Below are 56,117 nucleotides of genomic sequence, written 5' to 3'. Positions count from 1 at the left end.
GGACGGTGACAACCGCCGGGGCATGCTTCGGACAAGCAAGACTGGGACCGGAATACGGTCATTCCATGATCGCCGCTCGCCCCTGCCGGAAAACATAGCACGCAAGGTCGCCTCGCCAAGTCGCCCCGGCGAGATCGCGCGAAGTTGACGCGGCAACGCCGGCGCCGGTGGAAAACCGGGCGCCGGCGTCGCAGAGGGGGGCAGGTCTGCGAAGGGCGTCAGAGCCAGTCGGGCAGGCTGTCGAGGCCGATCAGCTCGTCATAGCTCGGGCGCGGGCGGACGACGTGCCAGCGGTCGCCGTCGACGAGGACTTCCGGCACCAGCGGCCGTGTGTTGTAGGTGCCGGCCTGCACCGCGCCATAGGCGCCGGCGGAGAAGACGGCGACCAGGTCGCCGGCGGCGAGCATCGGCAGCTCGCGGCCGAGCGCGAGATAGTCGCCGGTCTCGCAGACCGGGCCGACCACGTCGACCTTGGTCCGCGCCGCGCCGACGCCGGCTTCCACCACCGGGCGGATCTCGTGGTGCGCCTCGTAGAGCGTCGGCCGGATCAGGTCGTTCATGGCGGCGTCGACGATGACGAAGGTGCGCCCGGCGCCTTCCTTGCGGTAGACCACCTCGGCGACGAGGATGCCGGCATTGCCGGCGATCAGCCGGCCGGGCTCGAAGATCACCGCGCAGCCGAGCGTCTCGACATGCCGGCGCACCACGTCGGCATAGGCGCCGGGGTCGGGCGGCGGGGCGTTGTCGTCGCGGTAGGGAATGCCGAGCCCGCCGCCGAGGTCGACGTGGGCGATCTCGTGCCCGTCGGCGCGCAGCGTCGCCACCAGTTCGCCGAGCCGGCCGAAGGCGTCGTCGAAGGGGCCGAGCTCGGTGATCTGCGAGCCGATGTGCATGTCGATGCCGATGACGCGGATGCCCGGCATCTCGGCGGCGCGCGCATAGACGCGCCGCGCCTCGACCCACGGGATGCCGAACTTGTTCTCCGACTTGCCCGTCGAGATCTTGGCGTGGGTCAGGGCGTCGACGTCCGGGTTGATGCGGATCGCGATCGGTGCGACATGGCCACGCGACACCGCGATCTGCGACAGCCGCTCGAGCTCCGGCTCGGATTCGACGTTGAAGCAGTGGATGCCGGCACCGAGCGCGAACGCGATCTCGGCCGCGGTCTTGCCGACGCCGGAGAAGGCGATCTTCTCCGGCGGCACCCCGGCGGCGAGCGCGCGCCGGAGCTCACCCTCGGAGACGACGTCCATGCCGGCGCCGAGCTTTGCCAGCGTCTTCAGCACCGCCTGGTTGGAGTTCGCCTTCATCGCATAGAAGACGTGCGCGTCGAGGCCGGCGAAGGCGTCGCGGAAGACGCGGTAGTGCCGCGTCAGCGTCGCCGTCGAATAGACGTAGAACGGCGTCCCGACCGCCGCCGCGATGTCGGGAACCGGGACGTCCTCGGCGTGGAGGATGCCGTTGCGATAGGCGAAGTGATGCAAGTCGAGGTCTCCGGCGCCGGGTTCGGCGCATGCGTTCGCCGGGGTCTTGTCAGAGCAGCCAGTCGAGCAGGAACGGCCGGTCGGGGGCCGGCGTCGGGGCGGGGCGCCGTGGTTCCGGCGCGCCGAGCGGCACGGCGCCGAGGCCGCCCGGGGCGGCCGCCGGCTCAGGCGTTCCCGGTGGCTCGAGGCTGCCGCGCCGGCCGCAGCCGGCGAGCGCGGTCGCGACGACCATGACGGCGATCCCGGCGACAAGACCAGCGCGGCGGAGGCGGACGGGAGCTGTTCTCATCTTGGATCTCGGGCCGCGGGTGAAGCGGGGTGGGACAGCGGGCGGGAGCCGGATGATAGTCCGGGACCGCGCGCATCGCCATGCTGTTGAAAGGCCGGCCTCACGCGCCGAGCCGATCGCGCCAGAGCGCGGCCATCGCCGCGACATTGGCCGGCGCCGTGCCGCCGTAGCTCGTGCGGCTGCGCACGGAATCGTCGACCGAAAGCACGTCGTAGACCGCTTCGGTGATGCGGGCGTCGACGCCCTGCATGTCGGCGAGCGGCACGTCGGCAAGCTCGATGCCGCGCTCGGCGGCAATCCCGACGATGCGCCCCGTGACGTGGTGGGCGTCGCGGAAGGGAATGCCCCCCGCCCGCACCAGCCAGTCGGCGAGGTCGGTCGCGGTGGAAAAGCCGCTGCCGGCGGCGGCCCGCATCGCCTCGATGTTGACGGTCATGTCGCGGATCATGCCGGTCATCGCGGCGACCACCAGCGAGTAGCTCGCCAGCGCGTCGAAGGTCTGCTCCTTGTCTTCCTGCATGTCCTTCGAATAGGCGAGCGGCAGGCCCTTCATCACGATCAGCAGCGCGTTGAGCCCGCCGATGATGCGGCCCGACTTCGCGCGCACCAGCTCTGCGGCGTCCGGATTGCGCTTCTGCGGCATGATCGACGAGCCGGTCGAGAACTTGTCGGAGAGGCGCACGAAGCGGAACTGCGCCGACGACCAGATCACGATCTCCTCGGCGAGCCGCGAGAGATGCACCGCCGCGATCGCCGCCGCCGCCAGCACCTCGAGCGCGAAGTCGCGATCGGAGACGCTGTCGAGCGAGTTCGCCGTCGGCCGGTCGAAGCCGAGGCTCGCCGCCGTCATGTGCCGGTCGATCGGGAACGAGGTGCCGGCGAGCGCCGCGGCGCCGAGCGGGCATTCGTTGAGCCGGCGGCGGGCGTCGGCGAGCCGGCCGCGGTCGCGGTCGAACATCTCGACATAGGCCATCATGTGGTGGCCGAAGGTGACCGGCTGCGCCGACTGCAGGTGCGTGAAGCCCGGCATCACGGTGCCGGCGTGCTCCTCGGCGCGGGTCAGCAGCGCCTGCATCAGCGCGGTCAGCTGGTCGTGCAGATGGTCGACCGTGTCGCGCACCCAGAGCTTGAAGTCGGTCGCGACCTGGTCGTTGCGCGAGCGGGCGGTGTGCAGCCGGCCGGCGGGCTCGCCGATCCGCTCCTTCAGCGACGCCTCGACATTCATGTGAATGTCCTCGAGGGCTCGCGAGAACGTGAAACGGCCCGCCTCGATCTCCGCCCCGATCTCGTCTAGACCCGCGGCGATCGCCTCGGCATCGGCGGCGGACAGCACGCCGCGCGCGGCGAGCATTTCGGCATGGGCCTTGGACCCGCGGATGTCCTGGGCGTACAGCTTCTTGTCGAAGTCGATGGAGGCGTTGATTTCCTCCATGATCGCGTCAGGGCCTTCGCTGAAGCGGCCGCCCCACATGCGGTTGCTCATGGTCTACTCCGGGACGTCGAGGACGGAAATGGCGGACAGGATGGGGCGAGGACGGATCGGCCGCTGGGTCGGGGCTGCGGCGGTGCTGGGCCTCGTCGCCGGGTTCGGCGCGGTATACGTGAGCGAACAGGGCGCTGGCAACGGGGCGGACGGCGAATGTGCCGCCGCGGTCGACGCCGCCGGCCGGCTGAAGCCGCTGGTGAAGGGCGAGATCGCGGCACTGATCCCGGCCGAGCGCCCGGTGTCGCTGGCGAGCCTCTCGTTCCTCACCGAGACCGGCGCGCCGACGACGCTCGGCGATTTCGCCGGCCGCACCCTGCTCGTCAACCTCTGGGCCACCTGGTGCGCCCCCTGCCGCGCCGAGATGCCCGCGCTCGACCGCCTCGCCGGATCGCTCGATCCCGCCAAGGCCGAGGTGGTGGCGGTCAACCTCGACATCGGCAATTTCGACAAGGCCGACGCCTTCCTCACCGAGACCGGCGTCACCCGCCTCGGCCGCTGGCAGGACCCGAAGATGGGCATCTTCAACGAGCTGAAGCAGATGGGCCTCGCCTTCGGCCTGCCGACCACGCTGCTGGTCGACGACGCGGGCTGCCTGCTCGGCGTCATGCACGGCCCGGCCGAATGGGACGCGCCCGAGGCGGCCGCGGTGATCGCGGCGGCGGGGTAGGCTTTACCGTGGGGCCTCCCCCTCCCTGTCCCTCCCCCGCTGCGCAGGAGAGGGGACGCAGGAGGTTGGAACTCCTGGTTCATTGAAGTCTCGCTTCGGCGCAGTCGCTGTTTTGCGAAAGTCCTCTCGCCCATCGTCCCCTCTCCTGCGAAGCGGGGGAGGGACAGGGAGGGGGGAGGCCCCACGGCAAAGCCTCACCCCGCCACAGGCGTCGACAGCAGCCACAGCCCGAACACCGTATAACCGACCATCACCACCCCGAGCGGCAGCTCGATCAGGAACGCCTTCAGCGGGTCCGGCTCCTCGCGCGCCACGATCAGGTGGCAGACGAGAACGCCGAGCACGTGGCCGATGACGATCACCGCGGTCTGCACGGCGAAGATCGCGCGCGAGCCGGCGTAGCTCCCGAGAAACGACGTCGTCACGTACCAGTCGCGCAAGGCGAAGAGGTTCCAGCCGCGGCCGAACGGGTCGTTGAGCGCGAGCGCCGCGTACTGGCCGTTGATCAGCAGCGCGGTCAGGTAGTGCGCGAGGTGGAAGGTGACGGCGATCGGCACGATCGAAAACACCGCCCGCCCGGCGAGCACGCGGACCGGCGGTCCGCCGCCGGCGAGCCGGCGCCCGAGCGAAATCGCGGCGAAAAACACACCGGCGAGCGCCGCGAACGCCGCGATAAGGCCGAGCGTGTTCGGCAGCATCACCGCCGTGCGGCCGGGAAACTCCAGCGGATTGACCCCCGTCAGCCCCAGCCACCAGAACGTCTTCATCGTGCCGTCGAACGACACCGTGCTGAGGGTGAGAAGCAGCAGCAGCACGCCGGAGAGCGGCAGCGCCGCCCGGCCGAGCAACTGCGCCCCCGGGACGACGAGAGCGGCTCCTGCGTCACTCCGGGCATACGGCGAAAGCCCGGCGAGCCAGCCGAACAGCGCCCCGAACGGATCGCCGCGGCGAAGCCAAACGTCCGGTCCATAAGTGAGGCAGAAGGCGAAGGTCATGATCACATAGACGCCGACGACGACGCCGAGCGTCTCGGGATGGTCCGGCGCCGGGTAGACGAGCTCGAACCAGGCGAAGCCGAGGAAGGTGGCGATCGCCGGCAGGTAGCCGAGCCGCGCCGGCAACGGCCGCCGCGCCGCGGTGAAACCGCCGCCGCTGGCGCGATCGAGCAGCGCGCACGGGCCGCTGAACGGGTTCAACCAGCGCCAGAGATTGCCCAGCAGCGCGTGCGCGATCGGCAGTACGACCCAGAACAGCGTCCAGACCGTGAGGCTGAGCGGATTGCGCAGCGGGTCGGGATAGCCGAACAGCCCGGCGGCGAGCACGAGCAGCAGGACGATGAAACTCAGCGTGCTGGTGACGACGAGGCTGGGCAGGAGCCGGGGGAAAGCGGGCAGCGCCAGCCGCGCCGCGGCGAGCCGCTCGGTCGTGCGTGCGGGGACGAGGGCGACGACGGCGAGCGAGGCAGCGACGGCGAGCGCGCCCGCGAGCATGACGTGCCCGGTCGGCAGCAGCATGACGAAGCCGCGCTCGGCGCCGTGGGCGAGGGCGGGGGTGGGGAGGAGGGTGAGTGCGGCGGCGGTGATGGCTAGGCCGTGCCGTGCTGCCTCCCCCCTCCCTGTCCCTCCCCCGCTTCGCAGGAGAGGGGACGATGGGCGAGAGGACCTTTGCAATACCGGCTCTTCGCCAAAGCGAAGCGCTGTCGAAGTCGGCGCTCTCACCTCCTGCGTCCCCTCTCCTGCGAAGCGGGGGAGGGACAGGGAGGGGGGAGGCCGCTTGTTCGGAACCGCCATCCCCCTCAATGCCCGATCCCCACATACCGGTCGATCAGGCTGCGGTCCGCGCGGATCGCTTCGGCCGACACCGTTTCGCGCAGCTGCCCGTTCTCGAGAAACGCCACCCGGTCGACGGCGTCCAGCACCGCCTCGACGCGCTGTTCGACGAGGATCACCGAAACCCCGGTCGCCTTCAGCGCCGCAACCGACTGCCGGATCGCCGCGATCATCGAGGGCATCAGCCCCTCGGTCGGCTCGTCGAGCAGCAGGAGCTTCGGCTCGAGGCAGAGCGCGCGGGCCATCGCGAGCATCTGCTGCTCGCCGCCCGACAGCGTGCCGGAGCGCTGGCCCATCCGCTCGGCGAGCACAGGAAACAGCGCGATCGCCGCTTCCAGCGCCGGCTTGCCGCGCCCGCGCGCCATCAGGCCGATCTCGAGGTTCTCGCGCACGGTGAGTTCGGAGAACAGCCGCCGGCCCTGCGGCACGTAGCCGACGCCGGCCTTCGGCACCCGGTCCGGCGGCAGCGCGGAAATCTCGGTGCCGTCCAGCACGATGCGGCCGGCGCGGGCGCGCACGAGGCCCATGATCGCCTTCATCAGCGTGGTCTTGCCGGCGCCGTTGCGCCCGGTGAGGCACAGCGTCTCGCCGGGGGCGACGGAAAGCGTCAGGCCGCGCAGCACCTGCACGTCGCCGTAGAAGCAGTCGAGGCCCTCGATCGCCAGCATCGGCCGTCTCTCCTCACGTCCCGAGATAGGCGTGCTGCACCCTTGCATCGGCCCGGATCTCCGCCGGCGTGCCCTCGGCGAGGATGCGGCCGCGGTCGAGCACGGTGATGCGGGTGGCGAGGTCCATCACCACGGCCATGTTGTGCTCGATCAGCATCACCGTCGCGGTCTCGGCGATGGTGCGCACGAGGCCGATGAAATCGGCGATCTCCGGGTCGGAGAGGCCCTGCGTCGGCTCGTCGAGGATCAGCAGCTTCGGCGCGAGCCCGAGCCCCATCGCGACCTCGACCAGGCGCTGGTGGCCGTAGGCGAGGGTGCCGGCGGGCTGGTCCGCGCGGGCGGCGAGCCCGGTGAGGTCCAACGCCGTCATCGTGCGCCCCCGGATCTCCGCCTCGTCGAGCCGCGCGCCGAAACCCGCCTCCTTGGCGAGCGCGCTCTGCACGGCGAGGGCGACGTTGTCGAACACGGAGAGATTGCCGAAGATGCTGGTGATCTGGAACGTGTAGGCGATACCGCGTCGCACCCGGGCGTGCGCCGGCAGCCGGGTGACGTCCTCGCCCTCGAAGCGGATCGAGCCCTCCGACGGGGGCACACGGCCGGCGACGAGGCTGACGAAGGTGGTCTTGCCGGCGCCGTTCGGGCCGATCACGGCGCGGATCTCGCCGCGATCCAGCCGGAAATCGACGCCGTCGACGGCTTTGAGGCCGCCGAAGCGGCGCGACAGGCCGTTGGTTTCGAGCAGCGTCACGGTAGCCACGGCAGCCACCTTTCCCGCACCGTGCCGAGGATGCCCTTCGGGAAGAACAGCACCAGCGCCACCAGCACGAGGCCGACCACCACGAGATGCGCGGTCGTGAAGCCGGAGGCGAGGTCGATCAGGTAGAACATGATCAGCGTGCCGAGCACCGGCCCGAGCACGGTCGCCGCCCCGCCGAGCAGCGTCCAGAGCAGCGGATAGATCGAATAGTGGATCGAGGCGAAGCTGGAGCCGGCATAGGCGAACAGCAGCGCATAGGCCGCCCCCGCCGCCGCCGAGATCGTGCCGGACAGCACGACGGCGACCAGCTTGGCGCGGTAGCTGTCGTAGCCGAGCATCAAGGTCCGCGCCTCGTTCTCGCGGATCGCCACCAGCACCCGCCCGATCGGCCGGCGCACCACGACGAGGGTGATCGCGATCGCCGCGGCGAGCAGCGCGAGTGCCAGATTGTAGCGCAGCCCCGGATCGGCGAGGTCAACGGTGAGCCCGAGCAATTCGAACCGCCGCACCGCATCGGTCAGCACCAGCCCCTCGTCGCCGCGGGTGACATTTCCAAAATAGAGCGTTGCGAGGTAGCCCGCCTGCGCGAACATCAGCGTAACGATCATGAAGGCGACGCCGGTGGTGCGCAGCGCGACCGCACCCACAGTGAGCGCGACGAGGAACCCCGCCGCGATGCCGGCAAGGAACGCTGGCGGCGCCGTCCAGCCGAAGTGATAGGCGGGCAGGGCGGCGCCATAGAGCCCGGCGGCGAAGAACAGCGCGTGGCCCAGGCTGAGCAGGCCGGTGTAGCCGAACAGCAGGTTGTAGCCGACCGCAAACGTCGCGAGCAGCATCACCCGGGTGAGGCTGAGCGCGTGATACTCGGGCAGCACGAACTGCGCGGCGAGCAGCAGCGCGAGCACCCCGACGTGCAGCAGGATCGCCTTGTCGGCAAGCCCCTTGCGCGGGGCCGCGATCGCCGGCGCGCTCATCGGCTCTGCCCTCCGACGAGGCCGCCGGGTCGGACGACGAGGACGAGCGCGACCAGCAGCGTGCCGAGGATTTTTGCCAGCGTCGGCGAGAAGAACACGGAGATCATGCCGTCGGAAAGGCCGATCACCAGCGCGGCGATCACCGTGCCCTTGAGGCTGCCGAGGCCGCCGATGATCACCACGATGAACGAGAGCAGCAGCGGGTCGAGCCCCATCAGGTAGTGCGCCTGGCTGATCGGCACGATCAGCACCGCCGCGACCGCCGCCAGCATGGCGCCGGCCGCGAACACGCCGGCATAGACCCGGTCGACCCGGATGCCGAAGGCCTGCGCCGTCTCGCGGTCGAACTGCGTCGCCCGCATCACGAGGCCGATGCGGGTGCGCGTCAGCACCAGCCACACCGCGATGAGCATCGCCCCCGCCGCGGCGATCACGAACAGCTTGTAGCCCGACCAGCCGAACCACGGGAACACGATGCGGTAGCTGAACGGCGCCTGCACCGGGCGCGCATCGGCGCCGAAGAAGGTCAGTGCCGCCTGCTGCAGGATGAAGAGCAGCCCGATGGTCGCGACGATGGTCGCCTCGGGATTGTAGTCGAGCCGCCTGAGCACCAGCCGCTCGGCGGCGAGCGCCACCGCGCCGACGATCAGCGGCGCCCCGATCAGCGCCGCGACGAAGCCGACCGCCGGGTGCCCGGCGGCGAGGCTCGCGATCCACCACGCCGACACGGCGCCGAGCATGAAGAACTCGCCGTGCGCGACGTTGACGACGCGCATCACGCCGAACACCAGCGACAGCCCCAGCGCCGTCAGCGTCAGCACGCTCGCCTGGACCATGCCTTCGAGGAAGGCGAGGAGGAGGTGGGGACCGAAGGACAAGGGCGGGGTTCCGGGGGGTTGGGGGATCGTGCCGTGGGCCTCCCCCCTCCCTGTCCCTCCCCCGCTTCGCAGGAGAGGGGACGCAGGAGGTGAGGGCACCGTTGATCAGCAGCGTCGCGGTTCGGCGAAACGATCGTCAGGCGAAAGACCTGTCGCCCATCGTCCCCTCTCCTGCGAAGCGGGGGAGGGACAGGGAGGGGGGAGGCCGCACGGCGCGGCCTACCCCGCCCCCCTCACAGCGCCATCGTCGTGTAATCCCCCTCCGGCTCGTACATGCCGTCCTCGATCGAGGTCTTGTGCACCAGCTCGGCCTTGCCGCCGGTGACCTTGGTGATCGACTGCGAGCCGAACACCTGGTGGATCTTGCCGTTGAACACCTTGGCGCCCTGCGGATGCTCGTTGCTCTCGGCGAACTCGGTCAGCGCCTCGGTCGCCTCGACGAGCTTCGCCTTGTCGGCCGGGCCCTGGTAGCCGGCCGCCTCCATCGCCTGCTTCAGGACGTAGAGCGTCTCCCAGCAGCCGAACATGTGCGAATAGGTCGAGATGTCGGCCGCGTCGCTGACGCTGGCCCCGTTGGCGTCGACGCCGACCTTCTCGCGGTAGAACGTGTCGAAGGCCGAGGGATTGGCGCCCGCGTAGCGCGGATAGCCCTCCCAGAAGTGGGTGCCCTCGAGGAACTCGAGGCCGGGGCTGGCGAGGTCGACGGCTTCGAGGCTGTCGATGAAGCCGAAGAGCTCCGGGCGCTGCGAGCCGAAATGCTCGCCGAGTTCCTTGACGAAGGTCAGCACCGCCGGCCCGACCATCACGTGGTAGAGCACCTCGGTGTCCATCGGGATGTTCGGGAAATAGCGCGTGAACGAGGTCTCGGTCGGCGGCACCGGGATCAGCGTCGTCACCTCGCCGCCCTGCGCCTTGATCGCCTCGGAGAAGTAGTCGCGGTGATCGTAGCCGAACGCGAAGTCCGGGTAGATCATCGTGACCTTCTTGCCGAGGTTGCCGGCGATCCACGGCGCCATCGAGATCACCTGGCTGCGCACGTCGGTGATGCCGGGCTGGAAGGTGTAGCGGTTCATCTTGGTCGAGGCGACGTGGTGGCCCTCGGAGACCACGAAATAGGGCAGCTTCAATTCGCCGGCGCGCGGCGCCGAGCCGATCACGACGTGGCTGAACAGCGTGCCGAAGGCGACGTCGACCTTGTGCTGGGTGGCGAACTTCTCGATCACCTCGGCGCCGCGGCGCGGATCGGTGCCGTCGTCCTCGGCGACGATCTCGACCGGGCGGCCGTTGATGCCGCCCTGCTCGTTGATCAGCTTCACCGCGGCGTTGGTGGTGCGCTCGTACCAGCGGCCGTAGGCGGCGCCGATGCCGGTGCGGTGCACCTGGAAGCCGATCTTGATCGGCGCCGAGCTCTGCGCCTGTGCATAGCGCACGAAGCCGGGGCCGAGGATCAGGCCGCCGGCGGCGAGCGCCGCGCCCGCGCCGATGCCCTTCAGCACGTCGCGCCGGGTGGCGCCCGCGCCCGGGGAGGTCGCGGCGGGGGAGGGGGCGCCGGCGGCGTCTGCCGTCGTCGTGCTCGTGGTCGCGCCAGCGATGTCGATCTTGTCCGTCATCCGGTCCCTCCTCAGCTCGCGTCGGCCCGCGCCCGCCTCACGAACGCTCGCATACAAACGATCATGGCGAACGGATGCCAGTTCCGTGCCAGCGCCGCGAGGCGGAAAAACATCCCGCCGCGGCAGCGCTGACTGGAAACTGATCACATCGGCTGCCCGATGAGAAGGCAGCAGGCGGGGCTCAGGAGAGAAATGACTTTCGCCCGGGGAGCCGGTGGGCGGGGGAGCGCGGGACGGAGGCGCGGCCTACTCGTGCATCAGCGTCCAGATCGCCGCGCGCAATTCGTCGATGCCGCGATACTTCTCGCTCGAGGTGGCGATCAGCGTCGGATAGGCGGCGGGGCGCCGGACGATGCGCTTCGCCGTGTCGGCGATCAGGTCGGTGAGGGCCCGGCTGCCGATCTTGTCGGCCTTGGTCAGCACGATCTGGTAGGAGGCGGCCGCCTTGTCGAGCAGCGACAGCACGTCCTCGTCGTTGGCCTTCAGGCCGTGCCGCGCGTCGATCAGCACGTAGACGCGGCGCAGATTCGGCCGCCCGCGCAGATAGGAGAAGACGAGCGCGTTCCACGCCGCGACCTGCGCCTTCGGCGCCTTGGCGTAGCCGTAGCCCGGCATGTCGACGACGGTGAGCCCGTCGGCGTCGTCGGGGCGGAACAGGTTGAGCTCCTGCGTCCGGCCCGGCGTGTTCGAGGTGCGGGCGAGGCCGCCCTGCCCGGTGAGGGCGTTGATCAGGCTGGACTTGCCGACATTGGAGCGGCCGGCGAAGGCGATCTCCAACCCTTCCGCCGGCGGCAGCACGTCCATGTTCGGCACGCCGCGCACGAAGCTCCACGGCCGGGCGAACAGCAGCCGGCCGGCCTCGATCGCCGGATCGGGGGCGCTGGCCGGGGCGCCGCCGGCGGCGCTGTCGTCGGCGGCGTCAACCATGCGTGGGTCCTCAGCTCTTCGCGGTGCCGCGGCGGAACAGGTTGCGGATGTTGTCGTAGAGCTCGATCTTCACCCCCTGCCGCTTCATGATCACCGACTGCTGCAGCACCGAGAGGGTGTTGTTCCAGGCCCAGTAGATGACGAGGCCGGCCGGGAACGAGGCGAGCATGAAGGTGAAGATCACCGGCATCCAGTTGAAGATCATCGCCTGGGTCGGGTCCGGCGGCGTCGGGTTGAGCTTCATCTGGAAGAACATCGTGATGCCCATGATCAGCGGCCAGATGCCGAGCATCAGGAACGGCCCGAGCACCGGCACCACCGACGGATCCCACGGGATCAGCCCGAACAGGTTGAAGATCGTGGTCGGATCGGGCGCGGAGAGATCCTGGATCCAGCCGAAGAACGGCGCGTGCCGCATTTCGATGGTGACGAACAGCACCTTGTAGAGCGCGAAGAACACCGGGATCTGCACCAGGATCGGAAGACAGCCGGCGAGCGGATTGATCTTCTCGGTCTTGTAGAGCTCCATCAGCGCCTGCTGCTGCTTCACCCGGTCGTCCTTGTGCCGCTCCTTGATCTCCGCCATCTGCGGCTGGACCTTCTTCATCTTGCTCATCGACACATAAGACTTGTTCGCGAGCGGATAGAAGATGCCCTTGATCAGCACGGTGACGAGCAGGATGGCGACGCCGAAGTTGCCGACGAGGTTGAACAGCATGTCGATGAGATAGAACATCGGCTTGGTCAGGAAGTAGAACCAGCCCCAGTCGATCAGGAGATCGAATTGCGGGATGGCGTAGCTCGAAGCGTAGGCGTCGAGCAGGCCGACTTCCTTGGCGCCGGCAAACAGCCGCGTCGTCGTCGTCGCCGAACTGCCGGCCGCGACCGTCAGCGAGTCGCCGAGATAGTCCGCCTGGTAGGTGTCGGTGTTGGCGACACGGCTGTGCAGGAAGCGGGGCTGGAAGCCGCGGGCGGCGTCGGGCACCAGCGCGCTCGCCCAGTACTTGTCGGTGATGCCGAGCCAGCCGGTCGCGGTCGCGCCCGGCTTCACCTCGCCGTCGTCCTTCAGGTCGTTGTAGTGCACTTCCGACAGCTTGCCGTCGCCGAGCACGCCGACGAGGCCCTCGTGCAGGATGTAGTTGCCGCTGTTCGGCGGCTGCGAGTGGCGCTGCACGAAGCCGTAGGGGTAGAGCACCGTGTCGCCGGCGCCGGTGTTCTCGATCGTGTCCTCGATCGTGAACATGTAGTCGGCGTCGACCGAGATCGTGCGGCGGAACACGAGGCCCTGCGCGTTGTCCCAGGTGAGCGTGACCGGCGTTTCCGTCGTCAGCGTCGCCCCCTCGGGCGCGCTCCACACCGTGTTGGCCGTCGGCATCGGCGTCGCGGCGCCGGCGGGAACCGTGTAGCCGACCTCGGCGAAATAGGCGTCCTTCGCGCCTTCCGGGCTCAGCAGCGTGACGCTCTCGGAGGCGGGGTCGACAGTGACGCGGTAGCGGTTGAGGGCGACGTCGTCGATGCGCGCGCCGCGCAGGTTAAGCGTGCCGGTGAGCCCTTCCGAACGGATCGGGATGCGCGGCGAGGCGGCGAGAGCGTCGCTGCGCGACAGGCTCTCCGGGGCGGCGATGCTGCCGGCCGGCGCGGTGCCGGGGGCGGTGCCGGGCGCCTGGGCCGCCGCGCCGGGCTGACCGGGGGCGGCTCCGGCCGCCGGCGGCGTCTGCTGCTGGGCCTGCTGCTGCTGCAGCGCCGCCTGCTGCGCGATGCGCTGTTGTTCGAGCTGCGGCCCGGCGATGAAGAACTGCCAGCCGAGCATGACGGCGAGCGACAGCACGATCGCGAGGATGAAATTGCGGTTGTCAGCCATCGTTCGGTCTCTCGGAGGTCGCTGGCCCGGTGGGGCTCGGCGGTATGGCCGCCCCCGGGCGGTCTCCCGGGGCGGTCTCGTGGTCGGCGGCGCCGGTCTGCGGCGCCGTGGTCGCGCGGGCGGGCCGGTGGGCCTTGCGTGCCGCCCGCAGGGCGCCGAGGAGATCGGCGGTCAGTTCGGCAAAGCCGAGCGACAAGGCGCCCTGGCGCCCGACGAGCACGTAGTCGATGCCCGGCTCCGCGACCTCGGCCCCCGCCAGCCGCACCGCCTCGCGCAGGCGGCGGCGGATGCGGTTGCGCTCGACCGCATTGCCGATCTTCTTCGTCACGGTGTAGCCGAAGCGGGGCGCCGTATCGGCGGTGCCCGGCCCGGCCGGATCGTCCCGCCGGATCGATTGCAGCAAAAAGCCGCGCCGGGGCGTTCGCGCGCCCCGGGCGACTTTCAGGAACTCTGCCCGTTTCTTCAGCCGGCTCATCGCAACGCGCGGCTTTCGGCCGAAAGCCGCCGCATCGCCGATCAGGCCGAGAGGCGCTTGCGGCCGAGCGCGCGGCGGGCCGCGATCACCTTGCGGCCGCCGACGGTGGCCATGCGGGCGCGAAAGCCGTGGCGGCGCTTGCGCACGAGCTTGGAGGGCTGGTAGGTCCGCTTCATGGATCGATCCCGCCGCCAGGCGGTCCTTCGTCTCTGGGGGCGCCCATGCCGGCTCGTCGCCGTCCGGTCGCCCGATGTGTCTGTCGCTGTTCCGGACGTTGTGGCCGACGCACGATCCGCGCAGAAATGCGGAGCGGACCGGCGGCCTGTCCCGGTCGAGCCCGGCTTATACGCGAAGCCCCCCGGCCGGGTCAACGCGCGCCGGGCGCCGCAATGCGAAATTCCGCCGATGCCCGCGCCCCGGATCCTTGCCGCATCACTTCGCGGTGAGTCGCCTGCGATCGGCTTGCGGGCGCTCCGGATCGATGCGACCGATGGGCGAAGGCCCGCCTGCCGCCGCCCGTTCCCGGCGTGGCAGGACAATGAGGCCGCGTCCGGCCGCTGCGGCGGCCGCATCGGACCGAGCTTGGAGATCATGCGGATGTCGCCGCCTGCTGGCGCGAACCAGGGCCCGACCGTGTCTCCGCCGCCCGCGGCGGGGCAGGGCGAGGCCTGTGCGGGACCGGTGCTCGCCGGGACCGACTGCGCCGCGCCGCCGTGTGCCGCGCCGCGCTCGCGCCGGGGCCTGCTGCTCTGGCTCGGCGGTCTCGCGCTGATCGCCGTCGCCGTCTACGCGCTCGGCTGGCACCGCTACCTCACCCTCGACGCGCTGATCGAGCACCGCGAACGGCTCGCGGGCCTCGTGCGCGACAACTATCTCGCCAGCCTGCTCGGGTTCACGGCGATCTATGCCGTCATCACGGCCGTCTCCGTGCCGGGCCTCGCCGTGCTCACCATCGCCGGCGGCTTCCTGTTCGGCTGGCTCGTCGCCGGCCTCGTCGTGGTCAGCGCGGCGACGCTCGGCGCCACCGCCCTGTTCCTCGTCGCGCGCACCTCGCTCGGCCGCCCCTTGCGCGAGCGTGCCGGCCCGCTGCTGACCAAGATCGCCGCGGGCTTTCGCGAGGATGCGGTCTCGTTCCTGCTGTTCCTGCGCCTCGTGCCGCTGTTTCCGTTCTGGGTGGTCAATCTCGCGCCGGCGCTCGCCGGCGTGCCGCTCGGCGTCTTCGTCTGGACCACCTTCTTCGGCATCCTGCCCGGCACCTTCGCCTTCACCGTCGTCGGCGAGGGCCTCGATTCCGTGGTCGCCGCCCAGGCGGCGGTGCGGGCCGACTGCGCGCCGGGGGCCGACTGTCCGACCGGCATCAAGCTCTCGGCCCTGCTGACCCCGCATCTCTTCGCCGCCTTCGCGGCGCTCGGGCTGCTCGCGCTGGTGCCGGTCGCGGTGAAAGCCTGGCGCCGCCGCTCCAGGCGCGGCGCGGCCTGCGCCGCGCGTGACAACGAAGCCGCGGGGAGGGGCAAGGCATGAGCCGGGTGATCACGCCGGACATCTGCGTCATCGGCGCCGGCTCGGCCGGCCTTTCGGTCGCCGCGGCGGCGCGCGCGTTCGGCGTCGAGGTCGCGATCTGCGAGGAGGCCGCCATGGGCGGCGACTGCCTCAACAGCGGCTGTATCCCGTCGAAGTCGCTGATCGCCGCCGCCCGCCACGCCCACGCCATCCGCACCGCCGCCGCCTTCGGCGTCCATCCGGGTCCGGCCGGTGCACCGGAAGGCGCCGGCGACCCGGTCGCGACTAACATGGAGGCCGTGCGCGCGCACATCCGCGCCGTCATCGCCGGCATCGCGCCGCATGATTCGCAGGCCCGCTTTGAGGGGCTCGGCGCTACCGTGATCCGCGCCCGTGCCCGCTTCACCGATCCGCGCACGGTGGTCGCCGGCGACACCACGATCCGCGCCCGCCGCTTCGTCGTCGCCACCGGCTCGCGCCCGGCGCTGCCGAAGGTGCCGGGCCTCACCACCGTCCCGCATCTCACCAACGAGAGCGTCTTCGACCTCGGCGATCTGCCCGAGCACCTCGTGATACTCGGTGGCGGGCCGATCGGGCTCGAACTCGCCCAGGCCTATCGCCGGCTCGGCGCCGCGGTGACGGTGGTCGAGGCCGCCCGCGCCCTCGGCCGCGACGATCCGGAACTCGCCGCCGTCGTCGTCGCCCGCCTGCGCGCCGAGGGCGTCGCCGTGCTCGAGCAGACGCGCGCGGCCGGCGTCGTCGCAGATAGCGCCGGCGGCGTCCGCGTCGAGACGCTGGCCGCCGACGGCACGCGCCGCACGATCGCCGGCTCCCACCTCCTCGTCGCCGCCGGCCGCCGGCCGAACGTCGAGGATCTCGGCCTCGAGGCGGGGGAGATCGGCTTCGGTCCGCGCGGCATCCGCGTCGACGCCGGCCTGCGCACCGGCAACCGCCGCGTCTACGCCATCGGCGACGTCGCCGGCTCGTTCCAGTTCACCCACTGGGCCGGCTATCACGCCGGGCTCGCCGTCCGCTCGATCCTGTTCCGCCTGCCGGTCGCCGAGCGGCGCGACATTCTGCCCTGGGTGACCTTCACCGACCCCGAGATCGGCCAGGTCGGCCTCTCGGCCAACGCGGCGCGTGCGGCCGGCCATAGTGTCACCGTTCTTTCCGCCCCATATGCTGGCAACGACCGCGCGGCGACGGCGCGCGAGGCCGAAGGAATGCTCAAGCTGGTGGTCGGCCGCGGCGGCCGCATTCTCGGTGCGGCGGCGGCGGGGCCGGAGGCGGGCGAGACGCTGGCGATGCTGGCGCTCGCCGTCGGCCAGCAGATGACGGTGAAGGCGTTTGCCGACACCGTGTTTCCCTATCCGACCCATGCCGAGATCGCGCGGCGGGCGGCTTTGACATATTATGGCAAGAGCCTGGCCAACCCCTGGCTCGGCCGTCTGCTGCGCCTGCTGCGCGCCTTCGGCTGACGGGTTCGGGACGGTGCCGGTATAACGGGCGGAGACGGCGACGGGCATGAGCGAGCAACTGGCGGCCACGGACAGCAGCGCCGCGGCAGGGGCGACGGAGGCAGCGGAAGCGAAGCCGGAGACGCCGGCGGCGGAGCCCGGCGTGCCGACGGTGCGCTTCGGCCTCTCGGCGCGCCTGCTGCTGCTCACCGTGCTGTTCGTGATGATCAGCGAGGTGCTGATCTACGTCCCCTCGATCGCCAACTTCCAGCGCACCATCCTCGAATCGCGGCTGCGCAACGGCATGATCGCCAGCCATTCCCTGCTGCTCGTTCCCGCCGAGGAGAAGCTGCCGCAGGAGTTGCAGCAGGCGCTGCTCGGCGAGATCGGCGCCTATGCCATCGCGGTGAAGGAGGACGGCATCAAGCGGCTGCTTGCGATCGTCGACGAGCCGCCGACGGTCGGCCGCTCCATCGTCGTCGACGAGCTCGGGCCGCTGGACTCGATCGCCGCCGCCTTCGACACCCTCGTCTACGGCGGCAGCCGCACGCTGCACATCAGCGGCGCCTTCGACGACGGCACCGGCCGCCGGCTCGACATGCTCTATCCGGAAGCGCCGCTGCGCGACCGCATGCTCGCCTTCTCGGCCAACATCCTGCTGTTGTCGCTGGCGATCTCCGGCCTCACCGCCGGCCTCGTCTACCTCAGCCTGCAGCGGCTGCTGGTGCGCCCGATGCAGCGCATCGGCCGTGCCGTTCGCCGCTTCACCGAGGATCCGGAGAACCCGGCCAACATCATCGCGCCCTCCGCCCGCACCGACGAGATCGGCGCGGCGGAATGGGGCCTGCGCGAGATGCAGTCGCACCTGCAGGAGACGCTGAAGCAGCAGCGCCGCCTCGCCGACCTCGGTCTCGCCGTCTCGAAGATCAACCACGACCTGCGCAACATGCTGGCCTCGGCCCAGCTCGTTTCCGACCGCCTCGCCTCGGTGCCGGACCCGACGGTGCAGCGCTTCGCGCCGAAGCTGCTCGCCGCCCTCGACCGGGCGATCAACTACTGCCAGAGCGTTCTCGCCTACGGCCGCGCCCAGGAGCAGCCGCCGGTGCGCCGCCTCGTCGCGCTGCGCCGCCTCGTCGCCGACGTCGGCGAGACCACCGGCGTCTCCGCCCACGGCACCGTCGAATGGGTCAACGGCGTGCCGGACGGGCTTGAGGTCGACGCCGATCCCGACCAGCTCTTCCGCGTGCTCGTCAACCTCGTGCGCAACGCGGCGCAGGCGCTGGAGGCGACCGGCGACGATTCGCTGGTGCGCCGGCTCGAGGTGTCGGCCGAGCGTGCCGGCGCGGTTGCCCGCATCCGCGTCACCGACACCGGCCCGGGCCTGCCCGAGAAGGCGCGCGAGAGCCTGTTCAAGCCGTTCCAGAGCTCGATGCGCCGCGGCGGCACCGGCCTCGGCCTCGCGATCTCGGCGGAACTGGTGCGCGCCCACGGCGGCTCGATCGTGCTGCTCGAGAAGGCGCCCGGCGCCACCTTCGAGATCGAGATCCCCGACCGCCCGCTCCCCTTCACCGGCGCCGTCCGCTCCCGCGCGGTGTGAGCCCGGGGGGTGACCCGGCACCGCCCGCGGCCGGCCTCGACGCCCTGCCACCGGATCAGCCCCGCGGCGGGCGCTTGCAAACGCCGCCGCGGGCGCCGAGGCCGTGGACAGTCCCCCCTCCCCGGCCCTCCCCCTCGAGGGGGGAGGGGTTGTGTGGTAAGGCCCGTCGGATGTCGTCCCCTCCCCCCTCGAGGGGGAGGGACAGGGAGGGGGGGACGTGCCGCCGGGCGCCGCGTCGCCGGAATCAACCGCAGCCACCCCGCCGTCCCGCCGCCACCCCGCACGCGCGCGCAGGGGGCGTGCACAGTCCCCCTCCGGCTGGCGGGATCACGACACCCCCGACCAGCCCGAACCCCCTCGCCAAAACCCGCGATCGGCAATTTCACATTTTCGCCGCTTGCAATCCCCGCCGCGACCCACTAAACGTCCAATCCCGTTCGGGAACACCCCGAACGCACGCCGGACCGGCAGCCAAAACTGTCCGCGTCCCGGCCGGCAGGCGCCCGTAGCTCAGCTGGATAGAGCACCAGACTACGAATCTGGGGGTCAGGAGTTCGAATCTCTTCGGGCGCGCCACTTTCTTTTTTCTCTCTGATCCGACATCTCTGAACGGTCTGTCCGAACGCTGGTTCGACGGCCGATTTTCTCGTTCTGCAGCCGGCCGCTCGCCGAGATCCGGACGGCCTTGCCGCCTGAGCTGGCTTTTCGATCCAATGCGGCAGGGCAGCGGGAGTACTCCGGGATCTCGCAGCGGCGAGCGACCGGGAACGGGCAGGCGCAGAGCGGGAGGGCGTGGCATGCATGCGAAGGCGGTCGGCAGGGCATCGGCGACCATGCTCATTCTGGCTGCGATGTCGGCAGCGCAGGTGACGAACTCAAGAGCTGCCGCCGAGTGCACGAATACGCAATTCACGCCCGACAAACGCACTGTCGCAGGCCCTCTGGCGGAAGGCCTCGAGTACAGGACGTATTGCGATTTCGGTGAATGCTATTTCACGATCATCGCCGACAGTGAAAAATTCACGTTTCGATACGAATCGAATATAGAATACTGCCTCGTCAGGGACGAAATTGATCCTGTGAAGTATAAATTTCCGGTCCCGGGCTGCGAACGATTCAACCGCGGTCTGAGCATATACATCACCCCGCCCGAGACGTCGGCGCCGGACCATATCTCCATCATCTACGCAGCTGACCGATCGGAGCGCGGTGCCAAGACGGAGGACTGCCTCGACGAGGGGTTCCCGCAGTATAACGACGAGTATTACCGGTACGAGAGGCTCCGGAACTACGAGCATTTCCAGCTCAGGATCGAGCAGATCGCGCGTTGAACACGCCGCCCCGGCCACCCCGTCCCAATGCCTCCCCAAAAAACCCCCACCCATCACTGCCGGACATGGGTCGCATCCGCCGATGCGATTTCCCGGCTCGGGCTGCATGGGGCTACCTCGTCGTCATCGCAACGCGGTTCGAAGGACCCCGAACAGATGACGCTCCGCTCCCTCCTCGCCAGCACGGCGCTGGCCCTCACCCTCGTCGGTGCGCCGGCCGTGCCCGTGTTCGCCGCGCCGCCGGTGGCCTATACGCAGCAGGCCGATGCCTATGCCATGCCGCTCGGCGACCTCGAGATCGTCGCGCTCTCCGACGGCACGGTGCCGCAGAATCTCTATGAGCTGCTGATCGGCACCCACGAGGCCGAGATCGACGGGCTGCTGCAGCACGCGTTCCTCGCCAACCCGGTCGAGGCGTCGATCAACGCCTTTCTCGTCCGCGGCGCCGGCCGCATCATCCTGGTCGACACCGGGTCGGGCGAACTGTTCGGCCCGGGCTATGGCGGCAAGCTCGTCGCCAGCCTCGCCGCCGCCGGGGTCGCGCCGGCCGACGTCACCGACGTCCTGATCACCCATGTCCACACCGACCACACCGGCGGCCTCGTCGCCGGCGGCAAGCCGGTGTTCGCGAACGCCGTCGTGCACGTCGGCGCGCCCGACATCAACTTCTTCCTCGACGCGGCTAACGCCGAGCGCACCGGCTATGCCAAGCAATATTTCGACGAGGCGGCGAAGACCGTCGGGGTCTATGCCGCGGCCGGCAAGGTGAAGAGCTTCGCCGACGGGGAAGAAATCCTGCCGGGCATCGTCGCGACGCTGCACCCCGGCCACACCCCCGGCAGCGCCTTCTTCACCGTGACGAGCGCGGGCCAGTCCATCGTCTTCGTCGGCGACATCGTGCACGTCGAGGCGGTGCAGTTCCCGAAGCCGGCGATCACCATTCTCTACGACGTCGATCCCGCCGCCGCCGCGGCGGCGCGGCAGCAGGCGTTCCCCGATCTCGCGGGCGCGCGCCAGCTCATCGCCGCCCCGCATCTGCGCTTCCCCGGCATCGGCCACGTCCGCGCCGAGGATGGCGGCGGCTTCACCTGGCACCCGGCGGAATACCGCAACCGCCCCGGCACCGCCGGCGAGTGACGCGCCTCAGGCGGGCAGGGCGCCGGGGTCACGCCCCTGCGCCCGCGCCGCCTGGAACACCTGGTCGCGCAGCCAGGCATGGGCGGGGTCGCCGCCCATGCGCGGGTGCCAGAACGCGTTGATCTGGAACCGCGCCAGCGCCACCGGCGGCTCGAACAGGTCGAGCGACGTGGTGAAGCGCGCGAGAAAGCGGCGCGGCAGCGTGCAGACGCAGTCGCTCGCCTGCAGCACCAGCGGCGCCAGCGCGTAGCTCTGGATCGACACCGAGACGCGCCGGGTGCGGCCGAGCGCCTCCAGCGCGTCGTCGATCATCCCGGCGAAGTTGCCGCCGCTGGTCGAGACGAGCAGATGGTCGAGGCGGCAGAATTCGTCGAGGTCGATCGGGGCGGCGCCGCGCGGATGGCCCTTGCGCTGGGCCGTCACGAAGGTCTCCTCGAGCAGCGTCCGCCCGATCAGGCCGCCCGCGACGTCCTCGGCGGCGCCGATGAAGAGGTCGGCGCTCCCCGCTTCGAGATCGGCGGCGATGCGCGCCTTGTCGGGCAGCACGAAGGCGAGCCGCACCCGCGGCGCCGCCGCCTTGATGGCGGGGATGAGGTCGGGGGCTAGTATGGCGGCCGGGTTGTCGGTGGCCGCGATCCGGAACGTGCGGTCGCTCGTCGCCGGATCGAACACCTGCGCGACGCTGGAGAAGCGCCTGAGCCGGTCCATCAGCCGGGCGAGTTCGGGCGCCAGCGCCTCGGCATGCGGCGTCGCCACCATGCCCCGGCCCGATGCGGCGGGGATCAGCAGCGGGTCGCCGAGCAACTGCCGGAGCCGCGTCAGCCGCCCCGACAGCGCCGGCTGGGTGATGCCCAGCCGGTTGGCGGCATGGGTGACGTTGAGGTCCTTCAGCAGCGCGTCGAGCGTCAGGAGCAGCGCCGTATCCATCTCCAGAATGGGGTCACGCATCCGGGGTCTCCATCGCAGCGGGCGACCCGGTTTAACCCGGCCGGGACGGTGACGTCCCGGCCGACGTGATCCGCATGCCGCGAAAGGCGCTCGCCGTCATACGGCGGCCGGCGCGGCGAGGCCGTCGGCGGGGATCCGGAACCAGGCGACATAGAGCGCCGGCAGCATCTCTACTTCCCGACCAAGGAGGAGCTGTTCTCCGCGATGATCGACCATATTTCGACGCCGCTGGAAAAGCTGTTGCAGGATTCGGGAGATTTGCAGGGATGCTGCGTCGAGCGGCTGCGGTCCCATATTCTTCTCGCCTACGAGCGCCTGTCCGACGACAGGCACACGCGCGAACTGATGCGGTTCGTCATCTCGGAAGGTGGCTGCTTTCCCCGGATGGTCGCCGCGCATAACGAAAAGCTGGTCGACCCGCTGCTCGCCCGCACCCAGGCGCTGCTCGACGAGGGCGTCGCCATCGGCGAGTTCCGCGGCACCCCGGCCGCCCTCGCGCCGGTGATCGTGGCGCCCGTCATCGCCATGATGATCGACACGATCATCCTCGGCCGCCACCGCCACCAGGACGTGCCGTCCTACATCGCGGCGCACCGCGACCTCGTGATGAACGGGATTGCCGTCACGCGCGACTGAGCGGCAAACGCCTCTTTCAATATGTCCATATGTCGATTAATGTCGACATATGGAAACCGACCAGGCCCTCGCCGCCTTCACCGCCCTGTCGCAGCCGACGCGCCTCGACGTGTTCCGGCTGCTCGTCGTGCACGAGCCCGGCGGGCTGCCGGCCGGCGACGTCGCGCGCCGGCTGGACGTGCCGCACAACACGCTCTCGACGCATCTCGCCATCCTGACCCGCGCCGGCCTGATCCTGGCCGAGCGCCACAGCCGCCAGATCATCTACCGCGCCCGGCTCGATGCCGCGCGCGACCTCGCGGCCTTCATCATGAAGGACTGCTGCGGCGGCCGGCCCGAGATCTGCGCCCCGCTGATCGCCGACCTGCAGCCGTGCTGCGCGGCCGACGCCGCCGCGATGCCCGAACCGCGCCGCGCCTGACCCTTCTCGCCCCGGGGATGCCGCCGCGCCCGCGCGGCCCGCTCCATGCGCCGATCCCCCAGAGTGCCGATCCATGAGGACCCCGCGATGACCGACGTCACGATCTACCACAACCCCGCCTGCGGCACCTCGCGCAACACCCTCGGCCTGATCCGCAACGCCGGCATCGAGCCGGTGGTGATCGAGTACCTGAAGACGCCGCCGAGCCGCGCCGAACTCGTGGATCTCATCGCCCGCATGGGCATCCCCGTCCGCGACCTGCTGCGCGAAAAGGGCACGCCCTATGCCGACCTCGGCCTCGGCGACCCGGCGCTCGGCGACGACGCGCTGCTCGACGCGATGATGGCGCACCCGATCCTGATCAACCGGCCGATCGTCGTCACGCCCCTCGGCGTCCGCCTGTGCCGCCCGTCCGAGGCGGTGCTCGACCTGCTGCCCGCCGGGCAGCGCGGCGAATTCCGCAAGGAAGACGGCGAGCTGCTGATCGACGCCGACGGCAACCGCGTCGCCTGACCCGACCCTCCCCGGAGCCTGCCCCCGATGTCCTCGCCCGCCCTCACCGCACCCCGGCCCGCTTCCCGGCTGTCCTTCCTCGACCGCTATCTCACCGTGTGGATCTTCGCGGCGATGGCGCTCGGCATCCTCCTTGGCACGGTGTTCACCGGCCTGCCGGCGGCGCTCGACAGCCTGTCGGTCGGCACGACCAACATCCCGATCGCCATCGGCCTGATCCTGATGATGTACCCGCCGCTCGCCAAGGTGCGCTACGAGGAGCTGCACCGCGTCTTCGCCGACAAGCGCGTGCTGGCGCTCTCGCTGGTTCAGAACTGGCTGATCGGCCCGGTGCTGATGTTCGGCCTCGCCGTCTTGTTCCTGCGCGACCACCCGGAATACATGACCGGCCTGATCCTGATCGGCCTCGCCCGCTGCATCGCCATGGTGCTGGTCTGGAACGAGCTCGCCAAGGGCGACAACCAGTATGTCGCCGGGCTGGTGGCGTTCAACTCGATCTTCCAGATCCTGTTCTTCTCCACCTACGCCTGGCTGTTCCTCGCCGTGCTGCCGCCGCTGTTCGGGCTGGAGGGCAGCGTCGTCGACGTCGGCTTCTGGACCATCACCGAGGCGGTGCTGATCTATCTCGGCATTCCCTTCCTCGCCGGCTTCCTCACCCGCCGCATCCTGATCGCGCGCAACGGGGCAGACTGGTACGCCGATGTGTTCCTGCCGCGGATCGGGCCGATCACGCTCGCCGCGCTGCTCTTCACCATCGTCGCGATGTTCAGCCTCAAGGGCGGCGACATGGTCCGCCTGCCGATGGACGCGGTGATGATCGCGGTGCCGCTGACGATCTACTTCATCGTCCAGTTCCTGATCAGCTTCGCCATGGGCCGGCTGATCGAGACCGACTACCCCCGCACCACCGCGATCGCCTTCACCGCCGCCGGCAACAACTTCGAACTCGCCATCGCGGTCGCCATCGCCGCCTTCGGCCTCGCCTCGCCGGTGGCGTTCGCCGCGGTGATCGGGCCGCTGGTCGAGGTGCCGGTGCTGCTGCTGCTGGTGCACGTCGCGCTCCGCCTCGGCAGCCGCTGGTTCCCCACGACGGCGCCGGCGCGCTAAAGATGAGGAACCGGGCCGGCCGGGCGGGCGCGAGACCGTCCGGCCAGCCCAGCCCGGGGCCGGGACCAGGGGTCGAGATTTCCATCCTTCAAGAATGATGGAACCATGCCTTGACCGGGACCAACTGCGGCGCCTAGTCTATTTCCATGAAGCTCGAACAAGCCGCCGGCCAGCTCGAAGCGCTCGGCAATCCGACCCGCCTGCAGATATATCGCACCCTGATCCGGGCGGGGAACGACGGGCTCGCCGTCGGCCGGCTGCAGGAGCGCATCGGCATCGCCGCCTCGACGCTGTCGCACCATCTGCATCGCCTCGTCGCCACCGGCCTCGTCACGCAGGAACGGCAGGCGACGACGCTGATCTGCCGCGCGCACTATCCGAGCATGAATACCCTGATCGGCTATCTCGCCGACGAATGCTGCGCCGACCAGACTTGTGGCGACACCGTCCAGTCCGTGGAGACGAAGGCGGGATGACCCTGCACGCGATGGTTCCGGCTGCCGCCGAAATTGCGGCCATGGCGCCCCGCCGCGGAGTGCCCGCGTGACCGACGACGTCTTCGGCGCTGCCCCCGCCCATCGCCCGCCCGGCGGGCGCAGCCGCTTCGTCACGTGCCTCGGCATCGGTCAGATCTGCTCGTGGGGCTCGCTCTACTACAGCTTCCCGCTGATCGCCGAGGCGATGGGAGACGAACTCGGCTGGTCGAAGAGCGCGCTCTACGGCGCGGCGACTCTCGGGCTCGGCCTCGCCGGCCTCGCCGCCTATCCGATCGGCGCCGCCATCGACCGCGGCCACGGTTGCTGGATCATGACCGGCGGCTCGGTGCTCGCAGGGCTACTGCTCGTGCTCTGGTCGCAGGTGACAAGCCTGCTGCTGTTCTACGTCGCGATCGCCGGCATCGGCGCGCTGCAGGCGGCGACGCTGTACGATCCCGCCTTCGCGGTGATCGCCCGCCGCGCCGGCCCGGCGCATGCGCGCGCCGGCATCACCGCGCTCACCCTCTGGGGCGGCTTTGCTTCCACGGTCTTCATTCCGCTGGTGCAGGCGCTGCTCGACACGGTCGGCTGGCGCGACGCGCTGCTCGTGCTGGCGGCGATCAACATCCTCGTCTGCGCCGGCTGCTATCTCGCCGTGATCGACCCCGCCGCCGATGCACCGCCGCACCGCGCCTCGGCCGCCGTGCCGCCGCTCAGCGGCCGGGCGGTGGTCGCCCGGGCGGCGCGGCAGCCGGTGTTCTGGGCGCTCGCGGTCGCCTTCACCGCCTACTCGGCGGCGTTTTCGGCCTTCACCTTCCATCTCTATCCGCTGCTGCTGGAAAAGGGCTTCGAGGCCGGCGCCGTCGTCGTCGCCATGACGCTGATCGGCCCGGCGCAGGTCGCCGGCCGCATCGCGATCTGGGTGTTCGCGGCCGGGGCCGCGGTGCGGCTGATCGGCTCGATCACCGTGGCGGTGTTCCCGCTCGCGCTCGTCGCGCTGCAGGTGCTGCCGCCGAGCTTCACGCTCATCGCCGTCGTCGCGCTGCTCTACGGCGGGGCGAACGGCATCATGACCATCGTGCGCGGCCTCGCCGTGCCCGAAATGCTGACGCGCGAGGCCTATGGCGCGGTGAACGGCGCGATGTCGGCGCCGAGCACGATCTCGCGCGCGCTCGCGCCGCTCGGCGCCGCGCTGATCTGGTCTGCGTCGGGCGCCTACGACGCGGTGCTCGTCGCCATCATCGCCCTGACCCTGCTGCTCGCCGCCGGCTTTTGGGCCGCCGCCCTCCTGTCGCGCCGCGCCGCGCTCGCCATCAACTGAGGATCCCGCGTTTCATGACGGATTTCGACGCCTTCACCGCCGCGCTCGACCCGGAGCACTTTGACCTGCCGGGCGCGGAGAAACTCGCGCCGCCCGTGCCGATGACGCATCCGCCGCGCATCCTCCTGCTCTACGGCTCGCTGCGCGAGCGCTCCTACAGCCGGCTGCTCGTCGAGGAATGCGGCCGCCTGCTCGGCGCCATGGGCGCGGAGACGCGGATCTTCGACCCGCGCGGCCTGCCGCTGCCCGACGCCGAGCCGGCGGATCATCCGAAGGTGCAGGAGCTTCGGGCGCTGTCGGAATGGTCGGAAGGGCAGGTCTGGTGCAGCCCGGAGCGGCACGGCACCATCACCGGCGTTTTCAAGAGCCAGATCGACTGGATCCCGCTCGAATACCGCGGCATCCGCCCGACCCAGGGGCGCACGCTGGCGGTGCTGCAGGTGTCGGGCGGCTCGCAGTCGTTCAACGCCGTCAACACACTGCGCGTGCTCGGTCGCTGGATGCGGATGATCACCATCCCCAACCAGTCTTCGGTGGCGAAAGCCTTCGAGGAGTTCGACGAGGCCGGCCGGATGAAGCCGTCCGCCTATTACGACCGGGTCGTCGACGTGATGGAGGAACTGATCAAGTTCACCCTGCTGACCCGGGATCGGCGCGACTATTTCACCAGCCGCTACAGCGAGCGCCGCGAGGCGGCGCACAAGGCGGCCGCCGCGGATCTTGCCGCCATCGCCATGGCGGGCACCGGGCAGTAGCGCGGCGCGCACCGTCCCGCCGCGCGGCGGGACGGCAGGGGCGTCAGAGTGCGCCGGTCAGGATGCCGACGCCCGCGAGCGCCGCAACGCCGCCGGTCGCCTGAACTGCTAGCGGCGCGTAGCGCGCGCCGATGCGGCCGATCCCGTAGCCGAGGCCGAGGCCGGCGATGTGGAGCAGCGCGGTGCCGGCCATGAAGCCGAGGCCGTAGGCGACGCCGCCGGCGCCCGCCGGCATTTCGGCGCCGTGCGCGTAGCCGTGGAAGATGGCGAAGAAGCCGACCAGCCCCATCGCGGTGGCGAGCGGCGCCGGCGCGCCGAGCGCCACCGTGACGCCGAGCACGACCACCGAGATCGCGATACCGAGTTCGAAGAAGGGCACCGTGAAGCCGGCGACCCCGAGGCCGCCGCCGAGCGCCATCACCGCCACGAACGTCGCCGGCACCAGCCACAGGGCGCGGCCGCCGAGCTGGAAGGCGAGCACGCCGACCATCACCATCGCCAGCACGTGGTCGAGCCCGCCGACCGGATGCGCGAGGCCATGCATGAACCCGCTGGTCTCGGCGGCGCCGGTGTGGGCGAACGCCGCGGTCGGCGCCGCCGCCAGCACCGCCGCGACCAGTCCCGTCATGGTCCGCTGCACATTCATGTCCTGTCCCCTTCGTGATGGCCCGTTTTGCGCATGAGAAGACGCGGCGCGGGCAAGAGCAAGCCGATATTTCACCATGCCAGGGCAGAAGTTGCCGCAATGATGGGCAGTCGTCCATGCCGCCCCGTCGCACTGCAGGGGCGCCGCGCCGATCAGTTCCGCAGCGGAATCTCGCCCGTGACGCGGACGATCTCGAAGTCCGAGATCAGGATGTCGACGCGCACGGTCCAGGCGCCGCCGAGCGGCAGGGTCACGTCCGCCGCGCGCCAGAGCGCATCGGCGCCCTTCGCGGCCCGGCGCCGGATCGGCTCGATGCCGGCGGCGGGCAGCGCGAACACGAACGTCACTTCCTTGGCGTCGAGCGGGCCGAAGTCGCCGGTCATCAGCCCCGCCGCGACGTCGACGCGGCCGGCGCGACCGGGCGTCAGGCTGAGGTCGACCATGGCACGCGCGGTGTGGATGTGAATCGCCGCCGGCGCCGCGTCGGCAATGGCGAGGGCGCGCGGCGGCGGCGTGAAGCGCCAGGTCGCGGCGACGCCGAGGATCGCGGCGGCGAGCAGGATCTCGGCGACGACGATGCGCCGGAGCCTGCGGGTTTCGGCGGTCCGGCCGGCGAGCGCCGGCCGCGTCAGCCGCCAGCGGTTCCAGCCGGCGAGGGCGAACAGCGGCGCGAGCAGCGCGAGCTTCACGAGGAAAACGCGGCCGTAGTCGGTCGCCGTCAATGCCGCGGGCGCCTCGACCTGCACCACGGCGAGCACGGTGCCGGCGCCGACGATCGCCGCGACGACGACGGGAATCACCGCGGAAAACCGGGCGAGCGCCGGCCGTGCCGTCGCCGGCCCCGCCCGCAGCGTGGCGGCGAGCGGCGGCAGCGCGCCGATCCAGACGAGGATGCCGGCGGCATGCACGACCACCATGCTGCGCATCAGCCAGCCGGGGCTGGCGGCGCTGGCGTGGCCGCTCGCGCCGAGGCTTCCGGCGGCGAGCAGCGCGGCGGTGGCGCCGAGGCCGAGGGCAAGCCGGCCGGCCCCCCGAATCAGGGCGACCGCGGCGAGCGCCAGCGCGGCGAGCGCGAGGACGACCGTGCGGCCGAAGCTGGTGCCGAGCCCGGCCGACCAGACGGCGGGTGAGGCCAGTGCGGCAAGGCCGGCGCCGAGCGTGTCGAGCCCCTGCAGGCCGGCCGAGAGAACGGTGCCGGCCGCCCCGAGCCCGAGCACGCCGAGCAGCGCCGCGCGGCCGGGCCCCGCGTCGCCGCCGAGCCAGAGCCGGCCGAACACCCCGCCGACCCCGACGAACAGCCCGACATAGAGCGCGACCCTTGCCGCCCAGAGCCCGGCGCGCGCCGCCGGATCGCCCGCGTCGGCAACGATCGGTGCCGCGGCGCTCGGCGCACCGATCGAAAAGACCAGCGCGCCGCCGACGGGATGGCCGTCTTCCGAGATCACGCGCCAGGACAGCACATGGGTACCGTCTGCGAGCCCGTCCGGGGCCGCGATCTCCAGCGTCCGGTCGCGCAAGCTGTAGCGATCCAGCGCCGTCGCGGCGCCGTCCGGGCCGATCAGCCGCAGCGCGATCGGCGACACCGGTTCGCTGAAGGTGAGCGCGAGGCGCGGCGGCGGCGCAGCGAGCACCGCGCCGTCGACCGGGTCGGTCCCGGTCAGCGCGGCATGCGCCGCCGCCTCGCCGCTGAGGCCGGCCCCGGCGAGCACGGCGAGGACGAGGACCCGTAGCATCATCGCGATGCGCCGCATGCTGTTCGCCATCCTCATCTTCGCCATCTCCCGCCGGGGCCTCGGCTTCCGTCCGCGTGCCGCTCAGTGACCGCCGGTCTTCTCGAGCAGCTTCACGCCGGGAGCCGGCAGTTCGAGATCGTCGGCCGACTGGCCTGCGGCCGGGACCTCGATCCAGCGCTCGGCGAGGCCCTCCGGGCACTCCTGCACCACCGCGAAGTGCAGCGTGTCGCCGGGCTTCAGATCGGTGGTGAGGAAGCCGCGCAGGACGAATTCGTCGTACTCGTCGTCACCGAGGTTGCCGCCGCTCCAGACCACCTCCTTGACGCCTTCGCTGGTCGGCGTGCCGTAGTAGTCGTAGGTCTTGCCGTAGTCGCCGCGCAGCTTCTCCAGCGTCCAGCCGGCCTTCGGCTGCGGCTTCACGGCGATGACGCCGTCGGGGATCTGCACCCGCACGACGTTGGTCGGCTTGCCCTCGCAGCCGTGCGGCACGCGGAAGGTCGCCTTGTAGGTCGAGCCGACGGGGGCCTCCTGGACCTCGAGCGAGACGTGGGCGGTGGCGCCGAGAGTGCCGGCGACGAGGGTGCCGGCGGCAACGAGCGCGGCGGTGAACAGGGTCTTCGACATGGGGTGTCCTCTCTAGGCCCGCGTCGGCGCCTCGGCGCACGGGATCCGCGAGCGATCGGAAATCAGAACGGCGAGGATGAAACGGATGCGGGGGCCGGCCCGCGGCCCGGCGCGCCGACGAACCGGACGGCGCGGCCACTCACGAAGGTGAGCGGCAGGCCGGCGGGGTCGAAAGCGGCGGGTGTGGCGCGATCAGCGCGGGCGCGGTGGGGCGCGCGGTCGTCCGGGATCGCGCTCGGGGCGGCGATCGGCGCGGCGTGCGGGGCGCCGCAGCGGACGAGCAGCGGGCTGCCGGCGCGGATGGCGGAGGCCGCTCCACGGCCGTTCGGGCGGCAGCACCGTGAGGTGCATCAGGCAGGCGAGGGTGCAGCATGCCGGCAGCGTGCCGTCGTGGTGGGGCTCCGGCGCGGTGCCGATGCCGGCGTCGCCGGTGAGGCAGAGGATGTGGTCGCCGGGGCCGAGCAGGTCGCCGGCGCGGGCCGGACCCGCGAGCCCGCCGAACAGCGCCTGGAACACGAGCACATACGCGGCGACCAGCGCCACGATCATGCTCCATCCCTCTCTGCGCAAGGTCAGCACGGCTCGGAATCTCCCCGCCACCCCTCTAGCAGCGCGACCTGCGCCTGCCAAGGCGGCACGGTGACAGGCCTGACGCGGCAGAGGATCGCCGGGCGGAGGACGCCGCGCAGGGCAGCTTCCTCACCCTCGTCGTCATCGCCCTCGTCGTCATCGCGGTCGCCGCCGCGCCGGACCATCCGCAGGGTCATTCCTGCTCACGAATGTCGAAGCGGACGACTTTTCCGCCCGCGAAGTGGAAGATGTGGCCGACCGTCTTGTCCCGGAGGCCCTTCTCCTCGACCGGGTTGCCCGCGAGATCGCGGATCGTCTGCTTGACCTCGACGACGAGGGCGCCGTCGGCACCTTGGTCGAAGTGCACGGGTTCGACATGCGGATCGACGAGCGACCACTGGCGCGTCCAATAGGCCCGGATGCCGTCATGGCCCTGAATATGGCCACCGTCCATGCCGTTCGCCCATTCGACATCGTCGGAGAGCTGCGCGAGAACCCCGTCGATGTCCCTGGCATTGAAGCGCTCATAGAGGAGCTTGAGCGTCTCGACGTTCTGGCTCATGGCATTTTCCTCTGCCCGGGCGACACTGGCGATCGAGGCGGCGGCGACGATGCCGGCCACCACGCGTGCGGAGAAGCGGTTCATTGCGTCTGGACCTCCGATGGTATATAGGTAACTATCTATCAAGATAGGCCCCTATGCAACAGCGAAAGACCAACCCCGACATCCTTTCGACGCCTGGACATCTCATCAGTCTGGCGGCGCGGGCGTTTGCCCGCCTGAGCGAGGCGCGCCTGAAGCCCCTCGGCTTCGGAATAGGCTACCTCCCGGTCCTCGTCGCCTTGGAGGAGGGCCGCGCCGAGACGCAGCGCGACCTGGCGCGCTTCGCCAGGATCGAGCAGCCGTCCATGGCTCAGATGTTGGTACGGATGGAGCGGGACGGCTTGATCCAACGCACGCCCGACCCGGCCGACGGGCGCAGCAGCCGGATTTCCCTGACCGACACGGCTCGGGCCCGTCTTCCCGAAGCCTGCGCCGAGCTTTTCCGAGGTAACGGCGAGGCGATGGCCGGCTTCTCCGATGAGGAAGCGGCCCAGTTCATCGCGTTGCTGGGTCGGCTGATCGAGAACCTCGAGCGTCTGACGAAGGAGTGAGCGACCGCGGGTCGCTGAGGCCGGACCCGGCGCGGTCTCCTCCGAGAAAACCGCCGGTCGCCGGACGGAGAAGATCCCGCCCGACGGCCGCGTTGCGAGGACGACCGGATCAGTAGTCGTCGTGCAGCTTCACCCAGCTCATCGTGCCGGTCTCGTTGCGGCCCTTCGGCACGATGTCGAGCCAGTTGAACGCGCCGATCAGGAGGTCGGCGCCGCGGCTGTAGGTCGAGTAGGTGTGGAAGACGTCGCCGGCGTCGTTCTTCGCGAAGACGCTGATGCCGAACATGTCCTCGCTGCGCTTGATCGGCGTGCCGTAGTTGTAGACGGCGCGGCCGGCGGCGATGTCCTCGGGCGTGAACGAGACGCCGAAGTCGAAGTTGAAGCTGTTCTTCTCGGACGACACCCACGGGAAGCGCCAGCCCATCCGCTGCTTCACCGCCTCAATCCGCGCGAGCGGGACCCGCGACACCGCGGCGAAGGCGAGGTCCGCCTGCTCGAAGTGCTGCCGCGCCGCGTCGATGTGGTCGGAGACGAAGGCGCAGCCGGGGCAGATGTGGTCCGAGCCCGGCGGCAGCATGAAATTGTAGATCGCGAGCTGGCTCCGCGCACCGAAGAGGTCGGCGAGCGTCACCGGGCCGTTGGGGCCGTCGAACACATAGGGCGTCTCGATGCGCACCCACGGCATCTGCCGGCGCTCGGCGCGCAGCGCGTCGAGCTGGTGGGTGAGGGCGCGTTCCTTGGCGAGCAGCGCGGTGCGCGCGCCGAGCCAGGCTTCACGGGAAACGATCTCGGGGGTCATGCTTCATCTCCTTCGGGGGTTGGGCCGGGGGACGCCGCCGGACGGCCGGCGGCGAGCTTCAGCCACGGCGGCAGGTGAAAGACGCTCATCAAGAGGTACATCGCCGTCATGCCGTCGATCGGCAGCAGGCCGGCCACGGGAGCGCAGAGCGCCGGTGGCCGGGCATGGGTGACCTCGACCAGCGCCATGACGGCGAAGGTCGGGGCGGCGGCCAGCGCGAGCCAGCCGGCGGTTCCGGCCGGCGGCAGCAGGTCCGGGGACCGGCGGTCCGTCGTGGGGGACGTTGTCATTTTCCGGCTCCCGACCGATTGTCGCCAGATCCGGCCGAGGCCGGATCATCCTGGGTTCGTCCGGCCGGGGCCGGCTCTCCGTGGCCGATATCTGCGGCCGAGGCGGTTTTACGGCGGGACGGGGACCGGGCGAGAGTGACAAGCGTGGCGGGATTTCGATGGATTCGCTGATCACGGGCGCGGCGCGGGCGCTGGCGGCGGGCGATCCGCTGGCGGCGCTGAAGCGCGTCGCCCTGCGCGGCGATCCCCCGGCGCTGGCGCTGCGCGGCATCGCGATGGCGCAGCTCGGCGACCTCGCCCGGGCGCGGCTGCTGCTGCGCAGCGCGGCGCGCGGCTTCGGGCCCGATGAAACAATGTCCCGGGCGCGCTGCGTGGTGGCGGAGGCGGAGATCGCCCTCGTCTCGCGCGATCTCGGCGGGCCGATCACGGTGCTCGCCGCGGCGAGGGCGACACTCGCCGCGCACGGCGACCGGGCCAACGCCGCCCACGCCGGCTATCTCGAGGCGCGGCGGCTGCTGCTGATCGGCCGGCTCGACGCCGCCGAGGCGATGCTCGGCGCGCTCGACACGGACGCGCTCCCCGTCGTGTCGCACAGCGGCTACTGGCTGGTGGCGGCCGGTATCGCCCTGCGGCGGATCCGGGCCGAGGCGGCGCGCGACGCCTTCGCAAGGGCACTGGCCGCGGCCCGGGCGACGGGCCTGCCGGCGCTGGTGGCGGAAGTGACCACGGCGGCCGAGGCGCTCGCGGCCCCGGCCGCGCGGCTGGTCTCGGGCAGCACCGAGCGACTGCTCGACCTTGCCGAGGTGGAGGCGCTGCTGGGTTCGCCGATGCTGGTGGTCGATGCCTGCCGCGGCGTCGTGCGCGCCGGGCCGGCACAGCTGCCCCTTGCCGGTCGCCCGGTGATCTTTGCGCTCGCCCGCGCGCTCGCCGCCGCCTGGCCCGGCGACGTCGCCCGTGAGGCGCTGATCGCCGGGGTGTTCCGCGGCCGGGAGAGCGACGAATCCCACCGTGCCCGGCTCCGCGTCGAGATCGGCCGGCTGCGCAAGGTGCTCGGGGGGCTTGCCGGGGTGACGGCGACGAAGCGGGGGTTCATGCTGGAGCCGGCCGGCGGCGCCGGTGTCGCGGTGTTGGCGCCGCCGGCCGAAGGCGCGCACGCCGACGTGCTGGCGCTGCTCGCCGATGGCGAGGCGTGGTCGAGTTCGGCGCTGGCGCTGGCGCTCGGCGTCAGTCCGCGCACCGTGCAGCGGGCGCTGGAGACGCTGTCGGAAGCGGGCCTCGCCGAGCGGTTCGGCCACGGCCGCGCCGTCCGCTGGACCACGCAGCGCGTGCCGGGTTTCCCGACAAGCTTGTTACTCCCGGCGCTGCCGAAGCCGGGCTAGGATCGCGTCATGACCGACACGCCCGCAGAAATCCTCCGCGAATATGGCCCGTTTCCCGGCGTCCGCGACGTCGGCGGCGTCAGCTACGACGGCAAGAACGTCTGGCTCGCCTGCGGCGAGCGGCTGAACGCGCTCGATCCGGACAGCGGCGAGATCGTCGCCAGCCTCGAGGTCGCCGCCGATGCCGGCACCGCTTTCGACGGCACCCACCTCTTCCAGATCGCCGACGCCGTGATCCGCAAGATCGATCCGGCGACCGGCTCCGTGGTCGCGACCATCCCCGCGCCCGGCAAGGGCGCGGATTCCGGGCTCGCCTGGGCGGAGGGCACGCTCTGGGTCGGCCAGTACCGCGACCGCACCATCCACCAGATCGACCCGGACAGCGGCGCCGTGCTGCGCACCATCCGCTCCGACCGCTTCGTCACCGGTGTGACCTGGGTCGACGGCGAGCTCTGGCACGGCACCTGGCAGGACGAGAAGAGCGACGTCCGCCGCATCGATCCCGCCACCGGCGCGGTGCTGGAGCGGCTCGACATGCCGGCCGGCACCGGCGTCTCGGGCCTCGAATCCGACGGCGCCGACCGCCTGTTCTGCGGCGGGGGCGGCAGCGGCGTCGTGCGCGCCATCCGGCGGCCGCGGCGCCCCGCGGCCGCCGACTGAGCGGCCGCCGCGGGCGTCGATCAGCGCATCAGGCCGGCGGCGCGCAGGGCGTCCTCGATGATCGCCTTGACGCCGCCGGCGGTCGAGGGATGGGGCCTCCCGGCACCGTCGTCCGCGGTCGCCCGGGCTCGTCCCGACGGCGCCGCACCGGCCCGGCCGGCGGCCGGGGTGACCGGCACGGGCAGGGTCTGGACGTTCGTCGTCGTCCGCTCCGACGCGCCGGCCACCACCGTGACGCCCTCGGCGATGCCCCAGAAGTCCGCGATCGCACGGGTCGACGAGATGCCGACGTCGAGCAGATACGGGGCCGGCGTGCCGAGGCTGCCGCTGCCCTGCGCCTTCAGCGGCGTGCCGTGCGCCATGCCGTTGATCAGATGCAGCTCGACGAGCGTGCGACCACCCTTGTCCGACCAGATCTGCTGGGCGTGGCGGCCGACGGTCTGCGACAGGGTCGGCGCCTCGCCGAGCCCGTGCACGCCGCGCCACTGGTCGACGATCGCCTGCGCGTTTGCCGGCACGACGGTCTGGTCGGCGGTGCCCTGCCAGATCGAGACGACCGGCCACGGCCCCTCGTGGGTCGAGGCGTCGCGCAGCAGCTTCTGCAATTCACCGGCGGGCGGCAGGCCCTGGCCGCGCATGCGGTCGAAGGCTTCCGGGATCGTGCCCGCGACGCCGTGGGCGAGACCGGCGATGAGGCCGCCGCCGGCGAAGACTTCCGGATAGGCCGCGAGCATCGTCGCGGCCATGCCACCGCCGGCGGAGAGGCCGGTGACATAGATGCGCTTGCGGTCGAGCCGGTGGGTGACGACCATCGCCTCGATCATCTGCCGGATCGACAATGCCTCGCCGGAGCCGCGCTTGATGTCGGCCGGCACGAACCAGTTGAAGCAGAGATTGGGGTTGTTGCTGCGGTCCTGCTCCGGGTAGAGCACGGCGAAGCCGGCCTCGTCGGCGAGTTCGGACCAGCCGGCACCGGCGTCGTAGCCGTCGGCGTTCTGGGTGCAGCCGTGCAGCACGACGACCAGCGGCGCATCGTCCGGCAGCCCGGCGGGAACGTGGATCCGCGCCTTCAGAGCGCCGGGGTTGGAGCCGAAATCGCCGAGATCCTTGAGGCGCTCGCTGCGCGTCGGCGCCGGGCGCATCGATCCGTTCATGGTCCGCATGGCGGCGAGCCGCGCGATGGTGTCCGACAGTTTCCGCATCATGGCCGTCCTTGCTTGCTGACGCCCCGAACTGGACGGCATAGGTAGAACACCGCCGGGCAGGAATTGTTGCAGTGCAATATCGGCGGAATCGAGAAGGTGGTCTGGAGGCTCTGCCGATCACCCCGGCTTTTCGCCCCTTCCTGCGATCGCCGCGGGGCAGGGGCGCGCCACCGGAATGGCCGGCGGGCCGCGGAAGTGCCACATGAGCCGGGACAATGCGGGGCCCGGCCTCGCCCGGCCTGCAGGATAATCTCATGAAGAAGATCGGTTTTCTCTCGTTCGGCCACTGGACCCCGTCGCCGCATTCGCAGACGCGGAGCGCGGCCGACGCCCTGCTGCAGTCGATCGACCTCGCGGTCGCGGCCGAGGACCTCGGCGCCGACGGCGCCTATGTCCGGGTGCATCATTTCGCGCGCCAGCTCGCCGCCCCGTTCCCGCTGCTCGCGGCGATCGGTGCGAGAACGCGCCGGATCGAGATCGGCACCGCCGTGATCGACATGCGCTACGAGAACCCGCTCTACATGGCCGAGGACGCCGGCGCCGCCGACCTCATCAGTGGCGGCCGGCTGCAGCTCGGCATCAGCCGCGGCTCACCCGAGCAGGTGATCGACGGCTGGCGCTACTTCGGCCATCTGCCCGCGGACGGCGAGACCGACGCCGACATGGCGCGCCGCCATACCGAGGTGCTGCTGGAGGTGCTCCGCGGCAAGGGCTTTGCGGAGCCGAACCCGCGGCCGATGTTCCCCAACCCGCCAGGCCTGCTGCGGGTCGAGCCGCATTCGGAGGGCCTGCGCGAGCGGATCTGGTGGGGCGCGAGTTCCAATGCCACGGCCGTCTGGGCGGCGAAGCTCGGCATGAACCTGCAGAGCTCGACGCTGAAGAACGACGAGGGCGGCCTGCCGTTCCATGTGCAGCAGGCGGCCCAGATCCGGGCGTTCCGCGCGGCCTGGGCCGAGGCCGGGCACACGCGGACGCCGCGTGTCTCGGTCAGCCGCAGCATTTTCCCGCTCGTCGACGATCGCGATCGCGCCTATTTCGGCCGCAGCGGCTCCGACAGCGACCAGATCGGCTACCTCGACGAGAACACGCGGGCGATTTTCGGCCGCGGCTATGCGGCGGAGCCGGATGCTCTGGTCAAGCAGCTTGCCGGCGACGAGGCGATCGCCGAGGCCGACACGCTGCTCCTCACCATCCCGAACCAGCTCGGCGTCGACTACAACGTCCACGTCATCGAGGCGATCCTGACCCACGTCGCGCCCGCCCTCGGCTGGCGCTGACGCGGCGGCAAGGTCTCGTACAAGGCGAGGCGCTCACATGTAGAGCGCTTCGCCCTCGAGCCCGGTGTAGAGGCCGGCGACCTGCTCGCCATAGCCGTTGAAGAGCAGCGTCGGCACCTTCTCGCCGGTATGGAGCACGCGCTCCTCGGCCTGGGTCCAGCGCGGATGCGGCACTTCCGGGTTCACGTTGGCCCAGAAGCCGTATTCGCTCGCCTGGATCGTCTCCCAGAAGCTGACCGGCCGCTCATCGGTGAAGCTCACCCGCACCAGCGACTTGATCGACTTGAAGCCGTATTTCCACGGCAGCGCCAGCCGGAGCGGCGCGCCGAACTGCTTGGCGAGCGGCTTGCCGTAGATGCCGGTGGCGACGAAGGCGAGTTCGTTGCCGGCCTCCGCGATCGTTAGCCCCTCGACATAGGGCCACGGATACCAGACCTGGCGCTGGCCGGAGGCGGTTTCCGGCTCGAGGAAGGTCTCGAAGCGGACGAACTTCGCGCCGGCGAGCGGCCGGGCATAGGCAAGCAGGGCGGCGAGCGGGAAGCCCGTCCACGGCACCGTCATCGACCACGCCTCGACGCAGCGATGGCGATAGAGCCGCTCTTCCAGCGGCATCGCCCGGATCAGCGTGTCGATGTCGACGGTGCGCTCCTCCTCGACCATCCCGTCGATCCGCACCGTCCACGGCCGCGTCTTCAGGGCCTGCGCCGTGGAGGCGATCGTCTTCTGCGAGCCGAATTCATAGAAGTTGTTGTACTGGCCGCTGATCGCCTCCGGCGTCAGCTCGCGGTCGACGACATAGGTCTCGTTGCGGGTCGCGGGATAGAGGTCGGCGGTCGGGTCCGATTCTTGCGCCCGCGCCGTGCCGGGCAGCAGCGTGCCGGGCAGCAGCAGCGACCCGGCGGCGAGGCCGCCGAGCGCCAGCAGGCGGCGACGGTCGAGGAAGGCGGCCTCGGGCGTTGCCTCGGCGTCGCGGATTTCCCAGCTGCGGCGTGTGCGGATCAGCATCTCGTGTCCTCGTCGGCCGTGCGTGCGGGCCGCTCGTCGGCGGCCGGATGGAACTCGTCGGAGAGTAGGCTCCGGCGCCGGCCCTTCAAGACACGTTCGCGTCAAGGCGGCGTGCGCCGGATGGCGGGCGGGCGCCGCGCCGGGACGCCGCCCGCCCGCGCATGGCGGACATGCCGTCCTGGCCCGCGCGGCCGCTCGAAACCGCCTTGCGCCGAAACGTCGCGGCGCCTAGTTTGCGGCCGCAAAAGCGCCGAACCGGCCAATCCCTTCCGGGAGTTATCCACGATGAGTTTCCTGTCCGCCTCCCTCGCCCGCGTGAAGCCCTCGCCGACGATCGCGGTGACGTCGAAGGCGCGCGAACTCAAGGCGGCGGGCCGCGACGTGATCGGCCTCGGCGCCGGCGAGCCGGACTTCGACACGCCCGAGAACATCAAGGAAGCGGCGATCCGCGCCATCCGCGAGGGCAAGACCAAGTACACCGCCGTCGATGGCATCCCGGAACTGCGCGCGGCGATCGCGGCGAAGTTCAAGCGCGAGAACAACCTCGTCTACAAGCCCGAGCAGGTGACCGTCGGCACCGGCGGCAAGCAGGTGCTGTACAACGCGCTGATGGCGACGCTGAATCCCGGCGACGAGGTCATCGTGCCGGCGCCCTACTGGGTCAGCTATCCCGACATGGTGCTGCTCGCCGGCGGCGAGCCGGTGTTCGTCGTCGCCGACGCCTCGGTCGGCTTCAAGCTGCAGCCGGACGCGCTCGACGCGGCGATCACCCCGAAGACCAAGTGGGTGATCTTCAACTCGCCGTCCAACCCGACCGGCGCCGCCTACACCGCCGCCGAGCTGCGCGCCATCGCCGACGTGCTGTTGAAGCATCCGCATGTCTGGGTGCTGACCGACGACATGTACGAGCACCTCGTCTACGACGACTTCAAGTTCGCCACCATCGGCGAGGTCGAGCCGTCGCTGATGGATCGCACGCTCACCGTCAACGGCGTTTCCAAGGCCTATGCCATGACCGGCTGGCGCATCGGCTACGGCGCCGGCCCGCTGCACCTGATCAAGGCGATGTCCGCGATCCAGTCGCAGTCGACCTCGAACGCCTGCTCGGTCGCCCAGTGGGCGGCCGTCGAGGCGCTGAACGGGCCGCAGGACTTCATCGCCAGCAACAACGAGATCTTCAAGGGCCGCCGCGACCTCGTCGTTTCGATGCTCAACCAGGCGACCGGCCTGAAGTGCCCGTTGCCGGAAGGCGCGTTTTACGTCTATCCGTCCTGCGAGGGGCTGATCGGCAAGACGACCGAGAAGGGCGTCGTCATCGAGAACGACGAGATCTTCACGACCGAATTGCTGGAGCAGGAAGGCGTCGCGGTGGTGCAGGGCACGGCCTTCGGCCTCGGGCCGGCGTTCCGCATCTCCTACGCCACCTCGAACAAGGACCTCGAGGAAGCCTGCAGCCGCATCCAGCGCTTCTGCGCCTCGCTGCGCTGAGGGCGTCCGACAGGTCCGTCGATCAGGTGCCGGCCCGTACGCGGACCGGTACCGATTTCGCCGCCGGCACCTTGCTCTGCTCGGCATACTGCCAGAGCGGAATCAGCACGTTGGCCTCCGGGTAATAGGCGCCGCAGCAGCCCTTCGGGATGTCGTAGGCAACGACACGCAGGCCCGGCAGCCGCCGCTCGACGCCGTCGTCGACAGAGGTCTCGAGCGTCACTTCGGCCCCGTCGCTGAGCCCCATGCGGGCGATGTCCTCCGCGTTCAGCAGCACCACCATTCGCGTGCCCTCGATGCCGCGGAAGCGGTCGCGGTAGCCGTAGACCGTGGTGTTGAACTGGTCGTTGCTGCGCAGCGTGATGAGCCGCAGCTCGTCCGGATCGGCGCTCTCCTGGAAGCTCGCCGACATCGCTTTCGGCAGCAGGAAGTTCGCCTTGCCGCTCTCCGTGCGCCATTCGCGATCGCGCGCCGGCAGTGGCCGCGGGAAGCCTCCGGGCGTATCCATCCGCGCATTGAAGTCGGCGAAAATCTCCGGGTAGGTCCGCTCGATCGCGTCGCGGACGAGACCGTAGTCGGCGACCCAGTCGGTCCACGGCACCGTCGTCACCTCCGGCAGCGTCGCCCGGGCGATGGCGGCGACGATCGCCGCCTCGGAGAGGAGATGCGGGCTCGCCGGTGCCACCCGGCCGCGTGAAGCATGCATGTTGCCGGTGCTGTCCTCGACGGTGACCACCTGCGGCCCGGTCGCCTGGGCATCGATCTCGATCCGCCCGAGGCAGGGCAGCAGGTAGGCGACCTCGCCGTTGAAGAGGTGGCCGCGGTTGAGTTTGGTCGCGACCTGCACTGTGAGCCGCAGCTTCGGCCAACCCGCCTCCATCGGCCCGTGCTCGGGCACGGCGCGCAGAAAATTGCCGCCGAGGCCGATAAAGCCGGTCACCTCGCCGTCGAGGATCGCCTTGCAGGCGTCGACCGTGGTGAGGCCGTGCTCGCGCGGCGGCTCGAAGCCGTAGAGTTCGCCGAGCAGGTCGAGCGGCACCAACTCGGGCTTTTCCGAAATGCCGACCGTGCGCTGGCCCTGCACGTTGGAATGGCCGCGCACCGGGCAGATGCCGGCACCGGGCCGGCCGATGTTGCCGCGTAGGAGCAGGAGGTTGACCAGCATCTGCACCGAGCTGACGCCGTGCTTGTGCTGGGTGAGGCCCATGCCATAGACGCCGATGACGCGCTTTGCTTTCGCGTAGGTCGCGGCGGCTTTCTCCAGCGCCGCGCGGCCGAGGCCCGATTCGCGCTCGATCTCGTCCCAGGCGAGGCCGGCGATGAAGCCGGCGAACTCCTCGAAGCCGCTCGTCTCGCTCTCGATGAAGGCGGGGTCGATCACCCGCGGCTCGCCGCGGGCCATCGCCGCGGCGTCCAGTGCGAACACCGCCTTGCACAGGCCGGCGATCGCCGCGATGTCGCCGCCCGCCTTCACCTGGTAGTATTCGCTGCTGATCCGGGTTTCGCCGCCGGTCACCATCTGGATCGGTTCCTGCGGATTGGTGAACCGTTCCAGCCCGCGCTCGCGCAGCGGGTTGAAGGTCAGGATCTCGGCGCCGCGCCGGCTCGCCTGCTGCAGCGGATGCAGCATGCGCGGGCTGTTCGAGCCGACGTTCTGGCCGAAGAAGAAGAACGCGTCGGCCTGGTCGAAATCCTCGAGCCGCACCGAGCCGACCGGCTGGCCGATGCTTTCCGGCAACGCCACCGACGTCGTCTCGTGGCACATGTTCGAGCTGTCGGGCAGGTTATTGTTGCCGTAGAGCCGGGCGAACAGCTGGTACATGTACGAGGTTTCGAGCGAGGCCCGGCCGGAGGCGTAGAACACGACCTTTTTCGGATCCTCGGCGCGGATCAGGCTGAGTTCGCGGCCGATCTCGGCGAACGCCTCGTCCCAGTCGACCGGCACCCAGCGGTCGCGCGCATGGTCGAAGCGCATCGGATGCGTCAGCCGGCCGGCGGCCTCGAGGCCGTGATCGTCCCAGGTCTTCAGCTCGGTCGCGGTGTGCTCTTCGAAGAAGGCGGGTGCGACCCGGCCGCGGTCGAGCTCCCAGAACGTCGCCTTGGCGCCGTTCTCGCAGAACTCGGCCGGGTGCGGATTGGCGGGCTTCGCCCAGGCGCAGCTGACGCAGGCAAAGCCGTGCGGCTTGTTCTGCTTCGACAGCAGCGCCGGGCTGGAGAGCAGGCGTTCGCCCTGGTGCGCATGACGGACGAGCGACTTGACCGAACCCCATCCGCCGGCGGGGCCTTCATAGGGTTCGATCCGGGGCGTGCGGGACATGAGGCTTCCATCGCAATTGAAGGGGGGATTGCGAGGGTGAACCGTCCGGCTCGGCTGCTTGTTCCGTGGGACCCGACCGACGCCCGGGAAACGGCCGTCGTCCGAGACCGCTCAGGCGAGCGGGAACGTCCGCCGCCGCGGCGTCGCCGCCTCCAGCACGGCGGCGGCGTGCAGCACGCCGGCGTCGTCGCCGGCCTTGCCGATGATCTGCACGCCGATCGGCAGGCCGGCGGCGCTGGCAGCGCCCGGCACCGCGGCCGCGGGCCAGCCGAGCATGTTGATGAACAGCGTGAAGCCGAGGTGGGCGAGCGGCCGCGCCGGATCGGCCCCCAGCCACTCGGCCGGGAAGGCGACGCAGGTGATCACCGGCGTCAGCACGAAGTCGACACCCTCGCAGGCGAGCGCGAAGGCCGTCGCCGCCGCCTCGAGCCGTTCGCCGTGGGCGAGATAGTCGAGCGCCGACATCGCAGCCCCACTCTCGGCATAGCCCCGCACATGCGGATTGATGGCGGCGCGGTCGGCCTCCGAAAATCCGGCGAGCTCCTGCGCCGCCTTCACGGCGTAGTAGCGGTCGGCATCGACGAGCGGATCGCCGGCGAACGCCGGCCGGATCGGTACGATGGTCGCGCCCGCCGCGGCGAGGCGCTCGGCCGCGGCCGTCACGGCGGCCGCCACCTCCGGCTCCACGGCGAGGCCGAAGCCCATGTCGAGGATCAGCCCGACGCGGACGCCGCCGAGCCCGGCGCCCGGATCGAGGGCGCCGCCGAGCGGGGGCAGGGGGACGGTCGGCAGCCTGGGATCGGGCTGCGCCATCACGCCGAGCAGCAGCGCCGCATCGGCGACCGAGCGCGCCAAGGGACCTGCGACGCGCAGCCGGCTCGCCGGCAGGTGCGGCACGCGGCCGAAGCTCGGCTTGACGCCCACGACGCCGCAATGCCCGGCCGGCAGCCGCACCGAGCCGGCGAGATCGGTGCCGATGGCGAGCGGCCCGGCGCCAGCCGCCACCGCCGCGCCCGCCCCGGCCGACGAGCCGCCGGTGGACACGGACGGATCGTGCGGATTGCGCGTGATGCCGTGCGCGGAGCTGACGCCCGACGAGGAGAGCCCGAAATCCGGCATGGTGGTCTTCGCGAACACCACGGCCCCGGCTTCGCGAAGCCGCGCGGCGGGCGGCGAATCCACCGTCGACGGCGGATCGTTCCGCCGCGCCGCCACGCCGCGCCAGTACGGCCGCCCGGCCGCGGCGACGCTGTCCTTGATCGTCATCGGGATGCCGTCGAGCGCGCCGAGCGGCGTCCCCGCCCGCCAGCGTGCCTCCGAGGCTCTTGCTGCGGCGAGCGCTTCGTCCGGGCGGATGTCGAACAGCGCGTTGATCGTGCCGTTCACCGCCGCGACGCGCGCGAGCACCGACTCCAGCGCCTCGACCGGCGACAGGCTGCGATCGCGGAAGGCGGCGAGGAGTTCGGTGGCGTCCAGCGTCCAGGCCGACATGCGATCAGGCTCCGTGGTGAGAAGGGGATGCCCGGACGATCATGCCTGTTTGTGGTTTTTGCAAGCGCGAGAAGAAGGCACCTCGCGCCGCGCCGCGGCTGCGTCTGCCGCGCTCGCGATGGACCATAGCCGCGGGGGTTCCGGGAGGCGCGAATCAAATCATTGATCAGGAAGGAAAAAATCGGGGCCGCTGTCAGGGGCTGGCGACACTATGAGCGAGCTGCCTGCATCCGTGCACATATTTGCGTCGCGCTCAGCGTTGACGCAGCGGGGTGAATGATGTGACGTTTGCCGCATCGGTCGTGCGCGGGCTTTCCCGTGCCCATGTGGCTATGGAGGTCCCGTGCAGGCCCTCGATGTTTCTCCCGCGAGCCAGGTTCGGGGATTCGCCGTCGCCGCCCTCGGCGCGGGCGGCGATGCGGAGCTGGTTCCGGCCGGCGTCGCGATCGCGATGCCAATGCATCTCGGCCTCGATGCGGCCGGCTTCCGGCTGGTCGCCGACGGCGCCACCCGGGCCTACATCAAGTGCTTTCATGCCGGCGCACTCGCCCCCTTCACCGCGGCGGACGCCATCGCCGCGGCCGTCGCCGCCGGAGAACTGGGGATCGCGCCGCGGGTGATCGCCGGTGACGCGGGCGCCGGCTGCATCGCCTTCGCACCCCTCGGCGACGGCTGGCGCCTCGCGACGGCGCACGAGCTGCTGCGCCCGGATCGCCTCGCCCAGTTGATGGAGCTCCGCCGCCGCTGGCACGCGGCCCCGGCGCTCGGCGTCACCAAGGATCCCGCCGCCGTGGCGCTGGCGCTGGCCGCCCGGCTTGGCCCGCACCTCGATGGCCGCGCCACTCCGACCTTCCCCGCCCGCCCGCCGCTGCCGTTTCCCATGCTGGTGCAGTGGGTGGAGCGGATCGCTGCGGTGCTGGACAGCCGGCCCGCCGGTGCCGCCGTGCCGCTGCACGGCGAGGCGTTCGCCAGCAACGTGCTGCTCGGACCGGACGGCGCCATGCTGCTCACCGACTTCGACCGTGCCGTCGACGGCGACCCCCTCGCCGACCTCGCCACCCTGTCGCTCGACCTCTGCCGTACCGATGAGGAACGCGGCAGGCTGCTGACCGCCGCCGTCGGCGCCGCCGTGCCGGCTGACCTTGCGCAGCTCAAGCTCCATGCCGTCGTGCAGGACTTTTCCTGGGCCTGCTGGGCGGCGCTCGCCGAGATCAATCCGGCGACCGCGGGTCCCGAACTCTACAAATACGCCCATAACCGCTGGCTGCGCATGAGCTATCACCTGCAGCACTTCGACATGGAGGGTCTGCTGCGGCAGGCCGTCGGCCGATGAGCGCCCCGGCCCCCGACATCGCCGCCATCGTCGCCGGCATCGACATCTGGCAGGGGCTGACGCCGGTGCCCGAGCGGATCAGCGGCGGCATCACCAACATCAACTGGCGCATCCGCATCCGGGAGACCGGCGCCAGCTATTTCCTGAAGATCCACGGCGCCGGCACCGAACTGTTCATCGACCGGGACGTCGCACACGAGGCGGCGCTGAAGGTCTCGGACACCGGCTATGCCCCGAAGCTGCTGCACTACGACCCCGTGCAGGGCATCGAGGTCTACGAGTTCCTCGAAGGCTTCCGCAGCTGTGGCGTGATGGACATCCAGGACCCCGTCATCCGCAACGGCGTGCTCGGCGCCTACAAGGCCGTGCACACGACGACGCAGCTCGGCCGCACCGCCACCGGCTTCGACCAGCTCGGCGGACACCTCGAGCGGCTGCGCAAGCTCGGCGCCCCGCTGCCGCAGGATTTCGAGCAGCTGATGTGGCAGTGCGGCCGCGCCGAGGCCGCGGTGCGCGCATCCGGCTTCGACACCTGCGCCTGCTACAACGACGGCTATGTCTCGAACTACATGGTCGATGCCAGCAAGCGCGTGAAGATCATCGACTGGGAATATGCGGCCAATAACGATCCCTACTGGGATCTCGCCATGATGAGCTTCGAGAGCTTCCTGCTCGACGCGGCCACCCGGCGCGAGATGCTGGAGGTCTACGACGGCAGCTACCGCCGCGACGTCGCCGCCCGCATCCACCTCTACATCGGTGTCGCCGCCATCACCTGGGGCTGCTGGGCGACGCTGCAGGAGCAGGTCTCGCAGCTCCCGTTCGATTTCGGCAAATACGCCGACCTGCTGTTCCTGCGCGGCAGGCACTCGATGCTGGCGCCGACATGGGAAGAGGCGCTGGCGAGGGTCTGACCGCCGCCGGCCTCGGCGGCCGCGAGCCGGCCAGTTCATGGCGCACCGCAAGGCGTCAGCCTATCTATGTGGTTTTGTGACTTTGTTGCGGATTCAGGCCCCGTATGTCGCGGCGGCCGGACGGCGGGTCTCGAAGTGGCGTCCCGGCGAATCGGCGGCCGTCGCGGCGCGTGCCCGATGGGACTGGATCTGGCGCGTGCCGCACATTTGCGCGGGTTTTGGACGATTGCTGCTGCCAAACTGCGCAAACGTCCGCGCCGCCGCCCCATATTTGCGCCGCCGACCGACGGCCGGGCGATGGCATGACGGTTGCTTGAATGTCGCCGACCGTTTATGTTGTTTCTTGTAAAAACAACATACTGACGCTCGCGCATCAGAGGGGACCACCATGACCATCAACCGTCGCAAATTCCTGACCGGCACCGGCGCGCTCGGCGCCGGCGCGGCCTTCGCCACCGTCAATCCGGACTTCCTGTTCAATTCCGCCTACGCCCAGGAAGGCAAGTCGATCGTCTTCCTTTCGGCCGAGAACATCACCGGCAACTGGGATCCGACCGCGCACACAACGCTGTCGCAGAAGAACGTCGAAGGCTTCGTGATGGGCTTCTTGACCCGCACGCCGATGCGGATCGACAACCCCGATGAGGTGATCTACGAGCTCGCCACCAGCATCAAGCTGCTCGACCCGAACACGCTCGAGATCAAGCTGCGCGACGACGTCAAGTTCCATGACGGCAAGCCCTTCAAGGCCGAGGACGTCAAGGCGACCTTCGAGTACGGCTCGCAGCCCGACCGCCCGGCGCAGTGGTATCCCGGCCCGACCGAGACGCTCACCATCACCACCCCGGACGACTACACCGTCATCGTCGACACGACGAAGGGCGGCTACCCGGCCCACCTCTTCATCTTCCTCGCCTCCTACCTGCCGATGATGTCGGCGACCGACATCGCCGCCGGCCCCTCCGGCCCGCTGTCGCAGCGCCTCAACGGCACCGGCCCGTTCAAGTTCGTCGAGCAGAAGGGCAACGACACCGTCCTCGCCGCCTACGAGGACTACTTCCTCGGCGCGCCGAAGATCCCGGGCATCTCGTTCAACTTCGTCGGCGATTCGACGACGCGCATGCTGTCGCTGCTGAACGGCCAGGCCTCGATCGTCGAGCGCCTCGAGCCCGAGCAGGTCGCGACGCTGGAGAGCAACGAGTCGATCGCCATCTCCTCGGTAGTCTCGGTCGAGAACAAGTACCTCTGGTTCCGCTGCTCCAAGCCCCCCTTCAACGACCCGCGCGTCCGCAAGGCGGCCGCCCACGCCATCGACCGCTCGGTGCTGGTCGAGATCCTCGGCTCGGCCGGCCACGCCTCGAAGAACTACGTCTCGCCGGTGAAGTTCGGCTACATCGACCTCGACAACTACCCGGAATACGATCCCGACGCCTGCCAGGCCCTGCTCGCCGAGGCCGGCTTCCCGAACGGCCAGGGCCTGCCGGAACTCGAGTACATCACCTCCGTCGGCTTCTATCCGAAGACCAAGGAATACGGCGAAGTGCTCACCGCCATGCTGCAGGAGCAGGGCTTCCCGGTGACGCTCTCGGTGCTCGAGATCGCCGCCTGGAACGAGCGCCTCTACGACCGCCCCGGCGGCGGCCCGGGCCACATGGTGGACTGCGGCTGGTCGACCGGCTCGCCCGAGCCCGACCTCGTGCTGCGCACGCACTTCCACTCCTCGTCGAAGCGCATCTGCGGCATCGAGGATGCGGAGCTCGACGCCACCCTCGACAAGGAGCGCAGCGCCCCGACCCTCGAGGAGCGCAAGACCATCCTGCAGACCGAGACCATGCCGATGATCGCCGACAAGGTGCCGGCGCTGTCGCTGTTCACCTCGGTGATGATCCACGCGATGTCGAAGGACCTCGAAGGCCTGTTCATCTACCCGGACGGGTCGATGGACGCGTCGAAGGCGACCTTCGCCTGAGCCTCGTGCCGGCCACGCGAGTGGCCGGCAACACCGGAGCGGCCGCGGCTGAAGCTGCCATCGCAGTAGGCCGTACCGACCTCTCCCCGCCTCATCCTGAGGAGCATCGCGCAAGCGATGCGTCTCGAAGGGCGAGGCGGCCCGGGCCGGTGCCGCGCGAACAGCGTGGCCGCCCTCGTCCTTCGAGACGGCCCTTGCGGGCCTCCTCAGGATGAGGGCGGTGCTGGCGCGGCGGCGGCGGACAGGTGCACGCTCCGATATCGGATCCCGGCGGGCGGCTTCGGCCGCCCGCCGGTCCGGCAGATCATGGTTCGGCCAGCGATGGAGCTGTCGCCCGCATGTTTATCCTGAGCTTCCTCGCCAGGCGCCTCGCGCAGGGCGCCCTCATCGTCTTCCTGGTGTCTCTGCTGATCTTCACGCTGCTGCGCGTCGTGCCGGGTGATCCGGTGCGCCTGATGGCCGGCGGCATGGCGCCCGAGGCGCTGATCGAGCAGATCGCCACCGAGATGGGCCTGCGCGACCCGATCCTGGTGCAGTTCGGCCGCTACATGGGCGGCGTCATCCAGGGCGACCTCGGCCAGTCCTTCGTGCGCCCGGCGAGCGGCGCCTCCACCGGCGGCGCCTCGTTCTCGGACAGCACCCGCGGCGAGCGCGCCGAGGTGCTGACGCTGATCGGCGACACGCTGCCGATGACGCTGCAGCTCGCCGCGCTGTCGATCGTGTTCGCCCTGATCATTTCCTTCGTCATCGGCGTGCCGGGCGGTCTCGCGCCCGGGCGATGGCCGGACCGGGTTGCGTTCTACCTCTCGTCGATCTTCATCTCGCTGCCGAACTTCTGGCTCGGCATCGTGCTGGCGCTGCTGTTCTCGGTGAAGCTAGGCTGGCTGCCGGCGATCGGCTACCACGGCTTCGCCTATACGATCCTGCCGGCGCTGGTGCTGGCAGTGGAGCTCTCGCCGGTGCTGATCCGCACGCTGACGAGCTCGCTCGCAACCATCATGACCGAATCCTTCGTTGCGGTCGGCGCCGTGCGCGGTCTCGGCCGGGCGCGCATCGTTTTCGCCCATGCCCTGCGCAACGCCTCGGTGCCGCTGCTCAACATCCTCGGCATCCAGATCAGCGGCCTGCTCGGCGGCGTGCTGGTGGTCGAGTTCATCTTCGACTACCCCGGCCTCGGCCTCCTCACCATCACCGCCGTGCTGCAACGCGATTTCCCGCTGATCCAGGGCATCGCCATCGTCACCAGCGCCATCTTCGTCTTCATCAACATCGCGGTCGATCTCGCCGCGACGCTGATCGACCCGAGGCTCGAATACTGATGACCAGCATCGACACGACCCTCGCGCCGGCCGCCCCGGCCCTCCGCACCGCCTCGCTGTCGCGGCGCATCTGGAAGCAGGCCTTCGCGTCCTTCGAGTTCCGCCTCGGGCTCGGCGTCTTCCTCGTGCTCGCCCTCGCCGCCGCCTTCTATCCCGAGATCTCCGGCATCGACCCGACCAAGATGGTGGTGCGCGACCGCCTGCTGCCGCCGATGTTCTTCGGCGACAACTGGACCATCGCCCACCCGCTCGGCACCGACCAGATCGGCCGCGACATGCTGGTGCGCAGCCTCGTCGGCCTGCGCTACTCGTTCCTGATCGGCGTCTCCACCGTGGCGGTGATGCTGGTGATCGGCTGCGCCCTCGGCATGCTCGCCGGCTACTACGGCGGCAAGGTCGACGCCGTCATCATGCGCCTCACCGACGCGCAGCTCTCGATCCCGATGATCATCCTCGCGATCTCGGTGCTCGGCGTCTCGCGGCCGACCATCCCGGCGATCATCCTGGTGCTCGGCCTGTCGAGCTGGCCGACCTATGCCCGCGTCACGCGATCGGTGGTGATGACCGAGCGCAAGCGCGAGTACGTCCGCGCCGCCCAGGTGATGGGCGCCTCCAACCTGCGCATCATGCTGCGGCTGCTCGCGCCGCTGATCCTGCCGCCGATCATCTTCGTCTCGGTGCTCGACGTCGCGCGGATGATGATCTTCGAATCGATCCTCGGCTTCATCGGCCTCGGCGTGCAGCCGCCGACGCCGACCTTCGGCAACATCATCGCCGACGGCCGCAAGTACCTGCTGAACGCCTGGTGGATCGCCACGCTGCCCGGCGTCTTCCTCGGCCTCACCCTCACCAGCATCAACCTGATGGGCGCCACGCTCGAGCGAGCCCGCAACCGCGTTTACGGAGGCGTGTCGTGACCGAGGCGAAACCCGTCCTTTCCGTCCGCGACCTCACCGTCGACCTCGTGCTCGGCGACGGGCCGGCCGCGGCGCGCCGGCCGCTGATCGAGGCGATCAGCTTCGACCTCAAGCCCCGCGAAATCCTCGGCATCATCGGCGCCAGCGGCTCGGGCAAGACCGTGCTGTCGCGGGCGCTGGTCAACTGGATCGAGCCGCCGCTGGCGATTGCCGGGGGCAGCGTCACCTACAAGGACCGCAACATTCTGACGCTGCCGCGCGGCGAGATGCGCGCGCTCCGGCGCGAGATCGCCTATGTCGGCGCCAACCCGCAAGGCGCGCTCGATCCGACGCTGCCCGTCGGCCGGCAGATCGTCGAGAAGCTGCGCGCCGTCGCCCCGGAGATCGACCGGAAGGAAGCCGAGGAGCGCGCCATCGCGCTGCTCGACGCCGTGCGCATCCCCTCCGCGCGCAGCCGCTTCCACGAATACCCGTCGCAGTTCAGCGGCGGCATGATGCAGCGCGCGCTGATCGTCGACGCCCTCGTCTCCAACCCGGCCTTCCTCGTCGCCGACAACGTCACCCAGCCGCTCGACGTCACGGTGGCGGCGCAGGTGCTGCGGCTGATGCGCGAACTCACCGTGCGCTTCGACACCGCCGTCGTCTTCGTCTCGTCGTCGCTGCCGACGGTGGCGGAGGTCGCCGATACGGTTCTGGTGCTGGAAGGCGGCCGCGTCGTCGAGCGCCAGGCGACGAAGAGCCTCGTCTCCGCCCCGACGCATGCCTACACCCGCGAACTGATCGGCCAGATCCCGCAGCTCTGGACCGACACCTCCGCCCCGGCCGCGACCGCCGAGGATGCAGAGCCCGTCTTCAGCATCCGCGACGCGACGCGGAGCTACAAGGTGAGGAAGCGCGGCACGTTTGCGGCGATGAGCACGGTGCGCGCCGTGCGCAACGTCACCTTCGACGTCTTCCCCGGTGAGAACTTCGGCGTCGTCGGCGAATCGGGCTGCGGCAAGTCGACCCTGATGCGCCTGCTCTCGCGCCTCGAACTCCCCGACAGCGGCGTGGTGCTCGCCGACGGCAAGGACGTCGCCAAGCTCTCCGGCAAGGAGCTGATGCAGTTTCGCAAGAACTTCCAGCTCGTGCTGCAGGACCCGTTCTCGTCGCTGCCGCCGCGCACCGCGATCGGCGCCATCCTCGAGGAGCCGCTGCGCACCCACGGCGAGCGCAACGGCAAAGCGATCCGTGAGCGGGTGCTGACCGTGATGCACGAGGTCGGCCTGCCGGCGTCGCTCTACGACGAACTCCCCCTCGGCCTCAGCGCCGGCCAGCGCCAACGCGTCAACGTCGCCCGCGCCATGGTGCTGGCGCCGAAAGTGCTGATCATGGACGAGACGCTGTCGTCGCTCGACCAGACCGAGCAGTTCAAGTTGCTGAAGATCTTCGAGGACCTGCAGGCGCTGCACGGCCTCACCTATGTCTTCATCTCGCACGACCTCGCCATGGTGCGCCGGGTCTGCAACCGCGTCGCGGTGATGTACCTCGGCGAGGTGGTGGAGATCGCCGGCAACGAGCGGCTGTTCTTCGATCCCGGCCATCCCTACAGCCGCGCGCTGCTCTCCGCGGTGCCGACGCTGGAGGCGCGGCGCTACAAGCCGGAGGACTGCCTGCTCGAGGGCGAGCCGCCGAGCCCGATCGACCTGCCGCCCGGCTGCAGTTTCGCCAGCCGCTGCCCGAACGTCTTCGACCGCTGCCGCGTTGAGAGTCCCGCGCTCACCGTGCGCGGCCGCTCGGATTTCGCGGCCTGCCATCTCGTCGACCCGCACGGCGAGACGGCGCGGGAGCTGGTGGAGGAACCGGCGTGACCACGGCCCTCCGCCCGTCGCCGCAAGGCGCGGCGACCATACTTGATCGGCGCCCGGGGTCCGGGGCAACCATGGCGGGCGCGCGCCGCCGCCGGCCGGCCGGCCGGCGCGCGCGGCCTCACGTGACAGGACCCCTCCGCATGTCGCTCCCCGATCTCCGCTTGCAGCACATCCTCGCCGAGCTCGCCCGCGACGGCCGCGTCTTCGTCAAGGACCTCGCCGACCACCTCGAGGTCAGCCGGGAAACCATCCGCCGCGACCTGAAGCAGCTCGAGCTGTCGGGGCACCTCCGCTGCACCTATGGCGGCGGGGTGAAGCCGCTGCCGAAGGGCGACCAGCCGGTCTCCGACCGCATGCGCGTCAACGCGCGCGAGAAGGCCAAGGTCGCCGCGATCGCCGCCCGCCTCGTCGGCGACGACCACCGCATCTTCATCGACGCCGGCACCACGACGCTCGCCTTCGCCCGCCATCTGATGCGGCTGCCGCAACTCACCGTCTTCACCAACTCGCTCGACATCGCCCACCTGCTCGGCGACGGCGACCTCGAGGAGGTGGTGGTGGTCGGCGGCTCGCTGAAGGCGGGCTACCGGGCGCTGCTCGGGCAGATGACCGTCGACGCCATCGGCCAGCATCTGTTCGACAGCGCCTTCATCAGCATCGGCACGGTCGACTACACGCACGGTTTCATGGACTTCGCGCCGGAAGAGGCCTGGATCCGGCGCAAGCTGATCGCCCATTCGCGACGGGTGGTGATGATGGCCGACAGCAAGAAATTCGGCCGCCAGGCCGCGATCCGCTCGCTCGAGCTCAACCAGATCGACGTTCTCGTCACGGACGCCCCTCCGCGCGCGGATTTTGCCGCGCGGCTCGAGGCGGCGGGAGTAGAGGTCATTCATGCTTGATACCAAGAACACCGCGGGCAAACCCGTGGTCGACCCCGCCGGTCTCGTCCGGCTGATGGACGCGCTCTCAGACATCGGCGGCGGACCGGACGGCGCGATGAACCGCCTGACGCTGTCGGAGGAGGACCGGGTCGCCCGCGACTGGCTGGTCGCCTTCATGCAGGACGAAGGCATGCAGGTCGCCGTCGATCCGGCCGGCAACATCGTCGGCACGCTCGATTGGGCCGGCCCGGACGCGCCGCTGGTGATGACCGGCTCGCATATCGACAGCCAGCCGAACGGCGGCCGTTTCGACGGCGCCTATGGCGTGGTTGCCGCAATGGCGGCGGTGAAGGCGGTGAAGGACGCGGCCGCGGCGGCCGGGATCGCGCCCAAGGCCAACCTCGCCATCGTCGACTGGACCAACGAGGAGGGCGCACGCTTCCAGCCGAGCCTGCTCGGCAGCGGCTATTTCGTCGGCAACCACGACCTCGACTTCGTGCGTGCCCGCCGCGACGGCGACGGCATCAGCGTCGGCGCCGCGCTGGACGCGATCGGCTACGCCGGCACCGCCAAGCATCCGCTGCCCGACGCCTACATCGAACTGCACATCGAGGGTTCGGACCACCTCGAGAAGGCGGGCCTGAAGTTCGCGACCTTCACCCGCTACTGGGGCGCGGTGAAGTATCGCCTCGCCTTCCTCGGCCACCAGGCCCACACCGGCCCGACCCCGATGGCCGAGCGCCGCGACGCGCTGCTCGGCGCGGCCTATCTGATCGCCGAACTGAAGGCGATGGCCGACCGCTCCGGCGTTGACCTGCACACCTCGGTCGGGCGGCTGGAAGTCGCGCCGAACTCGCCCAACGTCGTCCCCGCCGAGGCCGTGCTCTTCATCGAGCTGCGCTCCGGCTCGCCCGAGACGCTGGTCGCGGCCGAGGCGGAGCTGAAGCGGCACATCGTCGACGCCGCCGCCCGCGCCGGCATCGGCTGGGAGGTGCGGTCGGTCGACTACCGTGCCGCCGGCGCCTTCGACCGCCGCCTCGTCTCGCTGGCCGCCGAGGCCGCCGCCTCCCATGGCCTGCAGACGATGCAGCTCGACACCATCGGCGGTCACGACGGTGTCAGCATGGCGCCGCACGCGCCCTCTGTGGTGATCGCGGTGCCGAGCGTCGGCGGCGTGATCCATCACCCGACCGAGTTCACCACGGAAGACGACCGGCTGCTCGGCGCGCAGATCCTCGCCGACATGCTCTGGCGCTTCTGCACCGAGGACGACCTGCTCGAGACGAGGGGAGCCTGAGCGGATGAAAGCGATCGGCGAGGCGGCCACCCCCGCAGAGGTGGCGGCGGAACAGGCGATCGGCGCGTTCGCGGCCTGGGCCGGCCAGACGGTGACCTATGCGCCGGCGGTGCCCGCCGTGATGTCGCCGGTGCACCGCGCCGTCGACAGCGCCTGCTGGCGCGTCGAGGTGGACGGGACACCGCTGTTCCTGAAGATCGCCAATGACGACCTGCCGGAGCCGATCGACGTCGCGGCGAGCTTTGCGGCCGCCACGGCGGCGGCAGGGCTCGGCGTCGCGCCGGTGCCGCGGGCGCTGGCCGCCGAGGCGGGCGCCTCGGCCTTCGACTTTCTCGGCGACGGCTGGACCACCGCGCACATGGACACGCTCGGCGACGCCGGGGTGATCGAGAAGGTGATCGCGGCGAAGCGCGCGATCAACGGCCTCGCCCCCTTCGGCCGGCCGCGCGACGTCTTCGCCGACATCGCCGCGCTGCATGCCAAGGCGGTCGCCGCCGGCGCGCCGCTGCCGCCCGACATCGCCGGCCACGTTGCCGCCTTTGCCGGCGCCGGGGCCGCGGTCGCCGCCGCCGGGATCGACGCCGTGCCGTGCCACGCCGACGGCGTCGCCTCCAACGTGATGCTCGGCCCGGGCGGTGCGGTGCTGCTGGTCGACTTCGACGAGGCCGGCGACGCCGACCCGCTGTTCGACCTCGCCGTGACCCTCAACGAGGCCTACGCGTTCGAGGACGCCTGGCGCCCCGGCCTCGAGATGGCGCGCGGCAGCGTCCGGCCCGAGGAACTCGCCCGCTGCCGGCTCTACGGCATGGCCGACGACCTGAAGTGGACGCTCTGGTCGCGGGTGATGGACACCACCTCGCCGCGCGGCGCGGTCGAATTCTTGAAATACGCCGAGTGGCGGCTGCTGCGGCTCAGGATCGCCCTGCGCGGCCGGCCGCTCGCCGGCCTTGTCGCCGAACTCTGACGGAAGCACGCCCATGCTGCAGAAAACTCTCGGAACCGGCACCAGCGAGGCGGAGCGCGAGCTCGAGAGCGTGCTCGCCGGCATCACGCCCTGGTCCGGCCGCGCCATGCGCTACGCCCCGGTGCTCGGCGGCATCAGCAACACCAACTGGCGCGTCTTCGTCGACGGGTTGCCGGGCAGCTTCTTCGTCAAGATTCCCGGCCGCGGCACGGAGATGTTCATCGACCGCGCCGCGGCGCTCGCCGCCAGCCAGCAGGCCGAACGGCTCGGCATCGGCCCGAAGGTCTACGACTACGCCGCCGACAAGGGCGTCGAGATCAACGACTTCATCGAGGGCCGCCGCGCCTGCACCAACAAGGATTTCCTCGTCCCCGCCAACCGCGCCGCCGCGGTCGCCACCTACAAGGTGCTGAACGACGGGCCGCTATTGCCGCTGACGAAGACCGTGTTCGACATGATCGAGGAGCACGTCGAACAGGTGCGCAGCCTCGGCGGCAAGCAGCCGGCCGACTTCGACTGGCTCTACGGCGAATACCGCCGGGCCCGCGCAGCGCTGGAGGCCTCCGGCCTCGACCTCGCGCCCTGCTTCAACGATCCGATGCCGGGCAACTTCATGCTCGACGCCGCCGGCACCATCATGCTGATCGACTACGAATACGCCTCGAACAACGACCGCAGCTACGACCTCGGCATCTGGTGCGGCGAGATGTTCTTCACCGAGGAGGTCGAGAACGAGGTCCTCGAGACCTACTACGGCCGCCTCGACCCGCAGGTGCGCGCTCGCCTCACCGTGCACAAGGCGCTCGCCGACGTGAAATGGTCGACCTGGGCGATGGTGCAGAACGAGATCTCGACCCTCGACTTCGACTTCTACAAATACGGCGCCTGGAAGCACATGCGCGCGCGCTGGATCATGCAGGCGCCCGA

Annotated in this window: 53 protein-coding genes and 1 tRNA gene (1 of these 54 cut by a window edge); 29 read left to right on the top strand and 25 right to left on the bottom strand. The window is 70.5% G+C overall.

Features of this window, described 5'->3' with window-relative positions:
• Positions 1-218: 218 nt before the first annotated feature.
• The 3 genes from lysA to argH form a co-directional block, all read right to left on the bottom strand.
• Complete coding sequence (gene lysA / locus I5731_RS01140; RefSeq protein ID WP_197309509.1) at positions 219-1,484, bottom strand: diaminopimelate decarboxylase; 1,266 nt, start codon at positions 1,482-1,484, stop codon at positions 219-221.
• A gap of 49 nt (positions 1,485-1,533) precedes the next feature.
• Positions 1,534-1,716 (bottom strand): lipoprotein, encoded by a 183-nt coding sequence (locus I5731_RS01135; protein WP_197309508.1) that lies wholly within the window; start codon positions 1,714-1,716, stop codon positions 1,534-1,536.
• A gap of 157 nt (positions 1,717-1,873) precedes the next feature.
• The gene (argH, locus tag I5731_RS01130) at positions 1,874-3,256 is read right to left on the bottom strand and encodes an argininosuccinate lyase (RefSeq protein ID WP_197309507.1); all 1,383 of its coding nucleotides are present in this window, start codon (positions 3,254-3,256) and stop codon (positions 1,874-1,876) included.
• A 28-nt stretch (positions 3,257-3,284) separates the two neighbouring features.
• Between argH and tlpA the strand changes: the two genes are divergently transcribed.
• Entirely contained in the window at positions 3,285-3,926 is a 642-nt protein-coding gene (tlpA, locus tag I5731_RS01125) for a thiol:disulfide interchange protein TlpA (RefSeq protein ID WP_197309506.1), read from the top strand.
• Between the two features lie 194 nt (positions 3,927-4,120).
• On the opposite strand, the gene I5731_RS01120 is transcribed toward tlpA, so the two are convergent.
• The 10 genes from I5731_RS01120 to rpmH all read right to left on the bottom strand — a co-directional run bounded on the left by I5731_RS01120 (position 4,121) and on the right by rpmH (position 14,081).
• Positions 4,121-5,440 carry a hypothetical protein gene (locus I5731_RS01120; protein ID WP_235981463.1) on the bottom strand — a complete coding sequence of 440 codons (1,320 nt, stop codon included), beginning with the start codon at positions 5,438-5,440 and terminating at the stop codon, positions 4,121-4,123.
• A 281-nt stretch (positions 5,441-5,721) separates the two neighbouring features.
• On the bottom strand, positions 5,722-6,423 hold the full coding sequence (locus I5731_RS01115; RefSeq protein ID WP_197309505.1) for an ABC transporter ATP-binding protein: 702 nt from the start codon (positions 6,421-6,423) through the stop codon (positions 5,722-5,724).
• Positions 6,424-6,436: 13 nt separating this feature from the next.
• A complete protein-coding gene (locus I5731_RS01110; RefSeq protein WP_197309504.1) occupies positions 6,437-7,180 on the bottom strand; it encodes an ABC transporter ATP-binding protein in 744 nt (247 codons plus the stop codon).
• The gene (locus I5731_RS01105; protein ID WP_197309503.1) at positions 7,168-8,154 is read right to left on the bottom strand and encodes a branched-chain amino acid ABC transporter permease; all 987 of its coding nucleotides are present in this window, start codon (positions 8,152-8,154) and stop codon (positions 7,168-7,170) included. Before I5731_RS01105 ends, I5731_RS01110 begins: the two co-directional genes overlap by 13 nt.
• On the bottom strand, positions 8,151-9,032 hold the full coding sequence (locus I5731_RS01100) for a branched-chain amino acid ABC transporter permease (protein WP_197309502.1): 882 nt from the start codon (positions 9,030-9,032) through the stop codon (positions 8,151-8,153). The genes I5731_RS01105 and I5731_RS01100 overlap by 4 nt, the downstream gene beginning before the upstream one ends.
• A gap of 233 nt (positions 9,033-9,265) precedes the next feature.
• The gene (locus I5731_RS01095) at positions 9,266-10,642 is read right to left on the bottom strand and encodes an ABC transporter substrate-binding protein (protein WP_197309501.1); all 1,377 of its coding nucleotides are present in this window, start codon (positions 10,640-10,642) and stop codon (positions 9,266-9,268) included.
• A 246-nt stretch (positions 10,643-10,888) separates the two neighbouring features.
• On the bottom strand, positions 10,889-11,569 hold the full coding sequence (gene yihA, locus I5731_RS01090; RefSeq protein ID WP_197309500.1) for a ribosome biogenesis GTP-binding protein YihA/YsxC: 681 nt from the start codon (positions 11,567-11,569) through the stop codon (positions 10,889-10,891).
• 10 nt (positions 11,570-11,579) lie between these two features.
• Entirely contained in the window at positions 11,580-13,430 is a 1,851-nt protein-coding gene (yidC, locus tag I5731_RS01085; RefSeq protein ID WP_197309499.1) for a membrane protein insertase YidC, read from the bottom strand.
• Positions 13,423-13,905, bottom strand: a complete 483-nt coding sequence (gene rnpA, locus I5731_RS01080) for a ribonuclease P protein component (protein ID WP_197309498.1) — start codon at positions 13,903-13,905, stop codon at positions 13,423-13,425. The genes yidC and rnpA overlap by 8 nt, the downstream gene beginning before the upstream one ends.
• Positions 13,906-13,946: 41 nt before the next feature.
• Complete coding sequence (rpmH, locus tag I5731_RS01075; protein ID WP_197309497.1) at positions 13,947-14,081, bottom strand: 50S ribosomal protein L34; 135 nt, start codon at positions 14,079-14,081, stop codon at positions 13,947-13,949.
• A 457-nt stretch (positions 14,082-14,538) separates the two neighbouring features.
• Here rpmH and I5731_RS01070 point away from each other — a divergent pair, with 457 nt between their 5' ends.
• The 6 genes from I5731_RS01070 to I5731_RS01045 all read left to right on the top strand — a co-directional run bounded on the left by I5731_RS01070 (position 14,539) and on the right by I5731_RS01045 (position 20,927).
• Entirely contained in the window at positions 14,539-15,426 is an 888-nt protein-coding gene (locus I5731_RS01070) for a TVP38/TMEM64 family protein (RefSeq protein WP_328837873.1), read from the top strand.
• Positions 15,423-16,883 (top strand): dihydrolipoyl dehydrogenase family protein, encoded by a 1,461-nt coding sequence (locus I5731_RS01065; protein ID WP_197309495.1) that lies wholly within the window; start codon positions 15,423-15,425, stop codon positions 16,881-16,883. The genes I5731_RS01070 and I5731_RS01065 overlap by 4 nt, the downstream gene beginning before the upstream one ends.
• Positions 16,884-16,929: 46 nt before the next feature.
• Entirely contained in the window at positions 16,930-18,459 is a 1,530-nt protein-coding gene (locus tag I5731_RS01060) for a sensor histidine kinase (RefSeq protein WP_197309494.1), read from the top strand.
• Between the two features lie 499 nt (positions 18,460-18,958).
• Positions 18,959-19,035 (top strand) — tRNA-Arg (locus tag I5731_RS01055).
• A gap of 221 nt (positions 19,036-19,256) precedes the next feature.
• Positions 19,257-19,790, top strand: coding sequence for a hypothetical protein (locus I5731_RS01050; RefSeq protein WP_197309493.1), 534 nt, complete (start codon positions 19,257-19,259; stop codon positions 19,788-19,790).
• A gap of 156 nt (positions 19,791-19,946) precedes the next feature.
• Entirely contained in the window at positions 19,947-20,927 is a 981-nt protein-coding gene (locus tag I5731_RS01045; RefSeq protein WP_197309492.1) for an MBL fold metallo-hydrolase, read from the top strand.
• Positions 20,928-20,933: 6 nt separating this feature from the next.
• Here I5731_RS01045 and I5731_RS01040 read toward each other — a convergent pair whose 3' ends face one another.
• Entirely contained in the window at positions 20,934-21,875 is a 942-nt protein-coding gene (locus I5731_RS01040; RefSeq protein WP_197309491.1) for a LysR family transcriptional regulator, read from the bottom strand.
• 204 nt (positions 21,876-22,079) lie between these two features.
• On the opposite strand from I5731_RS01040, the gene I5731_RS01035 reads away from it, so the two are divergent.
• From I5731_RS01035 to arsH, 7 genes are all read left to right on the top strand, one after another.
• On the top strand, positions 22,080-22,511 hold the full coding sequence (locus I5731_RS01035) for a hypothetical protein (protein ID WP_197309490.1): 432 nt from the start codon (positions 22,080-22,082) through the stop codon (positions 22,509-22,511).
• Positions 22,512-22,560: 49 nt separating this feature from the next.
• Complete coding sequence (locus tag I5731_RS01030) at positions 22,561-22,932, top strand: ArsR/SmtB family transcription factor (RefSeq protein WP_197309489.1); 372 nt, start codon at positions 22,561-22,563, stop codon at positions 22,930-22,932.
• A gap of 87 nt (positions 22,933-23,019) precedes the next feature.
• The gene (arsC, locus tag I5731_RS01025; RefSeq protein ID WP_197309488.1) at positions 23,020-23,445 is read left to right on the top strand and encodes an arsenate reductase (glutaredoxin); all 426 of its coding nucleotides are present in this window, start codon (positions 23,020-23,022) and stop codon (positions 23,443-23,445) included.
• 27 nt (positions 23,446-23,472) lie between these two features.
• Positions 23,473-24,552 carry an ACR3 family arsenite efflux transporter gene (gene arsB, locus I5731_RS01020; protein ID WP_197309487.1) on the top strand — a complete coding sequence of 360 codons (1,080 nt, stop codon included), beginning with the start codon at positions 23,473-23,475 and terminating at the stop codon, positions 24,550-24,552.
• Positions 24,553-24,698: 146 nt separating this feature from the next.
• Positions 24,699-25,028 carry an ArsR/SmtB family transcription factor gene (locus tag I5731_RS01015; protein WP_197309486.1) on the top strand — a complete coding sequence of 110 codons (330 nt, stop codon included), beginning with the start codon at positions 24,699-24,701 and terminating at the stop codon, positions 25,026-25,028.
• Positions 25,029-25,095: 67 nt separating this feature from the next.
• The gene (locus I5731_RS01010) at positions 25,096-26,349 is read left to right on the top strand and encodes an MFS transporter (protein ID WP_197309485.1); all 1,254 of its coding nucleotides are present in this window, start codon (positions 25,096-25,098) and stop codon (positions 26,347-26,349) included.
• A 14-nt stretch (positions 26,350-26,363) separates the two neighbouring features.
• Positions 26,364-27,104 (top strand): arsenical resistance protein ArsH, encoded by a 741-nt coding sequence (gene arsH, locus I5731_RS01005; protein WP_197309484.1) that lies wholly within the window; start codon positions 26,364-26,366, stop codon positions 27,102-27,104.
• A 43-nt stretch (positions 27,105-27,147) separates the two neighbouring features.
• On the opposite strand, the gene I5731_RS01000 is transcribed toward arsH, so the two are convergent.
• The 5 genes from I5731_RS01000 to I5731_RS00980 all read right to left on the bottom strand — a co-directional run bounded on the left by I5731_RS01000 (position 27,148) and on the right by I5731_RS00980 (position 31,239).
• Entirely contained in the window at positions 27,148-27,750 is a 603-nt protein-coding gene (locus I5731_RS01000; protein WP_407941805.1) for a HupE/UreJ family protein, read from the bottom strand.
• 152 nt (positions 27,751-27,902) lie between these two features.
• Positions 27,903-29,519, bottom strand: coding sequence for a copper resistance CopC/CopD family protein (locus I5731_RS00995; RefSeq protein WP_197309483.1), 1,617 nt, complete (start codon positions 29,517-29,519; stop codon positions 27,903-27,905).
• Positions 29,520-29,564: 45 nt separating this feature from the next.
• Positions 29,565-30,107: a YcnI family copper-binding membrane protein gene (locus I5731_RS00990; RefSeq protein WP_197309482.1), complete on the bottom strand. Its 543-nt coding sequence runs from the start codon at positions 30,105-30,107 to the stop codon at positions 29,565-29,567.
• Between the two features lie 192 nt (positions 30,108-30,299).
• Positions 30,300-30,656, bottom strand: a complete 357-nt coding sequence (locus I5731_RS00985) for a hypothetical protein (protein ID WP_197309481.1) — start codon at positions 30,654-30,656, stop codon at positions 30,300-30,302.
• Positions 30,657-30,870: 214 nt separating this feature from the next.
• Positions 30,871-31,239: a nuclear transport factor 2 family protein gene (locus I5731_RS00980; RefSeq protein ID WP_197309536.1), complete on the bottom strand. Its 369-nt coding sequence runs from the start codon at positions 31,237-31,239 to the stop codon at positions 30,871-30,873.
• Between the two features lie 137 nt (positions 31,240-31,376).
• Between I5731_RS00980 and I5731_RS00975 the strand changes: the two genes are divergently transcribed.
• A complete protein-coding gene (locus I5731_RS00975; protein ID WP_197309480.1) occupies positions 31,377-31,832 on the top strand; it encodes a MarR family winged helix-turn-helix transcriptional regulator in 456 nt (151 codons plus the stop codon).
• A gap of 109 nt (positions 31,833-31,941) precedes the next feature.
• On the opposite strand, the gene I5731_RS00970 is transcribed toward I5731_RS00975, so the two are convergent.
• Positions 31,942-32,631, bottom strand: coding sequence for a DUF899 domain-containing protein (locus tag I5731_RS00970; RefSeq protein WP_197309479.1), 690 nt, complete (start codon positions 32,629-32,631; stop codon positions 31,942-31,944).
• Positions 32,628-32,921, bottom strand: a complete 294-nt coding sequence (locus I5731_RS00965) for a hypothetical protein (protein ID WP_197309478.1) — start codon at positions 32,919-32,921, stop codon at positions 32,628-32,630. Before I5731_RS00965 ends, I5731_RS00970 begins: the two co-directional genes overlap by 4 nt.
• 158 nt (positions 32,922-33,079) lie before the next feature.
• Between I5731_RS00965 and I5731_RS00960 the strand changes: the two genes are divergently transcribed.
• Entirely contained in the window at positions 33,080-34,300 is a 1,221-nt protein-coding gene (locus I5731_RS00960; protein ID WP_197309477.1) for a winged helix-turn-helix domain-containing protein, read from the top strand.
• A 9-nt stretch (positions 34,301-34,309) separates the two neighbouring features.
• Positions 34,310-34,960 (top strand): NHL repeat-containing protein, encoded by a 651-nt coding sequence (locus I5731_RS00955; protein ID WP_197309476.1) that lies wholly within the window; start codon positions 34,310-34,312, stop codon positions 34,958-34,960.
• Positions 34,961-34,980: 20 nt separating this feature from the next.
• Here the strand turns inward: I5731_RS00955 and I5731_RS00950 are convergent, their stop codons facing one another.
• Positions 34,981-36,162, bottom strand: coding sequence for an extracellular catalytic domain type 1 short-chain-length polyhydroxyalkanoate depolymerase (locus I5731_RS00950; RefSeq protein ID WP_197309475.1), 1,182 nt, complete (start codon positions 36,160-36,162; stop codon positions 34,981-34,983).
• 257 nt (positions 36,163-36,419) lie between these two features.
• Here I5731_RS00950 and I5731_RS00945 point away from each other — a divergent pair, with 257 nt between their 5' ends.
• Positions 36,420-37,442, top strand: coding sequence for an LLM class flavin-dependent oxidoreductase (locus I5731_RS00945; protein WP_197309474.1), 1,023 nt, complete (start codon positions 36,420-36,422; stop codon positions 37,440-37,442).
• Between the two features lie 33 nt (positions 37,443-37,475).
• On the opposite strand, the gene msrP is transcribed toward I5731_RS00945, so the two are convergent.
• Positions 37,476-38,447, bottom strand: coding sequence for a protein-methionine-sulfoxide reductase catalytic subunit MsrP (msrP, locus tag I5731_RS00940; protein WP_197309473.1), 972 nt, complete (start codon positions 38,445-38,447; stop codon positions 37,476-37,478).
• Between the two features lie 285 nt (positions 38,448-38,732).
• On the opposite strand from msrP, the gene I5731_RS00935 reads away from it, so the two are divergent.
• Positions 38,733-39,935 carry a pyridoxal phosphate-dependent aminotransferase gene (locus tag I5731_RS00935; RefSeq protein WP_197309472.1) on the top strand — a complete coding sequence of 401 codons (1,203 nt, stop codon included), beginning with the start codon at positions 38,733-38,735 and terminating at the stop codon, positions 39,933-39,935.
• A 22-nt stretch (positions 39,936-39,957) separates the two neighbouring features.
• On the opposite strand, the gene I5731_RS00930 is transcribed toward I5731_RS00935, so the two are convergent.
• The gene (locus tag I5731_RS00930) at positions 39,958-42,252 is read right to left on the bottom strand and encodes an FdhF/YdeP family oxidoreductase (RefSeq protein WP_197309471.1); all 2,295 of its coding nucleotides are present in this window, start codon (positions 42,250-42,252) and stop codon (positions 39,958-39,960) included.
• A gap of 111 nt (positions 42,253-42,363) precedes the next feature.
• Positions 42,364-43,743: an amidase gene (locus I5731_RS00925; RefSeq protein WP_197309470.1), complete on the bottom strand. Its 1,380-nt coding sequence runs from the start codon at positions 43,741-43,743 to the stop codon at positions 42,364-42,366.
• Positions 43,744-44,086: 343 nt separating this feature from the next.
• Here I5731_RS00925 and I5731_RS00920 point away from each other — a divergent pair, with 343 nt between their 5' ends.
• From I5731_RS00920 to I5731_RS00875, 10 genes are all read left to right on the top strand, one after another.
• Positions 44,087-45,076, top strand: coding sequence for a phosphotransferase family protein (locus I5731_RS00920; protein WP_197309469.1), 990 nt, complete (start codon positions 44,087-44,089; stop codon positions 45,074-45,076).
• Positions 45,073-45,990, top strand: coding sequence for a choline/ethanolamine kinase family protein (locus I5731_RS00915; protein ID WP_197309468.1), 918 nt, complete (start codon positions 45,073-45,075; stop codon positions 45,988-45,990). The genes I5731_RS00920 and I5731_RS00915 overlap by 4 nt, the downstream gene beginning before the upstream one ends.
• A gap of 388 nt (positions 45,991-46,378) precedes the next feature.
• Positions 46,379-47,959, top strand: a complete 1,581-nt coding sequence (locus I5731_RS00910; RefSeq protein ID WP_197309467.1) for an ABC transporter substrate-binding protein — start codon at positions 46,379-46,381, stop codon at positions 47,957-47,959.
• A 338-nt stretch (positions 47,960-48,297) separates the two neighbouring features.
• On the top strand, positions 48,298-49,278 hold the full coding sequence (locus I5731_RS00905; RefSeq protein ID WP_197309466.1) for an ABC transporter permease: 981 nt from the start codon (positions 48,298-48,300) through the stop codon (positions 49,276-49,278).
• A complete protein-coding gene (locus tag I5731_RS00900) occupies positions 49,278-50,195 on the top strand; it encodes an ABC transporter permease (protein ID WP_197309465.1) in 918 nt (305 codons plus the stop codon). Before I5731_RS00905 ends, I5731_RS00900 begins: the two co-directional genes overlap by 1 nt.
• Complete coding sequence (locus I5731_RS00895) at positions 50,192-52,045, top strand: ABC transporter ATP-binding protein (protein ID WP_197309464.1); 1,854 nt, start codon at positions 50,192-50,194, stop codon at positions 52,043-52,045. Before I5731_RS00900 ends, I5731_RS00895 begins: the two co-directional genes overlap by 4 nt.
• Before the next feature lie 140 nt (positions 52,046-52,185).
• Positions 52,186-52,947, top strand: coding sequence for a DeoR/GlpR family DNA-binding transcription regulator (locus tag I5731_RS00890; RefSeq protein WP_197309463.1), 762 nt, complete (start codon positions 52,186-52,188; stop codon positions 52,945-52,947).
• Positions 52,940-54,226, top strand: a complete 1,287-nt coding sequence (locus tag I5731_RS00885; protein ID WP_197309462.1) for a Zn-dependent hydrolase — start codon at positions 52,940-52,942, stop codon at positions 54,224-54,226. The genes I5731_RS00890 and I5731_RS00885 overlap by 8 nt, the downstream gene beginning before the upstream one ends.
• A gap of 4 nt (positions 54,227-54,230) precedes the next feature.
• Positions 54,231-55,190, top strand: a complete 960-nt coding sequence (locus I5731_RS00880) for a phosphotransferase (RefSeq protein ID WP_197309461.1) — start codon at positions 54,231-54,233, stop codon at positions 55,188-55,190.
• 13 nt (positions 55,191-55,203) lie between these two features.
• Positions 55,204-56,117, top strand: partial view of a choline/ethanolamine kinase family protein gene (locus I5731_RS00875; protein WP_197309460.1) — the 5' portion only. It continues 28 nt past the right edge of the window; only the first 914 of its 942 coding nucleotides appear in the window; it begins with the start codon at positions 55,204-55,206; its stop codon lies off the right edge, out of view.

The organism is Methylobrevis albus (genome assembly GCF_015904235.1).
GTDB lineage: Bacteria > Pseudomonadota > Alphaproteobacteria > Rhizobiales > Pleomorphomonadaceae > Methylobrevis_A > Methylobrevis_A albus.
This window is presented reverse-complemented; position numbering and strand designations above follow the sequence as displayed.

Excerpts from the sequence above, each read along its gene's own strand:
- I5731_RS01135 (WP_197309508.1), bottom strand. The coding sequence starts at position 1,716 with ATGGTCGTCGCGACCGCGCTCGCCGGCTGCGGCCGGCGCGGCAGCCTC.
- argH (WP_197309507.1), bottom strand. The coding sequence starts at position 3,256 with ATGAGCAACCGCATGTGGGGCGGCCGCTTCAGCGAAGGCCCTGACGCG.
- tlpA (WP_197309506.1), top strand. The coding sequence starts at position 3,285 with ATGGCGGACAGGATGGGGCGAGGACGGATCGGCCGCTGGGTCGGGGCT.
- I5731_RS01120 (WP_235981463.1), bottom strand. The coding sequence starts at position 5,440 with ATGCTGCTGCCGACCGGGCACGTCATGCTCGCGGGCGCGCTCGCCGTC.
- I5731_RS01115 (WP_197309505.1), bottom strand. The coding sequence starts at position 6,423 with ATGCTGGCGATCGAGGGCCTCGACTGCTTCTACGGCGACGTGCAGGTG.
- I5731_RS01105 (WP_197309503.1), bottom strand. The coding sequence starts at position 8,154 with ATGAGCGCGCCGGCGATCGCGGCCCCGCGCAAGGGGCTTGCCGACAAG.
- I5731_RS01095 (WP_197309501.1), bottom strand. The coding sequence starts at position 10,642 with ATGACGGACAAGATCGACATCGCTGGCGCGACCACGAGCACGACGACG.
- yihA (WP_197309500.1), bottom strand. The coding sequence starts at position 11,569 with ATGGTTGACGCCGCCGACGACAGCGCCGCCGGCGGCGCCCCGGCCAGC.
- yidC (WP_197309499.1), bottom strand. The coding sequence starts at position 13,430 with ATGGCTGACAACCGCAATTTCATCCTCGCGATCGTGCTGTCGCTCGCC.
- rnpA (WP_197309498.1), bottom strand. The coding sequence starts at position 13,905 with ATGAGCCGGCTGAAGAAACGGGCAGAGTTCCTGAAAGTCGCCCGGGGC.
- rpmH (WP_197309497.1), bottom strand. The coding sequence starts at position 14,081 with ATGAAGCGGACCTACCAGCCCTCCAAGCTCGTGCGCAAGCGCCGCCAC.
- I5731_RS01065 (WP_197309495.1), top strand. The coding sequence starts at position 15,423 with ATGAGCCGGGTGATCACGCCGGACATCTGCGTCATCGGCGCCGGCTCG.
- I5731_RS01060 (WP_197309494.1), top strand. The coding sequence starts at position 16,930 with ATGAGCGAGCAACTGGCGGCCACGGACAGCAGCGCCGCGGCAGGGGCG.
- I5731_RS01050 (WP_197309493.1), top strand. The coding sequence starts at position 19,257 with ATGCATGCGAAGGCGGTCGGCAGGGCATCGGCGACCATGCTCATTCTG.
- I5731_RS01045 (WP_197309492.1), top strand. The coding sequence starts at position 19,947 with ATGACGCTCCGCTCCCTCCTCGCCAGCACGGCGCTGGCCCTCACCCTC.
- I5731_RS01040 (WP_197309491.1), bottom strand. The coding sequence starts at position 21,875 with ATGCGTGACCCCATTCTGGAGATGGATACGGCGCTGCTCCTGACGCTC.
- I5731_RS01035 (WP_197309490.1), top strand. The coding sequence starts at position 22,080 with ATGATCGACCATATTTCGACGCCGCTGGAAAAGCTGTTGCAGGATTCG.
- I5731_RS01030 (WP_197309489.1), top strand. The coding sequence starts at position 22,561 with ATGGAAACCGACCAGGCCCTCGCCGCCTTCACCGCCCTGTCGCAGCCG.
- arsC (WP_197309488.1), top strand. The coding sequence starts at position 23,020 with ATGACCGACGTCACGATCTACCACAACCCCGCCTGCGGCACCTCGCGC.
- arsB (WP_197309487.1), top strand. The coding sequence starts at position 23,473 with ATGTCCTCGCCCGCCCTCACCGCACCCCGGCCCGCTTCCCGGCTGTCC.
- I5731_RS01015 (WP_197309486.1), top strand. The coding sequence starts at position 24,699 with ATGAAGCTCGAACAAGCCGCCGGCCAGCTCGAAGCGCTCGGCAATCCG.
- arsH (WP_197309484.1), top strand. The coding sequence starts at position 26,364 with ATGACGGATTTCGACGCCTTCACCGCCGCGCTCGACCCGGAGCACTTT.
- I5731_RS01000 (WP_407941805.1), bottom strand. The coding sequence starts at position 27,750 with ATGAATGTGCAGCGGACCATGACGGGACTGGTCGCGGCGGTGCTGGCG.
- I5731_RS00995 (WP_197309483.1), bottom strand. The coding sequence starts at position 29,519 with ATGAGGATGGCGAACAGCATGCGGCGCATCGCGATGATGCTACGGGTC.
- I5731_RS00990 (WP_197309482.1), bottom strand. The coding sequence starts at position 30,107 with ATGTCGAAGACCCTGTTCACCGCCGCGCTCGTTGCCGCCGGCACCCTC.
- I5731_RS00985 (WP_197309481.1), bottom strand. The coding sequence starts at position 30,656 with ATGATCGTGGCGCTGGTCGCCGCGTATGTGCTCGTGTTCCAGGCGCTG.
- I5731_RS00980 (WP_197309536.1), bottom strand. The coding sequence starts at position 31,239 with ATGAGCCAGAACGTCGAGACGCTCAAGCTCCTCTATGAGCGCTTCAAT.
- I5731_RS00975 (WP_197309480.1), top strand. The coding sequence starts at position 31,377 with ATGCAACAGCGAAAGACCAACCCCGACATCCTTTCGACGCCTGGACAT.
- I5731_RS00970 (WP_197309479.1), bottom strand. The coding sequence starts at position 32,631 with ATGACCCCCGAGATCGTTTCCCGTGAAGCCTGGCTCGGCGCGCGCACC.
- I5731_RS00965 (WP_197309478.1), bottom strand. The coding sequence starts at position 32,921 with ATGACAACGTCCCCCACGACGGACCGCCGGTCCCCGGACCTGCTGCCG.
- I5731_RS00960 (WP_197309477.1), top strand. The coding sequence starts at position 33,080 with ATGGATTCGCTGATCACGGGCGCGGCGCGGGCGCTGGCGGCGGGCGAT.
- I5731_RS00955 (WP_197309476.1), top strand. The coding sequence starts at position 34,310 with ATGACCGACACGCCCGCAGAAATCCTCCGCGAATATGGCCCGTTTCCC.
- I5731_RS00950 (WP_197309475.1), bottom strand. The coding sequence starts at position 36,162 with ATGCGGAAACTGTCGGACACCATCGCGCGGCTCGCCGCCATGCGGACC.
- I5731_RS00945 (WP_197309474.1), top strand. The coding sequence starts at position 36,420 with ATGAAGAAGATCGGTTTTCTCTCGTTCGGCCACTGGACCCCGTCGCCG.
- msrP (WP_197309473.1), bottom strand. The coding sequence starts at position 38,447 with ATGCTGATCCGCACACGCCGCAGCTGGGAAATCCGCGACGCCGAGGCA.
- I5731_RS00935 (WP_197309472.1), top strand. The coding sequence starts at position 38,733 with ATGAGTTTCCTGTCCGCCTCCCTCGCCCGCGTGAAGCCCTCGCCGACG.
- I5731_RS00930 (WP_197309471.1), bottom strand. The coding sequence starts at position 42,252 with ATGTCCCGCACGCCCCGGATCGAACCCTATGAAGGCCCCGCCGGCGGA.
- I5731_RS00925 (WP_197309470.1), bottom strand. The coding sequence starts at position 43,743 with ATGTCGGCCTGGACGCTGGACGCCACCGAACTCCTCGCCGCCTTCCGC.
- I5731_RS00915 (WP_197309468.1), top strand. The coding sequence starts at position 45,073 with ATGAGCGCCCCGGCCCCCGACATCGCCGCCATCGTCGCCGGCATCGAC.
- I5731_RS00910 (WP_197309467.1), top strand. The coding sequence starts at position 46,379 with ATGACCATCAACCGTCGCAAATTCCTGACCGGCACCGGCGCGCTCGGC.
- I5731_RS00905 (WP_197309466.1), top strand. The coding sequence starts at position 48,298 with ATGTTTATCCTGAGCTTCCTCGCCAGGCGCCTCGCGCAGGGCGCCCTC.
- I5731_RS00900 (WP_197309465.1), top strand. The coding sequence starts at position 49,278 with ATGACCAGCATCGACACGACCCTCGCGCCGGCCGCCCCGGCCCTCCGC.
- I5731_RS00890 (WP_197309463.1), top strand. The coding sequence starts at position 52,186 with ATGTCGCTCCCCGATCTCCGCTTGCAGCACATCCTCGCCGAGCTCGCC.
- I5731_RS00885 (WP_197309462.1), top strand. The coding sequence starts at position 52,940 with ATGCTTGATACCAAGAACACCGCGGGCAAACCCGTGGTCGACCCCGCC.
- I5731_RS00880 (WP_197309461.1), top strand. The coding sequence starts at position 54,231 with ATGAAAGCGATCGGCGAGGCGGCCACCCCCGCAGAGGTGGCGGCGGAA.